The sequence below is a fragment of the Conexibacter stalactiti genome, assembly GCF_033542075.1.
Classification (GTDB): Bacteria; Actinomycetota; Thermoleophilia; order Solirubrobacterales; family Solirubrobacteraceae; genus Conexibacter; species Conexibacter stalactiti.
In genome coordinates this window covers 1-56,728 of the sequence record NZ_JAWSTH010000030.1, presented here as the reverse complement: position 1 = coordinate 56,728, position 56,728 = coordinate 1, and the positions used below count along the sequence as shown (strand labels likewise).

The following is a 56,728-nucleotide window of genomic DNA, read 5'->3' as shown; positions in this document are numbered from 1 at the left end:
CCTTCTGGGCCCACCCGGAGCGGGTCCTCGACGCGGCGGCGCGGGCGGCGACGTCGGGCTTCGCGCGGATGCCGGAGACGGTCGTCACACGTGTCGTGCGCGACGTCGAGCGCGATCTCGCGGACGGCACGTGGGATGCGCGCAACGGCGCGCTGCGGGCACTCGACGCCTACGACGCCGGGCTGCGCCTGGTCGTCGCGCGGCCCGCGCCGGAGCGCTAGGCGGCGAGGCGCGACCGTCGCGCAGCCGCTAGACCCCGTCAGGCCCGGTGCGCGCGAGCACGCCGCGCGCGGCCGGCAGCAGCGTCGCGACCAGCAGGCCGACGCCGACCATCTCGCACAGCTCCTCCAGCGGCGAGAGGTACTCGGCGGTGGAGGAGTCAGCCAGCCGCGAGATCACCTCGAGCCCGAGCGAGCCGCTGACGAAGATCGCGCCGGCGAGCAGCAGGCGCAGCCGCAGGCGGCTGCTGAGCGAGCGCAGCCACGGCCACAGCCAGATCGCGAGCGCGGCGAGCACGGCGCCGATCACGGCAACGGCGATCAGCTTCGCGGCGGCGCCGTCGAGGCCGGTGACCGACTCGACAGAGTCCATCAGCGGACCGACGGTCTCCTCGTGCAGCTGCGCCGCCTCGTCGATCGACAACAGCGCGAAGAGCGCGCCGAGCAGCGTCCAGCGACGGTCGAGCGCGTCGCCGAGCCGGCGCGCCGCCTCGCCCATCGAGAAGGCCAGCAGTGCCGCGGAGGCCCACAGCGCCGACGCGAACCACGTCGGCAGGTTGGCCTCGCCGCCGGTGTCGAGCCGCGCCAGCAGGTCGCTGTCGCCGTCGGTCGCGATGTAGGCGACCGACGCACCGAAGAAGAGCAGCGCGATCGCGACGATCGCGACCAGCGTCGTGCGCGGGCTCGGGAGCGGGATCAGCGCTTCGCCGCGCGCGCCGACGGCGGGAATTGCATCGCCTGCCGCGACCGGAATCGCGTCCTCTACCCGGGCATTGAGCTGCATTTGTGAAGATCCTGTCACTTTCGCGCCGTTTTGGCGCAGGATCGCGCTGCGACATTCGTCCAGAAATAGTCAGGATTCGTAGCGGCGCTCCTCGCATGGCCCGCGCGCGGCGTGGCTAGATTGCAGCCATGGACGAGATCTTCCCTGGACTCCTCAGCTGGACGGCGATCCGCGAGACGATCGGTCAGCCGGTGCACTCGGCGTATGTCGTCGAGGCGCGCACGCTGATCGACCCGATGGTCCCGCCGGAGGGGCTCGGCGCCTTCGGCGGCAGCTCCGACCTGCCGGCGCCGGAGCGGATCCTGCTGACCAATCGTCACCACCGCCGCCACAGCGCCAGATTCGCCGAGCGCTTCGGCTGCACGGTCCTGGCGAACGAAAGGGGGCTCTACGAGCTGCTCGACGCGCCGCTGAGGGTGCGTGGCTTCAGACCGGGCGACGAGGTCGCGCCGGGGATCGTCGCCCAGCAGGTCGGTGTGCTCTGCCCGGACGAGAGCGCGCTCCACGTCACCCAGGGTCCGGGAGCGCTGGCGGTCGCCGACGGCGTCATCCGCGTCGGCGACGACGGCGCGCTCGGCTTCGTCGCCGACCACCTGCTCGGCGACGACCCGCTCGCCGTCAAGCGCGGCCTCGCTGAGGCCTACCTGCGCCTGTGCGACGAGCTGACGTTCGAGACGCTGCTGCTGGCGCACGGCGCGCCGGTCGTCGGCAACGGCCGCGACGCGCTGCGCGCCTTCTCCGAAGCCGTCCTGCGCTGAGTCAGTCGGCGGTGGTGCCGGGGCCCAGCTCCGGCACCAGCTCCGCGACCGATCTGACGATCCGCGTGGGGCGGAACGGGAAGCGCTCGGCCGCCTCGCGCGTCGCGACGCCGGTCAGCACGAGGATCGTCTCCAGGCCCGCCTCGAGGCCGGCGACGATGTCGGTGTCCATGCGGTCGCCGATCATCGCCGTCGTCTCGGAGTGGGCGTCGATCGCGTTCAGCGCCGAGCGCATCATCAGCGGGTTGGGCTTGCCGACGAAGTAGGGCTCGACCCCGGTCGCGCGCTGGATCAGCGCGGCGACGGCGCCGGTCGCCGGCAGCGGACCCTGCAGCGAGGGGCCGGTCGGGTCCGGGTTGGTCGCGATGAAGCGGGCGCCGGTCTCGATCAGGCGGATCGCGGTCGTGATCCGCTCGAAGCTGTAGGTGCGCGTCTCGCCGAGCACGACGTAGTCGGGCTCGCGCTCGGTCAGCGTGTAGCCGTTCTGGTGCAGCGCGGTCGTCAGGCCGGCCTCGCCGATCACGAACGCCGAGCCGTCGGGGCGCTGGTCGTGGAGGAACTGGGCCATCGCGTTGGCCGAGGTCCAGATGCTCTCCTCCGGCACCTCCAGCCCGCTCATCTTCAGCCGCGCGGAGAGATCGCGCCGCGTGTAGATCGAGTTGTTGGTCAGCACCAGGAACGGGATCTCGCGCGCCTTGAGCGTGCCGAGGAAGTCGTTCGCGCCCGCAATCGCGCTCTCTTCGTGGACGAGCACACCGTCCATGTCCATCAGCCAGGATCTGATCTCACGCCGTCTGCTCACGAGCCGCATCGTAGTCGAGCCCGGGTCGGCACGGCCGCGCGGATACCATCCGTGGCGACGCGGGCGGTTAGCTCAGTTGGTAGAGCGCTTGCCTTACAAGCAAGAGGTCGCCGGTTCGAGCCCGGCACTGCCCATCGTCCGCGCGACGCGCAGCCTCGCGGCGCGCGTCGCGGCGGACGCGCTCACGGCTGCCGCGGCAGGCCGATCAGCGGTGTGCGCACGGGCGTCGCGGCGCCGACGAGCTGCACCAGCCCGTTGCCGCCGACGGGCTCGCTCAGCGGCGAGCCGGTCGTCCAGTTGTTCGCCAGCCAGACATTGCCGGAGGGGTCGATCTGGACCGCGGTGATGTGCTCGAAGGCGGCGCTGTCGTAGCCCGCTCTCGGCGGGGAGATCGGCTGCCCGACGCGCAGGCCGGGCGGGCAGGTGCGACGGCGCACGCCGCACAGCTCGCTGACGTTGCCGCCGAAGAAGCCGGCGACCCAGACGTGGTCGGCGCCGTCGACGGCGACGCCCCAGCCGCCCTCGATGCTGCCTCTGATCGGCGACTCGGGCGCGATGCGGCCGTTGGGCAGCAGGCGCGTGACGCTGCGCGACAGGAGGTTGCCGACCCAGACGTTCCCGGCCGAGTCGAGCGCCACCCCCTGCGGCGAGAGCAGGCCGCCGCCTCTGATCGGCCGCGGTCGCACCGGCGTGCCGTCGGGCAGCAGCTCGGTGACCGAGCCGCTTCTCGACTCCGCGCCGTTGGAGACCCACACGTGGCCGCGCGCGTCGACCTGGATCCCGAACGGGTTCTCGATGCCGCCGCGGGTGATCTTCTGCGCCGTCGCCGGGTCGGGGTTGCCGCCGGGGTAGCGGATCACGCTGTCGTCGCCGAAGCTGGCGATCCAGACGTCGCCGTTCTGCCCGACCGCGACGCCCTGCGGCTTCGTCGGGCTGCCGGCGGTGTAGCCGCCGGACGGCGACAGCGGCGTGCCGTCGGGCGCGTTGACGCTGATGCTGTCGCCGGCGAAGTTGGCGTTCCAGACACGCCCGTCGGCGCCGACCGCGGTGCCCCAGCCGGGACCTCTGATGCCGCCGCCGAAGTAGGGGCTGCCGAGGATCGGCTGGCCGCTCGGGGTCAGCGCCGTCAGACCGAGGCCGGCGGTCGTGCCCGGACGGGCGAAGTTGTTGCCGGCCCAGGCGTTGCCGGCGGCGTCGAAGGCGACGCGGCCGGGCGCGTTCATGCCGCCGCCGGTGTAGACGAGCGCGAGGATCCAGGAGTTCGGCGGGCGCGTCAGGGCGGGCTGGTAGACGGGTGCGTCCGCTCTGCGCGTTCTGCCGCCGGCGCCGTCTCCGCGGGCTCTTTCGCCGGCCGCGCCGGCTCTGCGCGCGCTGCCGTGCGCGAGCGCGAACAGCTCAGCGCGGTGCTGGGATGGGTTGCGCGCGATCGCGACGACGGCGGCGAGCGTGTCGGCCGGCCGCGCGCCGCCGCGCGGCTGCGCGGCCGCGAACAGCCGCCGGCAGCTTCTGCGCGTGCCGGTCGTGCAGGAGGCGAGCGCGTTGGCGAGCGTGTTGAAGGTCGGCAGCGCCTCGGTCGCGAGCCCGCTGGGCGAGTTGGAGAGGACGAAGCTGACCTTGCCGGTGCGCGCCTCGAACAGGTTGGCCGCCGTCGTGAAGGCGTTCGCGAGGCCGGGCGCCGGCCCGGAGATGCGCGTGCCGTCGATGAAGCGCGCGAGCGCGTAGGCGCCGGCGACCGTGCCGCGCTCCTCCACGACCGTCGTCGTCGGCGCGCCCTCGGCCGGCCCGACGATCGCCAGCAGCCGCACCTGCGCGCCGAGCGCGCGGCCGGCGCGGTTGCCGCCGGTCGCGACGACGTAGAGCTGCGCGTCGTCGGCCGGCGCCTCGTAGTCGATCGAGAAGCTGCCGTCGCCGGCGCTGCGGTCGGTGCCGAGCGCGCTCGCGCTGCCGGCGCCCGCGGCGAACAGCCGCACGGTCGCTTGCGCGACCGGTCTGCCGGCGGCTTCGACCTGCCCGGTCAGCGTCGCGGCGTGGGCGCCGGCGGCGCAGGTGAGGAAGGCGACCGCCGCGGCGAGCGCGACGAGCAGACGGCGAGAGGAGGTCATCGCGCCGGATTCTGCTCGCCGCGGCGGTCGGATGCATCAGGTCAGCGCGTCTTCTTCACCTTTGCGCCCTTCAACGTCACGGTCACCGTGCGCGTGACCCTTCTGCCGCCGCTCGTCACGGTCAGCGTCACCTTCACCGTCACGCGCTTGCCGGCGAGTCGCGCGGCGGCCGCCTTGGGCAGCTGCACGCGGACGCTGCCGCGCTTGCCGGCGGCGACGCTTCTCGGCGCCGTCACCGTGAGTGCGAACCGCTTGCCGCCGATCTTCACCGTGACGCGCTTCGGCACGGTGACACGGCAGGCGGAGCCGGACGTGCCGGCGCGGCAGGCGATCGTCGCGACCGTCGCGCGGCGGCTGCGGTCGAGCTCGAGCGCACCGCGCGGAGCGGTGACGCCCGGCGTCGTCGCCGGAGCCGGGGCCGGCGTGACGGGCGGGTCGACCGTGACCGGCGGCGTCACCGGCGGGGTGACGGGCGGAGTCGTCCCGCCGCCGCCGCCACCGCCGTCGGGCGGCGTCGGCGGCGTCACGGTGACCGCGAGCGTCGCGACCTGCGACGCGATGCTGCCGGCCGCGTTGGTGAAGACCGCGCGGTAGCGCGCGCCGGCCAGCGCCTCCGTCGCGTCGACCGTCAGCGTCTCGCCGGTCGCGCCGGTCAGCGTGACCCAGCGCGAGGCACCGGCCGTCCGCTGCTGCCATCTGATCGTCGGCGCCGGGCTGCCCGTCGCGGCCGCGGCGAACGTCACCGGCGTCGTCGCGCCGGCCGCGGCGACGGTCGCCGCGGCGTCCTGCGGCTGCGTCGTCGGCGTCGGCGATCTGGCGCGCCCGATCAGCTTCAGCGAGCCGTCGCGCCAGCTCGCGAAGGCGGTGCCGTCGGGGCGCGCGACGATCCCGTTGAGCGAGATGTTGCTGTCGCCGTCGACGGTCGCGACGACCGCGCCGTCCTCGACGACCTGGACCTTGTTGTTCGTGTTGTCGGCGACGAAGAAGCGGCTGCCGTCGGGTGCGACGGCCGAGACGATCCAGCCGAGCGCCGGCGCGGGCGTCGTGACGGGCGCCTCGTAGCCGCCGTCGGCTCTGCGTCTCAGCACGTGGAGGCTGCGGGCGACCGTCGGATAGTTGTCGTAGTTGACCTCGACCCACGTGATCGTGCCGTCGTCGGCGACCGCGATGTTGTTCGCGTACGGCGAGGCGACGACTTCCCTGAGCTGCGCCTCGCCGGCGTTGTCGAAGGTGACCTCGGCGATGCCGCCGCCGTAGAGGAAGAGGCGGCCGTCGCGGGTGATCAGCAGGTCGCTGTAGAGCGGCAGGCCGGTCTCCTCGAGGCTCCACGAGTCGTTGCCGGCGCCGCCGCCGGCGGCGTAGCGATGCAGCCGTCTGTCGAACAGCGTGAAGAGCGCGCCGTCGGACTGGCGCACGACCAGCTCGTTGCTGGCGGTGCCGGTCAGCGTCGCCAGCGGCGTCGGGTCGAGCAGCAGGTCGCCGGCCGGCTCGGTCACGCGCAGGATCGCGTTGTCGACCGTGTAGGCCGTTCTGGCGCCGGAGTCGACCGCGACGTTGCGCGGGTTGAAGCCGGTCGTGACGGTTCTGAGCGTCTCCAGCGTCGTCGCGTCGACGGTCGCGACCGTTCTTCTGTCGTAGTTGGAGAACCACAGGCGATCGTCCCAACCGAGCACGAGCGAGGCGACGCCGGCGGCCGTTCTGCCGGTGACGAGCGCGCCGAGCTTGTCGGTCCCGGCGGGCGTCCACACCTCCGCGATCGGGGTGCCGCCTGGGCCGTCGTAGCCGAAGGCGAACGGGTCGAGCAGCGTGTCGACGCCGTAGAAGCCGGCGAACGGCTCGACGCCGTCCTCGGTCAGCGTCGCCGGCAGCGCAGGCCACGCGGTCGTGCCGCCGTCGACCTCGGGCTCGACGCCGGTCGGGTCGAGTCTCGCGAACCGCACGCCGGCGTACTCCTTCGCCGGAGCGCCGTTGATGTTCGGCTTGCTGACGATGTCGGCGTAGAGGTCGGCGCCCTCGGGCGTGATCTCCACGCGCGGATTCGACACTCTCATGTCGAGCTGGCCGTCGTGGCCGGTGAAGCGGACGAAGCCGCCGAAGCGAACGACCGTCGCGCTCGTGTCGGGGTCGTACTCGCCCGCGGTGACGGGGAAGTGGAAGGTGCCGTCGGGGTTCTCGGAGGCGCCGTCGCCGGTCGAGTACGAGCCGTGCGCGATCGGACCTCTGACGTAGTTGCGGAAGGAGGTCTTGACGCCCCAGTCGGCGCCCGCGCCGGTCGTGATCGCGACGGGGTCGGCCGCGCGCGCCAGCGGCGCGAGCAGCAGCGTGAGGAGCCCGGCGAGCAGGAGCGTCCACCACGCTCGACGGAGGGTGCTAACAGTGTTCATTAGGTAAGCCTAATGCTTGTAAGGGAACCCTGACGTTTGCGATAAGGCTGATGCACACGGCGCTCCGGAGGCCCGGTCTGAAAGGCTTCCGCGCGATGGCCGAGTCGCAGCCGCTCCCGTTCGACCCGATCGCCGAGGCCCGGCGGCACTGGCGTGAGCGCTGGGGCGAGGAGCCGGCGCGCCCGATGGCGGCGGTCACCTCGATCATGCGCACGCAGCAGATCCTGCTGGCGCGCCTCAACGAGCTGCTGCGCCCGCACGGGCTCACCTTCCCGCGCTACGAGACGCTGATGCTGCTCGTCTTCAGCTCCAGCGGCTCGCTGCCCGTCGGCAAGATGGGCGAGCGGCTGCAGGTCCACCGCACCTCGATGACGCACATGGCCGACCGGCTGGAGGAGGCGGGGCTGGTGACGCGCGTCTCGCATGCCCAGGACCGCCGCTCGACGCTGATCGCGATCACCGACGCCGGCCGCGCGCTGGCGGAGCGCGCGACGGAGACGCTCAACGGCGCAGGTTTCGCGATGGACCCGCTCGCGCCCGACGAGCAGGAGGCGATCACACGCCTGCTGACGTCGGTCCGCCGCGACGAGGGCGACTTCGACGCCGGCGCCGCGCCGGCCGCGTGATCGCTCCGCGCTGGCGCTCGCATGCGGTGATCGCGCTCGCCGTGCTGACGGCGGTGCTGCTCGCCGCCGCCGCCGTCGCCGGCTACGCCCGCCTCGAGCTGGTCGACCGCGACGAGTTCAGCGCGCGCGCCGTCGCCGCGCTCGACGACGCCGACGTGCGCGCCGTCGTCGCCGGCAAGGTCGTCGACGGTCTCGCCGTCAGCGTCGCGCCGGACGTGCTGGCGATCCGGCCGCTCGTCACCTCCGCGATCGGCTCGCTCGCCGACAGACCGGTCTTCAAGCGCGTCGCGCGCAGAGCGATCGCCCACCAGCACGCGGCGCTCTTCAACGGCAACGCGAAGGCCGCGATCGACCTCGAGTACGCCGGCGGCCTGTTGAGAGACGCGGTCCGCAGCGTCTCGCCGCGCGTCGCCGAGCTGATCCCGCGCGGCACCGAGCCGCGGCTGGTCGAGCTGGAGGCAGGCGACATCCGCCTCACCCTCGCGCGCAAGCTGACCAACGTCGCCGGCTGGTGGCTGCCGCTGCTGGCCGCGGCGCTGCTCTGCTCGATCGCCTGCGGCCTGCTCGCGGGCGGCCTGCGCGATGGCGTCGCCTACCTCGGCGCGGCCGTCGCCGCCGCCGGCCTGACGGTCGCGCTGATCGTGATGACGGCCGGCAGCTGGGTCGTCGCGCGAGTCGGCTCCGACGAGCGCTCGCGCGCGGCCGTGAAGGCGATCTGGGAGGCGCTGTTCGGCGACCTGCGCACGACTGCGCTGCTCAGCGCGCTGGGCGCGCTCGTCGTCGCCGGCATCGCCGCGCAGCGGCCGGTCGTCCTCTTCACGCAGCTGCGGCGGCTGCTGGGGACGCCGGCGCGGATGCCGCGAGCGCTGCGCGGCGCCGGGCTGCTGCTGCTCGGCGCGGCGATCGTGCTGGAGCCGTCGGTGGCGGTCCGCGCCGTCAGCGTGATCGCCGGCCTGCTGCTGATCCTGCTGGGGATCGGCGAGCTGCGCGGTCGCGCCGGCCGCGCAGCCGGCGCCGCGGGCGACGGCGCCGTCGCGGAGGAGAGACCGACGCCGGGGCGCACGCTCGCGGTCGTCGGGATCGTCGCCGGCGTCGTGACCGCGACCGTGATCGCCGTCGCGCTCGTGCTGCCGGCGCCGAAGGTCGAGGCGCCGCCCGCGCTCGCCGCGCTGGCCGGCCCGGCCGGCGCCTGCAACGGCTCCGTCGAGCTGTGCGGCAAGCGCCTCAACGAGGTCGTCTTCCCCTCCACGCACAACTCCTACGCCGCGGCCGCCGAGCCCGGCTGGCTGTTCCCCAATCAGCGCCACGGGATCGAGCGGCAGCTGCGCGACGGCATCCGCGGCCTGCTGATCGACATTCACTGGGGCGAGCTGGATCCGGCGACCGGCCTCGTGCGGACCGACCTCGACGCGGAGGGTTCGGACCGCAACAAGGTCGCTCAGGAGCTCAGCCCGCAGGCGCTGCGGACGGCCGACCGGCTGGTCGGGCGGATCGGCGTCGGCACCGGCAGCGGCAATCCGACCCCGTACCTCTGCCACACGCTCTGCGAGCTGGGCTCCGAGCCGCTCGACGAGCAGTTCGAGATCATCGCCCGCTTCCTCGCCGCCAACCCCGGCGAGGTGCTGGTGCTGTTCATCGAGCCGTACGTGCCGGTCGCGGTGACCGAGGCGGCGCTGGAGCGCACGGGTCTGCTGTCGCAGGCGGCCGAGCTGCAGCGCGACGAGCCGCTGCCGACGCTCGGCGAGCTGGTCCGCGACGACACGCGCCTGGTGATCTTCGCCGAGCAGGACGGCGGCTCGCGCTCGTGGTACCTCGACGGCTTCTCGTTCGTGCAGGACACGCCGCTGGGCGCGACCAAGGCGAGCGAGCTGAGCTGCGAGCGCTGGCGCGGCACGCCCGACAGCCCGCTGCTGATGCTCAACCACTGGACCGTCACCTTCCCGCCGTCGGTCTCGCGCAACGAGCGGATCGGCAACAGCGTCCTGTGGCGGCAGATGGCTCGCTGCGAGCGCGAGCGTGAAATGCTGCCGAACCTGGTCGCCGTCGACTTCTACGAACGCACGGGCGTCGTGCGGCTGGCGCACCAACGCAACGAACTGGCGGCGCCGTGAGCGCCGGGTCGCGAACGAGGAGAGCCCCGCTGATGCGCCTGGCCCTTGCCCTTGCCGTGCTGATCGCCGTCGCCGTCGCCGGCTGCGGCAGCGACGACGACGCCTCCACGACGACCGCCGCATCCGGGGCCGCCGTCACCGCCGCCGACCTCGACGGCCGCAGCTTCGTCTCGACCGCCGTCGGCGGCCGCGAGCTGGTCGCCGGCACGGAGGTGACGATCAGATTCGAGGAGGGGACGCTCGGCGTCAACGCCGGCTGCAACTCGCTCGGCGGCACCTACGCGGTCGAGGACGGGACGCTCAGATGGAACTCCGCGCCGGCGATGACGATGATCGGCTGCGAGCCGCCGTTGCAGAGACAGGACGACTGGCTGCTCGCCTTCCTCTCCGACGGCGCGACGATCACGGCTCCGACCGCCAGAACCCTCTCGCTCGAGCACGACGGCGTGACGATCGAGCTGGCCGAGGGCGCGAGCGCGACGCAGCCGCCGCCGATAGCGGGCACGGCATGGACGCTGACGACGATCTCGGATCGCGGCGGCACTGCCGCCAGCGTCCCGGCCGGCGTTGAGCCGCCGACGCTGAGAATCGTCGGCGGGCAGGCGCAGGTCTTCGCCGGCTGCAATCGCGGCAGCGCCAGCGTGCAGGTGCGCGACGACGGCTTCGCGGTCTTCGGACCGTTGAAGCTGACGCGGAAGGCGTGCGACAGAGCGGCGATGGCAGTCGAGCGGGAGGTCACGTCGGTGCTCTCCGGCAGAGCCGCGCTCGGCTTCTCCGGGGCCGACCTGTCGGTTGCCAAGAGCGGCCGCCACCTGGTCTTCCGCGCCGGCTGAGCGTGCGCCGGATGCGCCCTCCTCCGGGTTAGGAGGAGGGTCGCGTATCTTCGCGATAGCCTCCCGGGCGGGCGCGCGGCACGGTGCGCCCGTGACCCGGAAGGACTTCTGAATGACAGCAGCAGGCATCGGGAACGTCGCCGTCGTCGGCGCCGGTTTCATGGGCTCCGGCATCGCCGAGTCGGCGGCGCGCGCGGGCGCCCACGTGGTCCTCTACGAGATGGACCAAGGCGCGCTGGAGCGTTCGCAGAAGCGGATCTCGACCTCGGTCGCGCGCGCGGTCGAGGGCGGCAAGATGAGCCGCGAGGACGGCGACGCGCTGATCGGCCGGATCGAGTGGACGAGAGAGTTCCACAAGCTCTCCGGCGCGCAGCTGGCGATCGAGGCGATCGTCGAGGACGAGAGAGTGAAGGCGGAGGTGTTCGAGCGGCTCGACGGCGTGCTCGGCCCGGAGGCGATCATCGCCTCCAACACCTCCTCGATCCCGATCGCGCAGCTGGCGGCGGCGACGAGCCGGCCCGATCGAGTCGTCGGACTGCACTTCTTCTCGCCGGTACCGGTGATGAAGCTGGTCGAGATCGTGATCGCGCTCGACACCTCCGACGAGACGGTCGCGCGCGTCGCGGCGTTCGCGGAGGCGCTCGGCAAGACGGCCGTGCGCACGAAGGACCGCTCCGGCTTCGTCGTCAACTTCCTGCTGGTGCCGTACCTGATGGCGGCGGTGCGGATGTACGAGGAGGGCTTCGCCTCGGCGGAGGACATCGACGCCGCGATGAAGCTCGGCGCCGGTCACCCGATGGGGCCGCTGACGCTCGTCGACTTCATCGGCCTCGATGTGCTCTACGCCGTCTGCGACTCGCTCTACGAGGAGTTCAAGCGCGACGAGTACGCGCCGCCGCCGCTGATGAAGCGGATGGTCGCGGCGGGCCGTCTCGGCCGCAAGTCCGGCCGCGGCTTCTACGAGTACCAGTAGGAGCTAGGCGGGCCGGCCGGTGGCGATTCGCCGGCGCCACCGGCCGTCCCAGCCCCGCTCGATTCGACGTCCGGGCCAGAAGCCCTTCAGCCGATCAAGACTCGCGTCGGGTCCGCGGGGTCGACCCGCACCGGAATCGACGCGCCCGGTTGGAAGTTGGAGATCACCAGGCGGGAGACGACCTGGCGGTGCGTGACGGGGTAGGGATCGCGCCCGTCGACGGAGACGAGCAGGTCGAACTCGACCTGCGGGTTCTCGTTGATCGTCATGCCGGTGTCGCGCAGCGCCTGCACGGTCGCCTGGCCGATCAGCCCGGTCGCCATCAGCCGCTGTGCGTCGGCCTGCTGCCGGCTGAGCGCTGACAGCGAGTCGTTTGCGTCCTGCACCATCGACCCCATCTGCTTGAACTGGCCGGAGAGCCCGCGCGGACGGTCGGGCTGCAACTGGTCCTGCAGCTCCTCTGCTGACTGCTTGAGCTGCCGGATGTCCTTGAAGAAGCCCATGTCTCACCTCCGTCTTCGCGTGCCTTGGAAGAAGCTACGGGCGCGATCGCGGCGCGTCAGTGCCGGAACGGTCTCGGATTGGTCTCAGAAGTTCGCGCGTCCCCACATTTGAGCGTGGTGCGAGAGCCGCTGCGGGCCTAACGTCCGGACGATGACGACTCGACGATCGGCGGTCGCGCTGGGCGCGGCGGCCCTGCTGGCGCTGCCCGCGTTGTCCGTGCTGCCCGCCGCCGCCGTCGCGGCGAGACCGCGCGTGCGGATCCTCGGCTTCACGACCCACGCGCCGCTCGGCGTCCCGCCGGTGCAGGGGAGGCCCGGGACGACGGTGACCGACTGCGGGCTGCGCGGCGGTGGCATGCGCGACCTGTACGTGATCTACAGCGGGACAGGGATCGCGAAGGGGACGAAGGTCGGCGTCGCGCTGTGGGGGCCGCCCCGCAACCCGGCCGGCGTCGAGGCCGAGCCGCCGGTCGCCGAGACGATGAGACGGGCCTACCGCTGGCCGGTCAGAGCCGAGGAGACGAAGCGGCAGGTGTGGGGCTACGGCTTCGCCCAGGGGCCGTTCGGGCCGGTCTCGATCGACGGCAGATGGACGGCGTCGGTCGTCGTGGCGGGGAGAACGGTCGTGCGCAAGTCGATCACGATCGCCTGCCAGAACTGAGCGTCAGCCGCCGAGCGCGGCGGGAACGCCGCGCTCGCGCACGATCATCTCCAGCGGCTCGCGCGGGCTGAGCGTCGGCATCTGGCGGACGGTCAGCGTCCGCCCGCCGAACAGCTCGAGGTGGAATCGCTGCAGCAGCAGCGTGACGATCGTCTTGATCTCCAGCTGGCCGAAGCGCATCCCGATGCAGGTGCGCGAGCCGCCGCCGAACGGTATGTAGGCGCCCTTCGGCATGGCCGCCTTCCCCTCCGGCGTGAAGCGCTCGGGCACGAACGCCTCAGGCTCGGGCCAGACGTCGGGCAGGCGGTGGCTGGCCCACGAGGAGTAGTTGACGTACGCGCCGGCCGGGACGGTGTGGCCGCCGAACTCGAACGCCTCCACGTTGCGGCGCGGCCCGACCCACGCGGCGGGGTAGAGCCGCAGCGTCTCGTCGAGCGCCATCTCCAGCTCGGGCAGGCTGCCGTCGCTGAGCTGCTTGACCGTGGGGGCTCTGCCGCCGGGCAGGACGCGGTCCTGCTCGTCGAGCAGTCTGCGCAGCACGGCCGGGTGGCGGGCCAGCTCGTAGAGCATGAAGGAGACCGTCGAGGTGGTCGTGTCGTGGCCGGCGAACAGCAGCGTCATCACCTGGTCGCGGACCTCGTGGTCCGACAGCTGCTGGCCCTCCTCGTCGCGCGCCTCCAGCAGCAGCGACATCACGTCCTCGCGCTCGGGGTCGGGATGGCGCCGGCGGCGGCCGATCTCCGCGTAGACGATCTCGTCGAGCGTGCGGCGCGCCTGCATCATCTGCTGCCACGGCGTCCGCGGCCCGCGCACCACGCGCAGCGCGAAGTCCTTGCCGTAGAAGGCGAGCGCCCGCTCGAAGTCGACGGCGGCCCGTCTGCCGGCGCCCTCCTCGTCGGGATCGAGGCCGAACAGCGCCTTCATCGCGACGCGCAGCGCCAGCTCGCGCGCCCAGTGGTAGACGTCGACCAGTCTGCCCGGCTGCCAGTCCTCGAGCGCCCGCAGCGCCTCCTGCGCCATCGTCTCGCCGGCGGCCGCGATCCGCTCGCGGTGGAACGCCGGCAGCATGATCGTGCGCGCGCGCCGGTGGTAGGCGCCGTCGATCGTGAGCAGCCCGTCGCCGAGCAGCGGGACCAGGTCGCCGAAGCTGCCCTCGCGCCAGTGGAAGTTGCTCGCGTGCGAGACGGTGATGTAGTGGTTGGCCTCCGGCCCCAGCATGAAGACGACCTTGCCGTGGAACAGCCGCATGCTGAAGATCGGGCCGTACTCGCGGTAGGCGGGCAGCAGGATCGGCAGCGGATCGCGCACGAAGTGGAAGGTGCGCGCGAGGTTGAAGTCGTTGGGCCCGGGCGGGAACGGCGCGTCCGCGGTCCGCTCGCGGTTGAGGTCGCTCAGGATGCGGCGGAGCGGATTGCTCGAAAGCTCCTCGGGCGCCATGACGGCCATGGCACGGAGCCTACTGGCCAGGCAGCCAGTTCGCGACCGGGAAGTGGTGGGGACCTGGGTCAGTGCGGCACGGGCGGCCCCTGTTCGCGCGCGTCCACGCGCCTCCACCGGACGCCGCCGCGCACCGCTCCCGGGCACGTCCGCGACCAGGACGCGTCGTCCCCGCCTCTCATGCCATACTTCCCTTCCCCGAGGGGGCGTAGCTCAGTTGGTTAGAGCGCCGGCCTGTCACGCCGGAGGTCGCGGGTTCGAGTCCCGTCGCTCCCGCCTTTTACACCCCGGATATCCGGTCGGTGTTTCAGGCATTTCGCTGATCGCCTGGATGTCCGCGACAGTGGCGAAGTACCGCGCGGGGTCTGTCGGCGACGATCACGCCGTCGTCTTGCCAGATGCGATCGAAGAGCTGGCCGAGCAGTCTGCGGCGCTCGGCGGGCTGCTGCTCGACCTCCCAGAAGCCGGCGAACTCGTCGAGCAGCTTCTCGGCGCGGTCGAGGTCGGGGTCGACAGGCGGGCCGATCCGCTCCACTTCCTGTTCGAGCGCTTGGCGCCGCATCGTGTACTGGCCTCTGGTGAGGTCGCCCATCACGTAGAGGTCTTGCAGCCGTTCGAGCTGCGCGAGCAGTTCGCGACGGCGGTCGGGCTGGTCACCGGCCCGCGCTCTGGCCTCGGCCTGGATCGCGTCGATCACGAGCTGCCGCAGGTCGCTGTCGGGGCGGAAGTCGCGCAACCACTCGACGAGCTGGCCCTCAAGCGGCTCGGCCTTGACGATCGCCTGGTCGCAGCCGCCGCCGCGCCGCCGGGTGCCGCACTGGTACCGACGGAGCTGAGCGCGCGAGCCGCGCGTGCCCTGCATTCTCCCGTTGCAGCGCTCGCAGTACAGGAGCTTGCGCAGCAAGTAGTCCTCGGAGGGGCGGCCGGTCGAGCCGACGACGCGGCTTCGCCACGAGCGGATTTGCTGCACGCGGTCGAACAGCTCCTCGGGCACGATCGGTTCGTGGCGACCTCTGATTTCGCGGGACTGGTCGCGCAGGCCGGTCACGTAGCCGCAGTAGCTTGCGTTCACCAACATCTCGCGCACCGTGTCGGCCTGAAAGCGTCTGCCGCGCGCCGTCGTCGCGCCCTTCGCGTTCAGCCACTCGGCGATCGTTCTGTCGGACTCGTCGCCGGTCGAGTAGCGCTCGAAGATCCCCAGCACCAGCGGCGCGCGATCCGGGTCAAGAACGACATCGCCCGACTCGCCGTCGCGCACGTAGCCCCACGGCAGGGAGCCGGTCAGGTAGCCCTGCCGCGCCTTCTCTCGGAGCCCGGAGCGGGTCCAGAACGAGAGGGAGACGGAGTAATACTCGTCGAACATCTCGTGGATCGACTCGGCGAGGAACGACGACGGGTCGCTGTGGTCGTCGCCCATCGGCTGCGTGACGGAGAAGACCTTGATGCCGAGCTTGTCGCGGAGGAGCTGCTTGTACTTGCGCGCCTCGACCTGATTGCGTGCGAACCGCGACGTGTGGAAGACGAGCACCACGTCGAAGCGCTTCTCGGCGGCGTCGGCCATCAGCCGGTGGAAGTCTCTGCGCCCGTCGGTCTTGCGCCACCCGGAATGGAAGTCGACGTACTCCTCGACAAGGTCGAGGCCGTTCTCGGCGGCGAATCTCTTGATCGCCTCGCGCTGCGCGCCGGGGGAGAAGCCCTCGCCCTGCTCCTCGGTCGATTCGCGCACGTACGCGACCGCGCGCAGCGCCTTCGGCACCTCGACGAGGCCGAGGCCGTTCTCGGCGGCGAACGTCGTGATCGCCTCGCGCTGGTCGTCGAGCGAGGAGCCCGCGCCGTGGTCCTCAGCGGGCTTCCGGGCGGACGCGATCACTCCCGACGAGCCGCTGTCCTCGGCGCAGCCACCAGTCTGCGAACCACGCTGCGAAGGCTTCGAGTTGCGGGTCTGACGCGATGTCGCGCTCATGGTTCGAGCCCCTTTCCTGAGCGTGCGGACGACCTTCGACTAGATCAGACGCCCCACGTTCTCGCAAGCCGTTTTTGCCCGGTTTTCGTGGGGTTTTCCGAGGACGCCCGCCCGCCGTCGAACCGCTCACGTCCGCAGCTCCCAGCGGCACTTGTAGCCGAGCGGGTGCGTGTCAGCGGCTCTGCGTCCGCCGCTGCTCCAGCGGCCGCCGCCGGCTCTGTCGGTGACGAGCTTGAAGCCGGCGGCGCGCAGCGACGCACCGCCCTCCTCTCTGAGCGTGTAGGTGATGACGTTGCGGTAGCCGAGGGCCTTCGCGGCGCGCCACGCGGCCCGCAGCAGCATCGAGCAGGCGTTTGGCGTGCCATCGGTGCAGACGCGCCGAACCTCGGCGGTGAACCCGTCTTCCAGCTTGCGCGCGACGGGGCGGCCGAGGATCGCGACGCCGCACAGGCGGTCGTCTGTCTTGACGGCGACGACGCAGACGCCGGCGGCTACGGGGCGGTTGTGGCGATGGTGCTCGGCGACGAAGGCGTTCGCCTCTCTGAGCGAGGTCGGAACGATCGCAAGGCGCGGTCGGTCGTCGTGCGAGCGTGAGCGAGCGGATCGGTTTTTCGTCAATGGGTGGTGGCCGGCGAGGCGCTTCCCACTCCATCAACGTCAGGCAGAGCGTCCGAGCGGTACAGACGGCAGTTATGTGCGGCGTGCGGCTGCCGCTGCGTCGGCGCACTCGGTAACGATCCGCTTGATCGCGTAGAGATCCGGTCTGCCGATCGTGTGGGAGGCGACGCCGAGTGCGACGGCGAGGAACGTGAAGACGCAGCCGATAGTCGGGCTGATGTCTCCCTCGGGCTCGATCATCAGGACGACGTGGTCACCTGCGGGCCTGCGGTTCTCGTAGAGGCCGGCGGCGGTCGGGTGCGCGAAGAAGCTGCCCGCGCGGAAGACGGTGGTGTAGCTGGCGGTCAGCGTGTTCAAACCGCTGAGGCCGAGCCGGCCGTTCCAGTCCCTATCGGCCTGTCTCGCAAGCTCTCTGGTCTTCGGCATCCCCGGCCCCGAAAGCTGCTCCTCCAACCACTCCCGTCCCTCGGGCGTGATGTCGCCCGCCTCCATCGCCTTCATCTCGTTCCCCCACGCCCGGACGATCCGTAAGGATTCGCGGTTCCAGACCGTGAAGCGGCTGTCGTCGCGCGGCGCCGAGATCCACGCGAGCATTACGGCGTGGTCATAGAGGCAGCGGACGAGGATGGAGAGGTCGGCGACGCGCCGCAGTTCGCTCACGTGCACGATCGTCTCGCCGAGCGTCAGCACCCGCATCAGCAGTCCCGCCGACGCCGTCCGCCACTGCGGCCAGTCAGGTTCGGCGACGACGTGACCTATCGATCTGCCGAGTTCGAGCAGGCGCCCGATCGCCTCCAGGCTTACAGCAGCGGGAACAGCGTTCGTACTGTCGGCGCCGACGTTCATGCGGCCAAGAATGCCCGTCGTGCCGAGTCTGGTCCAGACATGCAGGAGATACGGTCCCGACTGTTTCAGTCAGGAGTCGTGTCGTGCGAGCCCTGACGGCTCCCGGCTCTCGCGGATCTCCTGCGTCATGGTCGTGACGATTCCGGCTGCCAACGATCGCACCCGGTAGCTCGCGTGACCGGCTCGCGCACTGTCATCGAACGCCGTTGCGCGTGCAAGCGAGGGAAGAGTCGGGCGGTCGACGGCCGAGACGCGAGGCAATCGGAAGCCCGCAGAGCGGAGGTGATGCGGCGTCGTCTGCAGCAGCTCGTTTGCTCGCCTGAGGACTCCCCGCGATCTCATTTCCGCGACCGTGTAGCTGCTCCGGCTCATGCCTGGAATCGGTCGGCCTGTCGTCGCCACACTCTGTCTTTGCAGTTCCCAAACCGCTCCTGTGAGCTTGGTTGCGAAATCGTCGAGATCATTCGCGAGCTCACGTCCCCATGCTTCGACCGCGCGCTTGATTGGAAGAACCGGTCTGAGGTCTACGGAGGCTCGGGCTTCGGCGATCTCACGCGCTGCGAGAGCGAAAGCGAACGCGTCAGCGTCTTTCTTTGGAGTTCTCCCTGACTGCGGCGGCCATCGTCTGAGATGTGCAGTCCAGAACTCCGCATGCTCGGCAATCGACCAAGTGTCCTGGTAGTGGAAGACCCAGAGGAATTCGTCATACGCCGGATCGCAGGGTCGCAACTCCCGCACGCCAAGGTCCATCAGATCGGTCAGGAGGAACAACGCAGGTGGCGCAGGTCCAGCGGCGCGGTCGCTCGGCCGAACCCCGTCTTCCCAGGGGGTTGAGTCAAAACCCCGAGCGGCGAGGGGGACCCTCGCACGGATCACCGCCATCGTCCAAATCAAAGGCTCCGATTCGGGAAGACGCGCAGCCTCGCCCTGATCACGATACGTGTCGATGCTTCTCGGTCTCATTCACAGTCGCCTCGGACGGATACTCTCCGCTTCGCCGGATGACCGAGGAATCAGACTGGTTGTGTTCGTGACGACGCTCGCGACTGGTCTCGCGACGGGGTGCGACTCAGTCGAAGCGCTTTGGGGGCTCTGTTGGACTACGGGGGACAAGGCGTTGGTGGCCTTCGGCGTTTACGAACTCTTGCGGCGATGGGGAACGCCGCAGCTCGCACGGAGGCCACGGGCGACGAGTCGGGCGGCCAGCTCGCGAACGACTGCTCGCACGTTGAGCGCTGTTTCGACGACTTCCGTATGTTCCACGGGATTCCAGCCGTTCGCCGAGCCGGAGCTTGGGCAGCGTACCGTTGTGGTTCCTCTACACGAACGAGGGGCATGCCGCACATGTCGATGAGACCCTGATGCGCGTCGCTGCCGTCCGTTCGTGCATCTACTTTGGTGCGTAATGTCCCCGCGCGCGGCGATGGTGATGGGCGAGTCGCAGGCCGAGGCCGAAGCGCAGGTACGCAGCGAGTCGGTCCGGGTGCTCCGTTCTCGGGAGATTGATCTGAGCAGCGTGCCGCCGCTTCCGGGCGAGCCGCTTGAACGGCATTGGGCGGTCGTCTTCGAGTTGACCGATCCCGAGCGCGAGGCGCAGCAGCCGCAACCGGACGATCCAGAAGGAGAGGTCGAGCGAGCGACGCTGAGCCTCTACACGCAGATGGCGATCGACCGGAATCTGCTCGTCACGGGGACCATCGAGCAGTTCCCGTGCCCGGCGTGCAGCGCCGAGGTAAGAGCAGAGTTGCCGCCACCGCACGAGCCGCGACCGGAGTACTACCGCCAGTGCGAGAGCTGCGGAGCGCATCTGACGCGCGTGCCGGGGGATCTCGTCTGGTCGGTCAAGCAGGTGAGACCTAAACCCGAGTCGTGCCTCTGCTGTGACGGTCCGGCAGACAGCAGCGAGCACCTCATCCCGGAGTGGGTCTCGAAGCGGTTGGGCGTGCGCGACATCGTCTACGTGGTCGAGGAGGCGGACGGCGGCATGCGGAGACGCAAGCAGCCGATCTCGTTCGCGAGTTACCAACGAAGAATCCTGTGCGAGGACTGCAACACGCACTTCGGGCTCTTGGAGCAGAAGGTCATCCCTTTGCTGGTGCCGATGGCGAGAGGCATGACGATGAGTCTGAACAGTGAAACTCAGGCGCTTCTCGCTCTCTGGGCAGCGAAAACAGGGGCATTCCTGAGCGGCGCCGAGCCAGCACTGCGCGACACCATCCCGCCCGAGCACGGGCCAACGATCCGGGCCGGGAAGGTGCCGCCGGGCGTCTGGGTCGGATTCTTCGAGTGGGCCGGCGGCGTCTCACTTAGCACGAGCCGCACCGTCGTCGATGGGCCATGGGGATCGGCTGAGACGTACCACGCGGTCTTGGCGTTCGCGAAGCTTGGGATCGTCGTGGCCGGGCTCTCTACGCCCAACACCCCGAAGGCACTGAACGCCGAGCGAGCCGGTCGCCTGCACCAGTTCTGGCCGCCCCGCGCCTCGCTCATCCACTGGGCGGCGAGCTGAGATGAGGACGCAGTGAGTTTCGACTTCGATGCAGCGGAGCGTCACCTGTTGGCGGAGGCAGACGATCTGCTCCCCGCGCTGGCGATCGCAAGACAGGCGACTGAATGCCTCGGCGCGATGGTCGAGGGCGTGACGGTTCCGCCCGCCCCTGACGGCGCCCCGCCGTCGTACTACGCCAAGTCGGCGACGCTCATGCTGGCCGTGATCGCCCTGCGTACGGGCCGAGCTTGCATGCTGGTCGTCTCGGCCGGCTATATGCCTGAGGCCCACGGCCTCAAGCGGCGGCTTTCCGAGGTCCACGCTCGCATTCAGGCGATCAGCAACGACTCATCTGGCCAGCACGCCCGCGATTGGCTCAGCGGTAGAGGCCCGAGCACGCCGACCAAACTCTTCGGGAAGTTCGGCAGCGCTGATCTTTGGGAGATGTACTCGTGGGGCGCACACGCCGACGCTCAGAGCGTTCACCAGTGGCTGTCAGTGCCGCTGCCGGACGTACACGAGGGGCACACCGGCATCGCAGTGCCGCCGCACCACCACGAGATCTTGTCGAACGCGGTGCTGACCGAGGTCGCAATGGAGTGCCGCGACATGGCCGCCGCGATGGTCGTGGCGCGGGCACGCACCGAGGATGAGATTCACGCGAACCTCGCACAGGTCGGAACGCTCGATGACGAAATCGAGGCGATGATCGCCCGCTATTACAACCGGGTGCCGGACGAAGGCGGCGAGGGGTAGATCGAGCGAGCCCGCGCGAGCCGGCGAGGAGGGGGAGAACCGCGTCGGCCGCAGGGGACCACACGTCCACACGAGCTTGCACCCGATTGCCGATCTCGTCACGAACGCCCGCCGCTCGTCGCTCGCTCGGCGCCAGGAACAGCACGAGCGGATCGGCGTCGGCCAGTTCCGAGCGCGGGATCGCTTTCGCGTACCGGTCGACCTTGTCGCGGATGCGGCTCAGGGGTTCGGTGCCGCGATCGAGTTCGAGGAGCAGGTGCAGCGGGTCGCGGTCGGGGAGGACGAGGACGCCGTAGCCGTCGGGCGCGGCGATGCCGTCGAGCAGGCGTTGCGTGGTGCGCTCGCCGTACCACTCGCGCAGCGCGCCGCCGGCCGCGCGCGCCTCGACGGCGAGCCGCACGAAGAACTCGTTCACGTCGAGGCGGTGGGCGAGCGTCGCGGTGCGGGCGATCTTGAGCGGGTCGCTGCGGCGCCAGAGGAGCTTGTCGCGGTCGCGGCCCAGCTCGGCGGCGACGATGCGGGCGCCGACCTCGTCGAGCACCCAGTGGAACGGCGCCGAGCCTTCGCCTCGTCTGCGTGTCGGTCGGAACCGGTCGAGCACCCGCAGTCTGTACAGCCGCTCCAGCCGGCGCCGTGATGCTCGCTCCCCTCTGAAGTGCAGCCGTGTGATCTGGTCGGTCGTCAGGGTTCCGTGTTCGTAGCAGTCCAGGGCTATCCGTCGGTCACGGTCTGTCAGATGCGCTGCGGCACGGTCGACGTGGTCTTGGGTGACGTGTGGCGGTCGAGTGATCTGGTTCATCGATCTTGTCCCCCTTGTCGGGGTTCAGCCCGATCGGCGGGATCGCCACCGTCCCGGCGATCACGTCGGCTTTGGGGTGTTCCGCTCCTAGATCGGAACACCGATCGGAACACGGGTCGGTACACGGGCCGGAACCCCTCTCAGGCGGGCTGCTCGCGCTCGCGCCGGTCCAGCTGACGGCTGCCCCCGCGTCGCTCGAGGACGGCGTCTACGTCGGGTTGGTCGCCGAGCCGATCGCGGACGTGCTGGCGGACCTGCTCGGCACGGTCGCCGTCGGCCGCCGGCGCGAGCGGTTCGGTCGCGACCGTGAACGCGCGGGTCGTCGTGCCGCTGTGGCAGAGCCGGACGGCGGTCGTGCACTGCGGCAGGTGGGCGAGGTCGTGATCGGACAGCTCCGGCTGCACCTCGCGCCGAACCATCCTGCGCAGGGTTCGGCTCCGCCCCGTACCGTCCCGGTGATGAGCATCAGGTTTAGGGTTGCCGGGATCACATTCAGCGGTACCTCCGAGCGGATTGCGACTGCCACTGATGTCGTCGTACTCGTCGGACCGAACAACGCCGGCAAGAGCCGAGCGCTGCGGGAGATCGCCGCGCACATCGCTGACGACAACCCTGAAGCTGTCGTAACAAGCCTCGCTACGGAGAAGTCTGGCGCCGCCGAGGAACTGCGGGAATGGATCGTCCAGCGCACGGTTTCCAGCGCCACGGTCGGCTATCGGACGACAGCCGACGGGCACGGTGTCTGGGTGGAGGACGCCTGCAATGGTTGGACCGCCGAACCAGCCACGGTCTCGCGGCTCGCGAGAGCACTCGTATTGCTTGCCGACGCCGAGACGCGACTGCAACTGGCGAATAGTGTGCCGAGCGTCGACGTGCGCTCGCTCCTGCCACTGGAACCACTGCAGCGCCTTCTGCGCGATCACACGACCGAGACTCGGCTGAGCGCAGCGGTAGAGCGGGCATTCGCCCTCCCGGTTCACGTCAATCGCGCCGGGGGATCACAACTGCATCTCCATTTGGGCGCACCAGAGGCAGAGCCCCGCCTCGACAGCGTCGAGTACCTGAGCGCACTTGACGAGCTGCCGCTCGTGCCCGAGCAGGGGGACGGCATGCGCTCGTTCATCGGGCTGCTGTTGACCATCGTCACTTCCTCTCACCCGCTCATCCTGGTTGACGAACCGGAAGCGTTCCTGCACCCGCCCCAGGCTCGAGAGCTGGGGCGTCAGCTCGCCACACCTGAAGAACAGCAGTTGATCGTCGCGACGCATTCAGTTGACGTTCTGCTCGGGCTGCTCGATCGCGCCAGATCGGTGACAGTGATCCGGCTGACGCGCAACGGCGATCGCAATCGTGCCTCGGTGCTCGATGGACAGCGCGTCGCCGCGCTGTGGAGAGATCCCGTGCTGCGCTACTCGCGGTTGCTTGATGGCCTCTTCCATCGCGGCGTCATCGTGTGTGAGGCTGAGGGCGACGTTCGGCTGTACAACGCGACGCTGGACGCTCGTCTCGAACGCCGTGGCGAGGCGGCCGCAGATGTGTTGTTCACCAGTTCCGGCGGAAAGCACAAACTCGCCGCGGCTGTGGCCGCGCTCCGACCGCTCGGTGTCCCGGTTGCGGTGGTCACAGATCTCGACATGTTGCGTGCCGAGCAGCCACTGCGGGGGCTCGTCGACGGGCTTGGCGGTGACTGGGCCAGGTTTGAATCCGATGCCCGGCGTCTCCGCGCACTCGTGGCAGAGATGGAAACGGTCTCGCCGACCGTCGATTCCATCAGGCCGCAGTTGCTCCAGACGCTCGGGGCCGATGGCACGGCCCGCGTCACCGAGGAGCAGTCACGGCGGATCCGCGAAATCACGAAGGTCCGCGACGGATGGCGAATCGCTCGCGAGGGCGGCGGCATTGCTGCTCTCCCTCACGGGGACGCTAACGGGATCGCGAGACGCCTGATCGCCGCACTTGCAGAGATCGGGTTGTTCGTCGTTGATGTTGGTGCGCTGGAGGGTTGGGCGCCAGACCTCGGCGGGCACGGCCCAAGATTCGTCGACCGGGCCTTGGAGGAAAAACGGCACGTCACGCACGAACCGTTGAGCGACTTCGTCGCGTCGGTGGCGGCGTTCGTTCGCTCTGTCGAGGCAGTCGCAGAGGGCGAGCCTCCGGATGACCGACAACCGGCAACGAGCTGGCGGCGCGAGAGCGGCGCGCAGCAGGCTACGCCGCCGGGGCCTCTGCGGTGAGGATGTGCTCGCGGCCGTTGGCCGAGACAAGGACGACGGCGTAGCCGGCGTCGAGAGCGGCGGTGATTTCGCGGCCGGCGTGGGGTTCGTCGGCGTCGATGAAGGCGGTGCGCTCGGGGTAGCGAGAGGAGCCGTCGGCGAGGTCGTTGGCGACTGCGCGATCCAGGGCGGTCGCGCTGGGGGATCTGTGGCTGTTCAGCTCGTGCGCCATCCGTCGATCATCTCGCGGTAGCCGGTTTCGATCGCGTCGATGGCGATCCGCATGCCTTCGGCGAGTGTACCGCGTGGAAACGCTCTGCCGAGGCTTTGCCCCGGCTGCGAGTGTGTCGGTGCATGTCGTTGACGTCGTGGGCGCCGTCGTAGACGCGGATCGTCTGCTCGGCGCCGTCGTGCGGCAGCACGAGCACGACCGCGTAGTCGATGATCACGCCGCGATCGTGGCTGTAGCGGATCACCAGACGCGCGCCGGTCGCGTAGTCGAGCACGCGTCGCCACTCGCGTGTCGGCATCAGAGCCCGAACTCGGCCTTGATCTCTTCAAACGGTATGGGCTCGATCCCGCGTGCTCGATCGGCGCGGACCTCGGCGACAGCGCGGCGCTCCTCCTCCGTCTCGGGCTCGTCGTCGATCGGCGCGTTGCCGAGCATCCATCTGACCGGGTCGTGGCGAGGGTTCTGTCCGGGGTCCATGGGGGTGACCGTAGCGCGCGGATACGACAAGTGCGACGCACCGAAACGCGCATGCGGCAGGGTCACAGACGGATCTGGATCCGGGGTGTAAATCGTGGGTTTGACCCCCGTCGCTCCCGCCTCAGGGACTCTCTGAAGCCCCGCCATTGTGCGGGGTTTCGTCGTTCTTGGGGGCGTCGAACGCAGCGCGAGGCTTGACCGCCGTGATCGCGCCGTTCTGCTCCCACACCCCCTCGAACAGCGACGTGAGCAGCTTGCGGCGCTCGGCCGGCGAGGACTCCAGCTCCCTGAAGGTGCCGAAGTCGGCGAGGATCGCGGCGGCCTTGTCGAGCTGTGGGTCGACGGGCGGCGCCACGCGTTCCAGCTCTTGTTCGATCGCCTGCCGGCGCATGACGTACTGCGCTCTGGTCATGTCGCCCATGACGTAGATGTCCTGGAGTCGTTCGAGCTGCGTGGTGGGATCGCGCCGACGCTTGGCGTCGGCGCCGGGCGCGGTCGCACTCTCGACCGAGGACAGGAGGAAGTCGCGCAGGTCGCCGTCGGGGGCGAAGTCGCGGTCCAGTCGATGAGCTGGGATTCGAGCGGTTCGGCTTTCACGATCGCGGCGCCGCAGGGGTCGCCGTAGCGGCGGATCGAGCACATTTAGCGGGCCGCCCCAGGGTGCTCGATCGCTACGAGGGGTCGGTGTGCTTCTCGGCCTGCAGGAGCGGCACCAGGATCTCGTCGACGATGCGTTCGATGTCGTGGTGGACCATGGGGCGTTCCGCGTTGCCGAAGTACGTCAGCAGTGCGAGGACCGTGGTGACCTCCATGGGCTCCGACGTCGTCCGAAGGCGCTGCGCCGTCTCCGGGCGCAGCTCGCCGCGGTCTGCTGCGCGCTGGGCGGCCGTGACGATCGCCGAGGTCACGGCCCCGACGAAGCGCTGTCTGAGCGTCGCGACGAGATCGGGCTGATGGCGTGCGACCTCGAGGGCGCCGGCGATCACGCGCCGGCGCCGTTCGTCCAAGCAGCCGCTGGCGGTGACGAGGCCCTCCACGAGGTCCTCGTGCAGCGTCCGGGCGGCACTGATCCCCGCGGTCGGGAACGCGAGCGTGTCCAGTGCGTCCGCGATCAGGTCCGTCACCGAGGTCCAACGCCGGTAGACCGTGGTCTTTCCGACGCCGGCACGGGCCGCGACCGCTTCCATGCCGACCGACCGCGGACCGTCGGCGGCGAGGAGGTCGAGGACCGCTTCGAGGATCAGCAGGTCGCGGGATGCGTCGCGCGACCGGCCGACTTTCGCCGGGGGCCGCTGACGCGATGGAGTCGAGTGTTCGATCACACCAGGATAGGCGGGTTGTCGTCATGCCGACGGGGCGGGGCCGTCGGCTCCCACTAGACTGCTCATATCGATACGGTCCTGTATCGTATCGTTTTGTTCGGCGCTGAACTGTGCCTTTGCAGTCAACCTCTTGGAGCAGCTATGACGGACTCGAACACCACCCGCAAGTACCTCGTCACGGGCGCCACCGGGATGCAGGGCGGCGCAGTCGCCAGAGCCCTGGCCCGTCGCGGAGAGCACGTGACCGCCCTGGTCCGCAACCCCGATTCCGACGCCGCGCGCGCCCTGACGGACGAGGGCATCACGCTCGTGGTGGGTGACCTCGACGATCCCGCCACGTTGCGGGCGGCGGCCGAGGGTCACGACGCCGTGTTCTCGGTGCAGCTCGCCCTGATGGAGGACAAGGACGCCGAGCTGCGCCACGCGCGCAATCTGGTCGCCGCGGCCCGGGATGCCGGCGTCGGGCAGTTCGTGCAGACGACGGTCTCCTCGACGGGATGGCGCGACCGCCACCCGGACGCCGCCCAGAAGCCGCGCGACGACGATTGGTACTGGGACGCGAAGGAGGACGTCGAGGCCGCCGTACGAGCGGCCGGCTTTACGTCCCACACGATCGTCAAGCCCGCCTACTTCATGGAGAACTTCACCAACCCGCGCCACTACACGTTCCAGTGGCCCCACCTGGCGTCGGGCGAGCTCGTCACGGCGTGCCCGCCGAGCACGGATCTCGCGCTGCTCTGCGCCCCCGACTTCGGCGCCTTGGTCGCCGAGGTCCTGACCGCACCGGACCGATTCGCCGGCATCGAGATCGAGCTGGCGTCCGACCGACGGTCCTTCACGCAGATCGCCGACGCGCTGAGCGACACACTCGGCCGCCCGGTGACCGCCCGCCAGGTGCGCGCCGACGACGACCTGCATCCGGCGCTGCTGCCCGGTCAGCTCTGGTGGGCGGAGGTCGGCTACCCGGCCCGGCCTGAGGACGCGGAGGAGCACGGCCTCTCCATGCCGACGAAGCTCCCGACATTCCTCGGTGACCACCGCGAAGACCTCGCCTGGATCGCCGCCACCGCATGAGCTGACGCCGTCGCTCCCACACTCGCTCGAACGTTGCGCCATCATCCCCGCGGAATCCAACGCCTAGTGTCTGCCGCCGGGCGCCCGAGCTGAGCTGGTGTTCACTGACTCGGCGGCCGGTATGACCGCGGGCAGGCGCAGGAGCCGTCGGCCGCGCTCGGGCATCCACCAGTTCCAGCGGCCGAGCCACGAGACGGTGGCGGGGACGAGCAGCGAGCGCACGATCAGCGCGTCGATCAGGACGCCTGCGGCGAGTCCGGTGGCGAGCACCTGCAGGTCTGCGTCCCCGGCGGTTGCCATCGAGGCGAACGCGAGGAAGACGATCAGCGCCGCGCTGGTCACGAGCCGCCCGGTGCCGGCCATCCCGCGCACGACCGCCTCGTCGGTGGAGCCGGTGCGGTCGTACTCCTCGCGCATCCGGGCGAGGATGAACACCTCGTAGTCCATCGAGAGCCCGTAGATGAACGCGAACACGATCACCGGCGCCCACGACAGCACCGCTCCGGAGGGGCCGACGCCGAACAGCAGCTCGGTGCCGACGCCGTGCTGCCAGACGAGCGTCATCACGCCCCAGGTCGCGAAGACCGACAGCAGGTTCATCGCGATCGCCTTCGCGGGCAGCACGATCGAGCGGAACGCGCGTGCGAGCAGCACGAACGTGACGACCGAGATCAGCACGAGCATCAGCGGGAAGGAGCCGTAGACGCCGTCGACGAAGTCGATCGTCTCCGCGGTGCCTCCGCCGACCGTCGTCGCGGGCAGCGCGGCGGCGGCGTCGCGCACGGCGTCGACCGCGTCACGTCCGGCCTGCGAGTTGGTGTCGCTGCGGGGGAGGACTTCGACGACCGCGTCACCATCGGCTCGCCACGCGCCGCGCGGTGCGCTGGCGGCGCGGACGCCGTCGACCGCCGCCAAGCGGGCGGCGGTGTCGTCCGCGCGGGCGGCCGGGGTCAGGACTTCGATGGGCGCGAGCGGCGCGGCGCCGATGCCGGAGCGATCGAGCTGCTCGAGCGCGGCCTTCGGGTCGCCGGTGCCGCCGAGCGACCGTGCTTCAGGGCTGCCGAGCAGCATGCCCTGCGCGACGATGCAGAGCGCGACGAGCACGGCCGTGCCGCCGAGCGCGGCGGCGACGCGGTGGCGGATGACCAGGCGCGCCCAGGCGGCCCAGTGCCGCTCGGCACGGTCGGTGCGTCGCAGCCGGCGGGCGTCGGCGACCGGTCCGACCGTCGCGAGCACGACGGGCAGCAGGGTCAGCGCGACGGCGACGGACGCGAGCGGGATGAGCAGGCCGCCGTAGCCCATCGAGCGCAGGAAGGGCACCGGCAGCACGAGCGCTGAGAGCAGTCCGATCGCCACGGTGGTGCCGCTGAACAGCACGGCGCGCCCGGCGGTTCCGGCGGCGTGCACGATCGCCTCCTCGTTGCTTCGCCCGCGCTCTCGTTCCTCACGCCAGCGCATGACGATCAGGAGCGCGTAGTCGATCGCGACGCCGAGGCCGATCAGCGAGACGAGGAAGACGACGACCAAGTTGACCTCGGTCAGCGCGGTGAGCCCCCAGACGGCCAGCAGCGTGACCGGGATCGCGACGACCGCCATCAGCAGCGGTACGAGGGCGAGTGCGGACGCGAAGACGAACACCAGCACGATCAGTGCCCCGACGCCGGCGATGAGCGTCTCGTTCAGGAAGCTGGGACCGCCGCTCTCGCCTGGCGCCTCGCGGGCCAGCAGCGCGGCACCCGTGAGCCGTACCTCGGCGCCGCCCACGCGCGCGCCGGCGGCGGCTTGCTCGGCGCGCGCCAGCGTCGCGTCGCTGATCTCGTTCCCGCTCGGCCCGGCGTCTTCGACCACGGTCGACGGCGGATGCACGATCGCGAACGTGGTGCGGCCGTCGTCTGAGACGTAGGCCGGCTCGGATGTGGAGCCGAAGGACGCGATGCGAGCGCCGGGGACGGCGCGCGCGAGGTCCTGCTCGAGTGTCCGCAGGTCGGCGCGGACCGCAGGAGCGCTTGCCGTCGTTCCGGATGGCAGCGTGACGACAGCGACGAGCGGCGGGGTTGCGCCGCCCGAGTCGAAGCGACTGACGATCCGCTCGTTCGTGATGGTGCTCGCGCTGTCGGGCATCGTGAAGTTCTCGTTGAGCGCGTCAGTGACCTTCGCGGCGCCGTAGAACCCGACCAAGGTGAGCGCGAGCCAGCCGACCGCGACCAGGCGCTTGTGGGCGAGCACCCAGTGGGTGAGGCTGGCGAGCCAGCGCCCGGTGCGGTCGACCGGCTGGGCGGAGATCGGTGTCGTTCGCATGGCCGGGGAAGCTAGGTCGGCCGCGGTCTGCGCGAAACGTCCGCTCGGCGGATCCTCCGTCTCCTCCCGCGGGAGGAGACGCTTCCTGCCGTGGGAGGTGTCCGGGCAGGGGGCGCGCTACTAGGCTCTGCCTCGTGTCGACGATCAGGTCCGCGGCGAGCTCCCGCCAACTCGCGCTCGACGCTGCGCTCACGGCTGCGGTGTTCGGATTCTCGGTCGCGCAGATGGCCACCCAGGCGTTCGGCGCGAAGGCCGGCCAGGCGGGCGGAGCCGACGTGGTCGGCGTGGCCGTCTGCCTGCTCGCCGCGCTCCCGCTGCTGGCGCGTCACCGAGCGCCGCGAGCGGCGCTGGTGGCGGTCCTCGGTGCCACGGTGGCGCTCGTCGCGCTCGACTACGCAGTGCTGACCGCGCCCGCTCCGGCGATCGTCCTCGCCACGCTCGCCGAGCGCGACCGGAGGAGACAGGACGCCTTCTTGATCCTGATCGCCTGCATCGCCGCCTTCGCGGCGTTCGTCGCCGTGGCCTGGGCTCGCTTCGAACCCGAGCCGGGCGAGTACACGATCACCGCGCTCCTGTGGGCGGGCGGCTGGATCGTCAGCGATCGCCGCCGCCTGGCGCGGCAGCGGGCCGCGCAGGAGCGGGAGCGGGCCGCGCAGGAGCGGGAGCGCACCGCGCGCGAGCAGCGTCTCGCGGTCGCCGAGGAGCGAACGCGGATCGCTCGCGAGTTGCACGACTCGGCCGGACACGCGATCAACTCGATCCTCATCCAAGCCGGCGCGGCGCGGCTCGTCCAGGACAGTCAGCCGGAGCGCAGCCGCGAGGCGATCGCGACCATCGAGGCGATCGCGCGCGAGGCCGTGCAGGACATCGACGCGATCCTGGGCGGACTGCGCAATGGCGCGCCGGCCGACCTGGAGCCGCTGCCCGGCATCGACCGCATCGCCGCGCTCGTCGAGCGCCACCAGGCCGCCGGCCTGGACTTCTCGCTGCGCGACCGCACGAGCCCTGAGCTGCGACTGCCGCCACGGATCGATCGTGCCGCCTATCGCATTGCACAGGAGGCGATGACCAATGCCGCGCGTCACGGAACCGGCGCCGCCGAACTGACGCTCGGGTGCCACGACGGCGTGCTGACGCTCACAGTGGCCAACCCCGTCGCCCACGGCGCGACGGCGCGGATCACGGGCGGCCACGGCCTGATCGGGATGCGAGAGCGCGCCGCGCTGCTCGGCGGAACGCTGGACGCCCGCCGCGTCGGTGACCGCTTCGAGGTCCGCGCGACGCTGCCCCAAGGCCCAAGGGCGCCGTGACCGAAGCGAACGACGCGATCCGCGTGATGCTGGTCGACGACGACGACCTCGTCCGCCGCGGCCTGCGGCTGATCGTCTCCAGCGACCCGACGCTCGACGTCGTCGCCGAGGCCGAGGACGGCGACATCGCGCTGCGACGCGCGTCACACCACCACCCCGATGTCGTGCTGATGGACGTCCGAATGCCAGAGATGGACGGCATCACCGCGACCCGCGAGCTGATCGCACGGGTGCCCGACGCTCGCGTGATCATCCTCACGACCTTCGACGAGGACGAGTACGTCGTCGGCGCGCTGCGCGCCGGCGCCAGCGGCTTTCTGCTCAAGCGCAGCACCCCCGAGGATCTGCTGCGCGCGATCCATGTCGTCGCCCTCGGTGACGCGCTGCTCTCACCCGCGGTGACACGACGCGTGATCGAGCGGGTGGTCGAGCAGCCGACCCTGAGCTCCTCCCCGGATCCCCGGCTTGCCGACCTCACGCCACGCGAGCTCGAGGTGTTCCTGCTCATCGCCCAAGGGCGCTCCAACCGCGAGATCGCCGCCGCGCTGACCGTCGAGGAGACGACGGTCAAGAGCCACGTCCGCAACGTGCTGACGAAGCTCAGCGCACGCGACCGGATCCACGCCGTGATCCTCGCCTACGAATGCGGCGCGGTCTCTCCCGGCAAGCGAACGGCGCCGTGACCTGACGGGTGCCTCACGCCGCGACCATCCATCTCGATAGCTTGCGGCGCTCGGCCGGCGAGGACTCCATCTCCCAGAACGTGCCGAAGTCGGCGAGGATCGCGATGATTTTTCCGCGCTCGGCTGGTCTGTACGCAAATACCGACTCACGGGAGGCTGACGTATGCGGAAATTGACCTTTGGCATGAACCTGAGCCTGGACGGCTACATCGCCGCGCCCGGCGACGACCTGGGCTGGAGCGTGCCGTGCGATGAGCTGTTCCAGTGGTGGTCTGACCGGGTGGGGGCGACGGGCCTGGCGCTGTACGGGCGCAGACTGTGGGAGACGATGAGCTCCCACTGGCCGACCGCCGACCAGCAACCCGGCGCCACACCGGCGGAGATCGAGTACGCGCGCCGCTGGATGGACATGCCGAAGGTGGTGTTCTCCTCGACGATCAGCACGGTCGACTGGAACGCCCGCCTGGTCACCGGCGACGCGGTCAGCGAGATCGCCCGGCTCAAGGCCGAGGATGGCGGTCCCATGGACATCGCCGGCGCCACGCTCGCCGCGGCGGCGATGCGGGCCGGGCTGATCGACGAGTACGTGATCGTCACCCACCCGGTCCTGGTGGGCGGCGGCACACCGTTCTTCACGCCCCTCGACACCTGGGTGAACCTGACCCTCGTGGAGACCCGGGTCTTTCCCGACGGCGTGGTCCTGACCAGGTACGAGACCAGGCGTTGAGGGCCCGGCGTCGGACCGGCGCGGGCTCCGGGCCGCCCACCCGAGCAGCGGTTTTCTCGCGAGCTCCACTTGGGTTCGACGTACCGGCCGCGACGGCGGAGCGCTGCGCCGTTGACTCGTTCGGAGCGGCGGAGCAGTACCCGTCGAACATCTCGTGAGTCTCCTTTCTTGACCGTGGTCCGTGTCACGGGCAAGCTGACTCGGCCAGGCGGGCGCCCTGGGCGTCCGCCGTCACCAAGGAGGTCACAGATGTCCACGAGGCTTCGCCTCGCGCTGCTCGCGGTCGCGCTGCTCGCCGCGACCGCCACCGCTCCGTCGGCCGCATCAGCGGTCACCGGGTTCCAGGTCTCCCCGGCGGGGACCTACACGGCCACTGGAACGCTCAGCTTCAGCTCGTCGCTCGGGACGGCGACGTGCGACGCCATATTGACCGCGACAGTCGCCTCGTCGTGGTCAGCGACCGCGCTAGCCACGGCCGGGACGCTCACCGGGGGCAGATTCACGAACTGCAGAGGCGCCGTCAGCGCGTTCGCGCTGACCGGCACCTCGACCGCCGGCTACGTGTCGTTCGCGGGCACGCCGTCGAGTCCCAGATCGTTCACCGAGAGCTTCCTAGGACTCACGTTCACCGCTACGACGATCTTCGGCGCCTGTCAGTACAGAGGCAATCAGACGGCGACGCTCGACATCGTCTCGGGCACGACGCTGACGCTCGGGAGATCGACGCTCGCGAAGGTCGGCGGCGCCGGAGCGTGCCCCGCGAGCGGGACGCTGTCCGCCACCTTCGCGCTCTCGCCGAGACTCGCCGTCACGGTGCTCGACACCGAGCCCCCGACATGGCAGTGGACGCCGGCGTCCGTCGTCGACTTCGGCGTGCAAGCCGCGGGTACCACGACCACGAGCACGATCACCTTCACGAACACCACCCAGCTACGGACCTACACCACGATCCCACCACAGGGCAGCGTCGACGACCCCGTCAACTTCAGCTTCGACGCAGCCAGACTCCCGAACAACCTCATAATACTTCCGGGCGGTTCGGTCTCGATAGACGTCAGCTTCACCCCTCCGGCCGGGGCACCGGCGAACACACTGGAGATCTCGGGCTTCGGCATCCATCTCAGAGACGACACGGGCCACGTTTTCACTCCCTCCGCGATACTGCGCGGGAGAACGCCGTAGGCGCGGGTCGCATCGGCCTGTAGACAAAGTGGGGTCGGGCGAGGGTCGTGGCACGTACGGCCCTCGCCCCGAACCGGACGCGGTGCGAACGTCCTCGAGGCTTGGGGGGTACAGCAGCTTCACAACGCCGCGACGAGACCGGCGCCCTCACGGTCGTGCGTCACCGTCTCGTGGAAGCTGTCGCCGTAGTGGTCGGCGAACATCTTCGCGACGAGCTCGCCGCGGCTCGACACGCCGACCTTCTCGTAGACCGACTTGAGGTGGTCTTGCACCGTGTAGCGCGAGAGGTGCAGCTCGCGCGCGATCTCGATCGTCGCGAGCCCACGCGCGAGCGCGCGCGTGACGTCCAGCTCACGCGGCGTCAGCTCGTATGCCTCCACGATCAGCGGGGCGACGTCGCTCGCCTTCGCCGGTTCGATCACGACCGCGACGTCGCCGGGCTCGCCGTCGGTGTCGCGCATGCAGGAGGCGTGGATGACGAGCCAGCCGCCGGTGAGCGTGCGCACGCGCACGCGCATCGCATCGGCGTCGCGAGCGCTGGACGCGCGGGCGCGCGCCTCCGTCACGGCGAGCATCACCTCGGTCGGGATCTCCACGCCCATCCCCACGTCGAGCGGACGATGGAGGGAGTGGATCTCGCCCAGCCAGGCGAGCGCCGCGGGCGTCGCCGAGACGATCCGCGTCGCGCCGTCGAAGATCGCCATACCCGGCCCGCGGCCGGCTCTGCCGACGCTCGGCGTCGTCAGCAGCGACGCGCGCAGGCCGCGCGCGACGAGCGGCGCGACCGACGTGACGAACGACACGTCGGCCTCGCTGAACTGGTCGTGGGCGCTCACGCGCGTCATGTGCAGCAACCCCCAGCCGCGCCCACCGACGTTGAACGTGCCGCGCAGCTCGGCGTTGACGTCCATCAGCCGGTTCATCTCGCGCCAGCGGGCGCTGCGCTCGGGCCGGCCGCCCGTCGCCGTGTGCAGGTCGGCGACCTGTCTCTGCCCGCGCGCGAGGTCGGCGAACTTGTTGAAGTCCGGCACCTCGAACTCGTACTCCCAGAATGGCGCGCACACCACCTCGGGCATGCCGCGCACGACTCCGGCGCTCTGCGCGAGCAGGGTGTGCGGGTCGGCGGCGCAGACGAAGTAGCTGTCGGCCCCGACGACTCTCAGCAGCTCGTCGGCGACGCCTTCGATCATCTCCTGCGCGGGCGCGCCCGAAGTCGTGAGGCGGTCGATCCGCTCGGCGGCGCGCTCGGCACCCTTGGGCAGCGAGACTGACACGACAGCAACCGTACGCCGGGGGCAGCGCGCCCACAACCCCGAATTCTAGGGGGATGGCGCACGCGCGCCCCTCCCCGCTCGCGGGGGATGGCGAGGAGCGATTCACCGAGGACGCGGGATGGTCGGCACGGCCGCCGCCCGCGAGCCTGGTCGGCAGGAGATGTCAAGCCGAACCGGGAGCCTCACATGAGCACCACCGTCCACCGCATCGCCGGCGCCGTGCGCGTCCGGCCCGACGCGATCCTGCCCCAGCATCCCGCCTACGACGACGCGCGCCTCGCCTGGAACCTGGCGGTCGACCAGCGCCCCGCGGCGATCGTCGTCGCGAGAACGACGGCCGACGTCGTCGGCGCCGTCGCGCTCGCCGCCGAGCGCGGCCTGCGCGTCGCCGCGCAGGGCACGGGCCACCTGGCCAGCGCGCTGCCCGACCTCGAGAACGCGATCCTCGTCAAGACCGCGATCGGCGGGGTCGAGGTCGACCCGGTCGCGCGCGTCGCGCGCGTCGGCGCGGGCGCCGTCTGGAGAGACGTCGTCGACGCGGTCCACCCGTACGGGCTCGCCGCGCTGTCGGGGTCCTCTCACGACGTCGGCGTGCTCGGCTACACGCTCGGCGGTGGCGCCAGCTGGCTCGCCCGCGCGAAGGGCCTGTCGGCCAACAACGTGCGCGCGATCGAGCTGGTGACCGCCGACGCGCGCCTCGTGCGCGTCGACGCCGACCACGAGCCGGAGCTGTTCTGGGCGCTGCGCGGTGGCGGCGGCAACTTCGGCGTCGTCACGCACATCGAGCTGCAGCTGTTCCCGATCGCCGAGGTCTTCGCCGGCATGACCGTGTGGCCGGCGAGCGCCGCCCGCGAGCTGCTGACGGCGTGGGCCGCGTGGGCGACCGACGCGCCCGATGAGGTCACGACCTCCTTCCGCCTGCTGCGCCTGCCGGACCTGCCCGACGTTCCGGAGCCGCTGCGCGACGTGCCCGTCGTCGTCGTGGACGGCGCCGTGCTGGCCGAGCCCGCGCGCGCGGCCGAGCTGCTGGCCGGCTTCCGCGCGGTCGGCGAGCCGCTGCTGGACACGTGGGCGACGATCCCGCCGAAGCGGTTGATCGAGATCCACATGGACCCGCCGGCCCCGGTCCCGGCCGACGCCGACACCACGCTGGTGGGGGAGCTGGACGAGGCGGGGCTCGACGCCTTCCTCACCGCGGTCGACCCGGACGTGGTCGCGCCGCTGCTGTTCGCCGAGCTGCGGCAGTTGGGTGGCGCGCTCGGTCGCGTGCCGGAGGGCGCGGGCGCGCGCGGGCGCTTCGAGGGCGCGTTCACGGTGTTCGCGGTCGGCGTGCCCGAGGGACCGGAGCATGCGGACCTGCTGGCGGCGCGCATCGACGCCGTCGTCGACGCGATGCGTCCGTGGTCCACCGGCACCGCGTATCTCAACTTCTCCGATCGCGGCGGCAGCGCCGAGCACGGCTACGGCCCCGGCGTGTACGAGCGGCTGCAGGCCGTCCGCCGCGTCTGGGATCCGCAGGAGCGCTTCGTCGGCAGCCACCGGATCGCGACGTCATGAGCCTTCTCGACCTGAGCGTCGGACTCGAGGCTGGCGTCGCCTCAGCGAGCGGCGCGTGATCTTCCGAGACGAGCATCAGTTGGCGGGCTTGCCGAACCAGCGGGAGAGGTGGTCGTCCAGGTCCTGCTGATCGTCGCCGATCCAGGCGACGTGGCCGTCGGGGCGCAGCAGGACGCACGGAGCAGCCAGCGCCGCGGTGGAATCCGCGACGTAGTCGATCCGGTCTGACCAGCCGTCGACGGTCAGGCGCTCGGTGCGGTCCAGCAGCAGGCCGCGGCCGCGCTGCAGCAGACCGTAGAGGCGGCCCTGCCTCACCTCGACGTCGCGCAGGCGGCGGCCGAGCAGGTCGGGGCCTGCGCCGAAGTCGTAACGGATGTCGATCGCGGTGACCTTCTCGATCAGATAGCGGTTCACCTCGTCGAGGTCCATCAGTTCGGTGAGCAGCCTGCGCACGGCCCGCGGGCCCGGCTCCGTGGACAGCAGCTCCATCTGGGCGCGGACGCTGTCCAGCACGTCCGCGGCGACGGGATGACGTTCGGCCTCGTAGGTGTCCAGGAGCGCTTCCGGCGCCCAGCCGTGGATCTGCGCCGCCAGCTTCCAGCCGAGGTTGACTGCGTCCTGAACGCCCAGGTTGAGGCCCTGGCCGCCGATCGGCGGGTGGATGTGCGCCGCATCGCCGGCCAGCAGCGCCCGCCCGACCCGATAGCGCTCGGCTTGCCGGGTGGCATCGCCGAAGCGGGACAGCCAGCGCGGGGAGTGCACGCCGAAATCGGTGCCGGCGATGGCGCGCAGCTGTCGTCTGAAGTCCTCGAGCGTGGGCGGTTCCGCGCGATCGCTGACTCCCGCGGCGGGGACGACGGCCTGATAGACCCCTTCGCCGAAGGGTCTGAGAGTGAAGGACGTGTTGGTGCCGTGGAACTCGGCCATCTTCGCGGAGATCTCCACCTGCGGCGCACCCACTCCCATCTCGCCCATCAGCGTCTCGGTCCGCGCGGGCTCGCCGGGGAAGCCGACGCCGAGCAGTCTGCGCACCGTGCTGCGGCCGCCGTCACAGCCGACGAGATAGCGCGACCGCAGCCGTTCGCCGTCGGTCAGCTCGACGGTCACCCCTTCGTCGTCCTGCGCGAGATCAGCCACCGCACGACCGCGCCGGACCTGCGCGCCCAGCTGAATCGCATGTTCTTCGAGCAGGCGGACGATGACCGGCTGCGGGATGCCCAGCAGATAGGCGTGCGCGGAATCCAGGCCCTCGGGCGCAGGCTTGGCGATCGCCGCGAAGAATCCGCCGGCCGGACGCTGTCGTCCGTGTTCGAGCATGCGATCCAGCAGCCCGCGCATCGCCATCAGCTCGATGCTGCGAATGTGCAGACCGACGACGCGGACGAACGACGCGGGCTCGGTTTCCCGCTCCAGAACGAGGACCCGCACATCGTGCAGCCGCAGTTCGGCGGCCAGCATCGCACCGGTCGGTCCGCACCCGGCGATGATCACGTCGGCGGTGAACTGCGAAGAGTCCATGGGTGTTGCCTTTCGGGAGTGCCTTGTTCTCAAGGCGCTCCCGGCGACACCCACGTCAATCGCCCGACCGTGACGGACGCGTCAGGCCGGGGCACTCGACAAGCGTTCCCAATGAGCACCAGAAGGAAAGCCTAAAGGCTATCCTTTCCTAAGAGTTCACAGCGAGATAGGATGCCGCTAGGCAAGGAACGCAACGTTCCCTTGCCTGATGATCGAACCAAACGAAGGATCGTGGTGCGGGGACGGTATGTCCATAAGACCTGGCAGGCGGATCCAGCCATCTATGTGCCTCCGCGGTATCGGCGTGCCTGTGAGTACGACGCCTTCGTTCCCGGGCCGGTCGCCGCCGCGGAGATCGTCCTTCCTGGCGACGTTGCCGGCGTGGTCTCCGATGCGGAGCGGGCGATCGCTGATCTGAACCGCGCCGCGGGGCCCGCGTTGACGCCACTCGCTCGGTTGCTGTTGCGAACCGAGTCCATCGCCTCCTCGAAGGTCGAGGGCCTGCAGCTCGATGCTCGCAGCCTCGCGCGCGCCGAGAGCAAATGGGACACCGGGCGCAAGGTCGGGTCGGGCGCCGCCGAGATCCTCGCCAACATCGACGCGATGCAGCTCTCGATCGAGCGAGCCGCGGACCTCGAGGGCGTGCGTCCTACGGACTTCCTCGACATCCATCGGGCGCTGCTCGAACGCGCGCCGAACTCCCAGATCGCCGGGAGGTTCCGCTCTTCGCAGAATTGGATCGGTGGCAACGACTACAACCCCTGCGGTGCGGCGTTCGTGCCCCCGCCGCCGGAGGAGGTCGATCGCCTCCTCGACGATCTCTGCGTGTTCGTCAACGACGTCGCGCTTCCGCCGCTCGTGCAGGCCGCGATCGCCCACGCCCAGTTCGAGACGATTCATCCGTTCGAGGACGGCAATGGCCGGACGGGGCGCGCCTTGGTGCAGGTCATCCTCCGAAGGCGCGGTGTGACACCGGCGTTCGTCCCCCCGGTCAGCGTCGTGCTGGCTCGCGACAAGGATCGCTATTTGAAGGGGCTGACGTTGTTTCGCGAGGATCGCCTGGCCGATTGGATCGAGCTGTTCGCCGCCGCCACCGCTGAGGCCGCCACGCTCGCCGCTCGCTACGTGATCCGGGTCGGCGAGTTGCAGGATGAATGGCGTGAGCGCTTGCGTCAGCACTCGAATCCTCGTACTGACGCAGCCGCCTGGAGCTTGATCACCGTCCTTCCTGCCCATCCGGTCATCACGGTGCCGGTCGCCGTCGCCGCGACCGGACGAACAAAGCCGGCCGCTGCGAACGCGATCGAGCAGATGGAGGCTGCCGGCATCCTCACGCGTCTCGGTGAATCGGCGCGCAACCGGGCTTGGGAAGCCGAGGGTCTTCTCGACCTGATCGTCGGGCTCGAGGCAGGCGTCTCCTCAGCGAACGGCGCGTGATCCTCTCGGATGCGCCGTCGCCGGGCGTGAGACAGCGTTGGCGCGTCGATGCCTACCGCGGGCTCGACGCGCCGCCGGCCGCGCGGCCGACCTCGTCGAAGGCCTGGTCGAGCAGCGGGTCGAACGGGACGCTGCCGTCGTGCGCGGCCCATTCGGCGAGGGCTGCGTCGAAGCAGGCGAGGGCGGCGCGGATGAGCGTCTCGGCGCGCATGTTCTGACCCGGTCCGTCATCGAGGCGCTGCAGCACGAGCGGGGTCAGCATCGTCGCCCACGCGTGGTGCTTCTCCAAGCTGTGCGCGCGCAGCGAGGGGCTGTTGGTGATGACCTTCATCGTCATCGAGCCGCGCTTGGCCTCGGCGCCGGTCACGTCCTTGACGAGCGCGTCGAATGCGACCCGCAGCGATGTCCAGATCGGCTCGTCGGTGGGGCGGGCGGCGAAGGTGTCGCGAATGACCTCGGCGGACGGGACCGGATCGGCGATCACGACGTCTTCCTTGTTGGGGAAGTAGCGGAAGAAGCTGCGCGCCGAGATGCCGGCGGCGGTTGCGATCTCCTCGACGGTGACGTGCTCGAACCCGCGCTCGGCGAACAGCTCCAGCGCGATCTCGGCGATCTGCTCGCGGACCGCGTCACGGGCGCGCTCACGCAGGCTGCGCGGCGGTCTGGAGGCGGCTTCGGTCACGCCATGAGCATAACGCGCCGGAGTTGTCATGCTATGACATAGGGAGCAGCAACCGCCACACGCGACGTGAAGGGACAGACAGATATGCAGACGCGAACGCTTGGCCAGCAGGGCCTGGTCGTGTCGGCCCTCGGGCTCGGCACGATGGGCATGACGATGGCCTACGGCCCCACCAGAGACGAGCAGGAGAGCATCACGACGATCGAGCGCGCGCACGAGCTCGGCGTGACGCTGTTCGACACGGCGGAGCTGTACGGGATGGGCACCGGCAGCAACGAGCAGCTCCTCGGCCGCGCCGTCAAGCCGTTTCGCGACGATGTCGTGATCGCGACGAAGTTCGGCTTCGACTTCTCCAGCGGGCAGTTCACCGGTGGGCTCGACAGCCGCCCGGAGAACATCCGTCAGGTCGCCGAGAACAGCCTCAGATACCTCGGCGTCGACGTGATCGACCTCTTCTACCAGCACCGCGTCGACCCCGACGTGCCGATCGAGGAGGTCGCCGGCACGGTCAAGGAGCTGATCGAGGCCGGCAAGGTCCGCCACTTCGGCCTCAGCGAGGCCGGCCCCGAGACGATCCGCCGCGCGCACGCCGTCCAGCCCGTCGCCGCGCTGCAGACCGAGTACTCGATCTTCGAGCGCGAGGCGGCCGACGCCGTCCTGCCGACCACCCGCGAGCTCGGCATCGGCTTCGTTCCCTACTCGCCGCTCGGGCGCGGCTTCCTGACCGGCGACGTGAAGCCCGCAGACCAGTATCCCGAGGGCGACATGCGTCGCTGGGACGAGCGCTGGCAGGGCGACAACTACGCCGCCAACGTCCGCGCGATCGACCAGCTCAGGGAGCTGGCCGCCAGCAAGGGCATCGCCGTCACGCAGCTCGCGCTCGCCTGGCTGCTGGCCCAGGGCGAGGACGTCGTCCCGATCCCCGGCACGCGCAGCCCCAGGCGCCTCGAGGAGAACGTCGCCGCCGCCGAGGTCACGCTCACCGACGACGACCTCGCGCGGATCCAAGCGATCGTCCCCAACGGCTCCTACGGCAGCCGCTATCCCGCCGAGCACATGCCCAGGGGCTGACTCGGCGGCAGTGATGCACCGTATGTAAGACTTTCGACATGGGGGGCACCTCGGGCACGCGCGCGATGTTCAGCGTCGCCGCGCTGCTCGACGCCTATGCGCGGCTGCTGGCGGCGGGTGCCGACCGCGGAACGCCCCTCCGCGGCAGGCTCGGCCTCGCGGTCGGCGCGGACCGCGCGCTCGCGACCCACGTGCGCGGCGCGCTCGACCTGCTCGATCGGCGCTACCGCCTGCTGGAGGGTCTCGGATCGCTTCCGCCGCAGGAGCAGGCCGACGCCGAGCGCGTGCGCGCTTTCGCGCTGGCGCTGCCGGCACCTCGGCCTCTCCGCATGGTCGCGGTCGCGGTCGCGATCCTCGTCGTCACGCAGCTGCTGACGTTTCCGCTCTCCCGGATCGTGCGCCAGCTCGCGCCGTCGGGAGAGGGCTCGGCGCAGCTGACCGGGGTCTTCACGGAGATTTCGAACCTCGATCCCTCGGGGATCGATGACGCCCTCGCTCTGCTGCTGACGACGAATGTCGGTGCGACGTCGCTGCTGCTGCTGGTCGTCTGTGTCGCGGCCTTCCTGGTGCTGCGGCCGCGGGCCGCGGGGGAAGCCGTCGCGCAGCGCCTCCTGCGCGAGCACGTGTCCGGACGCGAGCGCGCGACGTTCGCCCGGCTGGACCTCGAGCCCCCGGCCGAGCCGCGCATGCGCTTCGCCGTCTCGGCCCTGCCCGCGATCGCGGGCCTCCTGCTGGCGGTGGTCTGCCTGCAGCTGGTCGTCGAAGGCCAGCTCGCATGGATCTCGTGGCGCTCGGCCAGCGCACAGGTGGACGGCGGCTCGATCAAGTTCGTGCCCTCGACGGGCATGTCCCCCGTTGCGCTTGGGGCGGCGATGCTCGGTGCCGCACGGCTGGGCTGGCTGGCGGTCGCGATGCGGCGCCGGGGCGGCGGCATCCGGCCGTCGCTTGGAGCGTTCGCGCAGGCGGGTGGCCGGACTCCGCAGGCGAAGGGCTCTTCGTCGCGCCGCGTGCGCCTGCTCGCCCAGGTCGCCGTGGCGACTGTCGCCGCTCTCTGTGTCGGCGCCGTCGTCGTCATGGTCGCCTCGCTCGATCGCCATCCGCCCGGCATGGAGGTCGCAATCGAGACCGACCGCATCTCTGAGCGGCGGCTCGATATCTCGCTCGACTGCGACGAGACGTGCCAGGTCGTCAACGTCTGGCTGTCGGGATTGGACCGGGAGGGTGGGCGCTCCTGGCTGGCGACGGTTGAAGAGCCCGCTGCATTCACCTTCGAGGAGGCGTCGGACGAGCGCTCCAGAACCGTCTATCGCCTCTCGCCCAAGCAGCAGCGAGCGTTGATGGGACGGGTGCGCGGCGTCGCGCTCGGCGTTGACGCCGTCGACCGCGATGGGAACCAGACGACGATGTGCCTGCCGATCCGGGTCCGCGATCGCGCGTGCCCCGACAACGCGAAGCTGGACCGCGTGTGGCTCCCGTGAGCGGCGAGCCGCTCACGGGAGCCACCCAGTTGAGCGGGGCCGCTACCGGCGCCGGAAGGCCGGGTCGAGCGCGTTCGTGCTCGTCGCCCACGCGTTGTCGGCGACGTCGACCGAGTGGCCGGGCGGGACGATCTCGTCGATGCGGTCGAGCAGCTCGGCGGACAGCTCGACGCCGTCGGCTTCGAGGTAGGACTCGAGGTGCTCCATCGTCCGCGGCCCGACGATCGCCGAGGTCACGGCCGGATGGCGGGTGACGAACGCGATCGCCAGCTGCACCAGCGTCAGGCCGGCCTCGTCCGCCAGTGTGCCGAGCGCGTCGGCGGCGTCGAGTCTGGCGGCGTTGGCGGGCAGGCTGGCGTCCATCGCGGCGGCGAAGCGCTGCTGCCGCGCGGCCGAGCCCGGCCCGCTGATCTCGTGGCCCTTGCGGTACTTGCCTGACAGCCAGCCGCCCGCGAGCGGGCTGAAGGCGAGCACGCCGAGCCCGTGGCGCAGGCTCGTCGGCAGCACGTCGTACTCGACCGCGCGCGTCAGGATCGAGTACGGCGGCTGCTCGGTGCGGAAGCGCTCGCGGCCGCGCCGCTCGGCGATCCATTGCGCCTCGACGATCTGCGAGGGCGCGACGGCCGAGGCGCCGAAGGCGCGGATCTTGCCGGCGTGGACGAGGTCCGACAGCGCGCCGAGCGTCTCGTCGAGGTCGGTCGCCGGATCGAGGCGGTGGACCTGGTAGAGGTCGATCCAGTCGGTCCCGAGCCGTCTCAGCGACGCCTCGACCGCCGCGGTGATCCACCGCCGCGACCCGCCGCGGTGGTTGGGGTCCTCGCCCATCGGCAGGCCGACCTTCGTCGCCAGCACGACATGGTCGCGGCGGCCGCCGGCGAGCGCCTTGCCGACGATCTCCTCCGACTCGCCGCCGGAGTAGGCGTCGGCGGTGTCGATGACGTTGATCCCGGCGTCGAGCGCGCGGTGGATGATCGCGACCGAGTCGTCGTGGTCGGAGTTGCCGAAGGCGCCGAACATCATCGCGCCGAGGCACAGCTGACTGACCGAGACGCCGGTGCGTCCCAGGGGGCGGTAGTCCATGAAGAGTTCCCTTCGCCCGCCGCGAGCGGACGCGCGGCGGGGCGGTAAGATGCTTCGCAGTGAAGCGGATAGCCTGTTCGTTTCACTGTAGCGGATAGCCTATCCACTTCAAGCTCGATGTCTTCCACCAGACCGCCAGCCCCGTCCAGACGGGCCGACGCGAAGCGCAATCGCGAGACGATCCTCGCGACCGCCCGGGCCGCCTTCGCCGACGGCGAGGGCGAGATCTCGATGGCCGAGATCGCCCGTCGCGCGGGTGTCGGCATGGCGACGCTCTACCGCAACTTCCCGGGCCGGCGCGAGCTGCTCGAGGCGCTCTACGCCGATGAGGTCGACGCCATCTGCGACGCCGCCGGGAGGCTCGACGGCCCACCCGGCGAGGCGCTCACGACCTGGCTGCAGCGGTTCCTCGCCTACTTCGTCAGCAAACGCCCGATCAGCGCCGAGCTGCTGCAGCACGCCGACCCCAGCGACCCGGTCTTCGACAGCAACCGCGACCGCGTCCTCGGCGCCGGCCGCTCCCTCCTCGCCGCCGCCCAGCAGGCGCACGAGATCCGCGACGACCTGACGCTCGAACAGATCCTCGACATGGTCATCGCGATCGCCAAGATCCCCGCCGAGCCCGACTACCTCGACCCGATCCTCCAGGCCGCGCTCGACGGCCTCCGCGTCCGGCCGGCTTGACGAAATCTTGATCCTGCGGCGCGGGATCTTGATGCGGCCTAGACGGGTGCGGCGCGATCGTGGAGAGCGATCTGTCGTGCTTGCCGTAAGGAGCGTAGATGCCCCCTGTCCTCAGTCTGGATCCGCCGGAGGTCCTCGACGAGGCGCCTGGCCTACCGGCCGTCTCGGCCCCGGTCGCGTGCAGCCGCACGGTCGCGCGGCACGGCGACTTCGAGCTGGTGACGCTCGGCTCGCCTGACGGGCTGGAGGCGAGCTTCGCGCCGCGTGTCGGGATGACGTGCTGCTCGTTGCGGTACGCGGGCGAGGAGTTGCTCGGCGAACGATTCGGCTTGGCCGCGTACGCGAGCTGCGGCATCTCGATGGGACTCTCGTTGATGCACCCCTGGACGAACCGGCTCTCGGCGTGGCGCTACACGGCCGGCGGCACGACCGTGCGGCTGCCGGTCTCGCCGCTGCTGCACACCGACCGCTGGGGCCTGCCCGTCAACGGCGTGCAGTCGAGCGGGCACGCGTGGCGGGTAGAGGACAGCGGTGCGGACGCGCGCTCGGCGTGGTTGGAGGCGACGCTGCCGTTCGATCGCGACCGGCGGCAGCTCGCGCTGTTCCCGTTTCCGCACCGTCTGCACCTGCGGATCGACGTGGCGGGGCGAGCGCTGTCGGTCGCGACCGAGATCGAGGCGACCGGCAGGGTGCCGGTGCCGGTCTGCTTCGGCTATCGCGTCTATCTGAGGCGCGACCCGGCGGTGTGCGCGGTCGCGCTGCCGCGACGTCAGCAGCTCCTCACCGACCAGCGCCTGATACCGACGGGCGTGACCGAGCCGCGCGCGCCGCGGACGTGCCGACTCGATCGCGGGGAGGTGCAGGAGGTGTTCGCGCTTGGCTCCGACCGTCGCGTCGCGGTGATCTCCGACACGCGGCGACTGACGCTGGAATCGCTGGCGGGCTTCCCGCTCGCGCAGGTGCGCACGCACGCGGACGAGCCGCACGTGACGCTGGAGGCGATGACCGCCGAACCCGACGCGCTCAGCCGCGACTCCTTCCCCGTCGCGACCCCCGGCCGCCCGTACAGCGCCGCGCTGCGGATCGCGGTCGACGCACCTGCGCCGCCGATCTCCGCCGCGGGTCCACCCGCGAAGGTGTTTGCGTGATCGTCGACCGCGCCATCTACCGCGACGGCAGACGGATGCCGGCGCCCGAGAGCCTGGCCGAGCTGAACTCCGCCTGCCGCAGCGGCGAGGGGATCGCGTGGATCGGCCTGTACCGCCCCAGCGCCGAGGAGTTCGCGCACGTCGCGAACGAGTTCGACCTGCACGACCTCGCCGTCGAGGACGCCGTCAAGGCGCACCAGCGGCCGAAGCTGGAGCGCTACGGCGACGCGCTCTTCCTCGTGCTGCGTCCGGCGCGCTACGTCGATGCGACCGAGACGGTCGAGTTCGGCGAGGTGCACGTCTTCGCCGGCCCGCAGTTCGTGATCACCGTGCGCCACAGCGAGGCGCCCGACCTCGCGAGCGTGCGGCACAAGCTGGAGACGCGACCGGACCTGCTGCAGCGCGGCTCGGTCGCGATCGTGCACGCGATCCTCGACCAGGTCGTGGACGACTACGAGCCGGTCGTCGCGGGGGTGCAGAACGACGTCGACGAGATCGAGGACGACGTCTTCGACGGCAGCGCGAACGCGTCGCGGCGGATCTACGAGCTGTCGCGCGAGGTGATCGGCTTCGAGCGCGCGACCAAGCCGCTGGTCGTGATCCTCGACGCGCTGATGAGCGAGCACGGGATGGGCGACGAGGAGCGCCGCTACCTGCGCGACGTGCGCGACCACGCGGTGCGGATCGAGGAGCGGGTCGCGGGCTTCCGCCAGCTGCTGCAGAACATCCTCAGCGTCAACCTGACGCTGGAGACGAAGTCGCTCAGCGAGGCGGCGAACCGCACCAACGAGGAGGTCAAGAAGATCTCCGCCTGGGCCGCGATCTTCTTCGCCCCGACGTTGATCGCGACGATCTACGGGATGAACTTCGAGCACATGCCCGAGCTGGGCTGGGAGATCGGCTACCCGCTCGCGCTCGGGACGATGGTGATCAGCTGCGTCGCCCTCTACGCGATGTTCAAGCGACGCACCTGGCTCTGACCCGGTAGCGCGCGCGTCCGCCAACATCGTGCGGTGAAGGTGGCGCGCGGGTGCCGCGCTGTGTGAGGATCGGGCGGACTCCGGTGGCGATCCGAGGGCGGGTGTCGGTGGTGGCGGCTGAGGCGGCGAAGGTGCCCGACGAGCCGGCGGGAACGCCGCGGCTGGCGATCCTGCTCGCGGCGGCGATGTTCGTGTTCGTGATCGACACGTCGTTGATGAACGTGTCGATCTCGGCCGTCGTGGAGGATCTCGACACGACCGTCAGCGGCGTTCAGTCGGCTGTGGCGATCGAGGCGCTGGTGTCGGCCGCCTTCATCCTGATCGGCAGCAAGCTCGGCGACCTCTTCGGCCGCAAGCGCGCCTACGTTGCCGGCCTGGTCCTCTACGCGCTCGGTGCGCTGGCGATGGTGGTCGGTCAGGGGCTGGCGGCGATCATCGTCTTCTGGGCGGTCATCGGCGGGCTCGGCGCCGCGCTCTACCTGCCGGCGATGCAGTCGCTGGTCCATGGCAACTTCGAGGGCAGAACGCAGGCGAAGGTCTATGCGCTGGTCGGCGCCTCGGCGGCGATCGCCGCCGCGATCGGTCCGCTGCTCGGCGGCTTCCTGACGACGCTCCTGTCGTGGCGGGTCGGGTTCCTGCTCGAGGTGGGGATCATCGCGATCGTCCTGGCCGGGAGCGGGCTGATCCGCGACGTTCCGTACACGGGCGATCGGGCCGTCGACTGGGTCGGCGCCGTACTCTCCGTGGTCGGCATGGGCGGCGTCGTGCTCGGCGTCCTCGTCTGGCAGGAGGGCGGCGAGTCGGTGGCCGCGCTGTTGGCGGTCGGGATGGCGGCGCTCGCTGCCTTCGTCTACTGGATCGTCCGCCGCAAGCGGGACGGCGAGGCCGCGCTGCTCGATCCCTCGTTGTTCGACTCGAAGCTGTTCAGCTTCGGGATCGCTCAAGGCATCCTCCAGCAGATCGCCCTGGGCGGGATGCTGATCGCCCTGCCGATCTACCTGCAGCTCGTGCTGGGATACAACGCGCTGGAGGCCGGCCTGTCGCTCGCGCCGCTGTCGCTGACGATGTTCGCGGTGGCGGTGCTCGCCGGGAAGCGCGCCGGCGAGCGGCGTCCCAGCAGCCTGATCCGGGCGGGCTTCGCGCTGCTCGTGCTCGCGATGGTGATCCTGATCCCGCTGGTCCCGCGCGCGGACACCGGCTGGTACCTGGTGATCCCCTTGATGCTGGCGGGCGCCGGGCTCGGGCTGCTCGTCTCGCAGCTCAACAACTACACGCTCTCTCCGGTCTCGGAGGAGCGCGTCGGCGAAGCGGCGGGCGTCAACTCGGCGACCGGATCGTTCGGGCTCTCCTTCGGCCTCGCGTTCGCGGGCGCGGTGATGCTCGCCACGCTGTCGATCGCCTTCACGAACAAGGCGGAGTCCAGCAACGTCCTGCCCGTCGCCGAGCAGCAGCAGGTCGCGCAAGTGCTCGAGGACGACGCGCAGGTGATGAGCGACGCGCAGCTCGCACCGCTGCTCGCCGATCAGCCGCGCGAGATCCAGGACGAGATCCTCAGCATCAACGAGGACGCGCGCCACCTCGCGCTTCAGGTCGCGCTGCTGATCACGCTGCTCGCCTCGCTGGTGGGACTGGCCAACGCGTTCCGGATGATGCGTCTGCCGGACCCCGACGCGTCGGCGGCGGCCGGGGCGGCGCTCGGCTGAGCGCGCTTGACCGTCACGCGCGCGCCGATTGCGCCCGCGCACGGGCGGCCTGGCGGACGAGGTGGTCGCGCTCGGCGACGGTCGTGGCGCGGCGGGCGGCCTCGGCGTAGGCCGCGGCGGCGGCGGGCAGGTCGCCGCCCAGCTCGTGCAGGTGCCCGCGCACGGCGTGCCAGCGATGGCGCTCGCCGAGCACGTCGCGCAGGCGGTCGCTCTCGCGCAGGCCGGCGGCGGCGCCATCGACGTGACCGAGCGCGACGGCGCGGCCGAGGACGGCGGCGGGGTCGTCGCGGACCGGGTCGTCGGTGAGCGCGACGAGGTCGTCGTACCAGGAGAGGATCTGCGGCCAGTCGGTCTCCTCGGCGCTCGCCGCGTCGTCGTGCAGGGCGGCGATGGCGGCCTCGACCTGGTAGCGGCCCGGCGGCCGCGCCTCCGTCTGCCACGCCAGCGCCGACTGCAGGACGCGCACGCCCTCGGCGATCTCACGTCTGTTCCACAGGCCGCGGTCCTGCTGGTCGAGCGTGACGAGGCGGCCCTCGGCGTCGACCCGCGCGGGCAGGCGCGCATGGTTGAGCAGCATCAACGCGAGCAGGCCGCGCGCCTCCGGCTCCTCGGTCGCGAGCGTGAGCTGGCGGCCCAGGCGGATCGCCTCCCGGGCCAGGTCGACCCGGCCGGCGTGGCCGGCCGTGTAGACGAGGTAGAGCACGCGCAGCACGACGGCAAGGTCGCCGGGCTGGTCGAGGCGGCGTCCTCGCACGGTTCTCTTGGCGCGGCTGATCCGCTGCGCCATCGTCGCCTCCGGGACGTAGAAGGCGTCGGCGATCTCGCGTGTCGTGAGGCCGCCGACCGCGCGCAGCGTCAGCGCCACCTGCGAGGCCGGCGCGAGCGCCGGATGGCAGCAGCGGAAGAGCAGGAAGAGCGTGTCGTCGCCGACCTCCTCCGACGAAGCCGGCCCGTCCACCCGCGGCTCGGCCTCCGCCTCCTCTTCGCGGCGGTGGCGGGCGGCCTCGCTGCGGCGGGCGTCGACGAGCCGCCGGGTCGCCACGGTCGTCAACCACGCGCGCGGGTCGTTCGGCGGATGCTCGGGCCAGACCCGCAGCGCCTCCAGCAGCGCCTCCTGGAGCGCGTCCTCGGCGGCGTCGAACTGCTCGCCGCGCCGGACCAGGCCCGCGAGCACGCGTGGGATCAGGTCCCGCCCGTACGCGCGCAGCGGGCCGTCGTCCCAGGCCGAGATCGGCTCATCGGCCACGCCTGTTCAGTCCTCGGACGACGATCTGCCGGAGAGGACCTCGCGCACGTCGATCCACTCGTGCAGCGGGCCGCCGCCCGGGCCCGGCTCGGAGGAGATGTGCGCCGCGATCTCGAGCGCGCGCTCGCGCGACTCGACGTCGACCAGGTACCAGCCCGCCACGAGGTCGTTGGTCTCGGGCAGGGGCCCGTCGGTGGTGACCGGCGCGGCGTCCGGCCCGCCGTAGCGGACCCAGGTCTGCGCCGGCGCCAGCGCCTGCGAGTCGACGTACTCGCCGTTCTCCTGCAACAGCGCTCTGACCTCCCGCAGGAAGGCGAAGTGCGCCTCCACGTCGGCGGGGTCCCACTGGTCCAGCGGCGGGAAGGGGTGGTGCGGCTCCGGGCCGCCGCTGTAGTGCTTGAGGAGCAGGTACTTGGGCATGGAGGTCTCCCTGACGTCTTGGGGCCGCGCCTGTCGCGGCCCCTTCACCATGTGAGCGGAGCCGGCCAGGACTTCTCGACATCCAATCAGCTCAACTCGTCGCCGGCAGGTAGGTGAGCAGGACCACGCCGGAGTCGAATCGCTTCACGTCGCCGAGCTGCATGCGGACCGTTCCCCGGTCGCCGAGCACGTGGACGTTGCCCTTGCCCCACACGAGCGGATTGAGGTAGACCTCGAACTCGTCGATCAGGCCCTTCTCCGCGAGCGCGTACGCGAACTCGCCGCTGCCGTGCATGAACAGGTCGCCGTCGACCTCCTGCTTCAGCCGCGGGATCGACTCCTCCAGCCGCCCGTCGAGCAGTGTCCCGTTCCACGGAAGATCTCCGGACAGCGTGGTGGAGCCGACGTACTTCGGCAGCGAGTTGACCATGTCCGCCCATCTGCCGGTCTCGCTCGGCCAGTACCCCGACAGACCCTCGAAGGTCTTGCGGCCCAGCACCAGCCCGCTCGACCTCGCCTGCCGCTCGAACGAATGGTCGCCGTGGTCCCCGTCCGGCTGCACCCACTCGCCGACCGGATCGACGACGCCGTCGAGCGTGGCCTGCGTAGTCGCGATCAGCTTTCCCATCTCTCAACGCTCCTTGGTCGCGGGAGGCTCCTCTGGCTCCCCTCTACCCATGCGACGAACGACGGCGCGCGGAATCGACGGCCCAGCTCGGCAGCCAGATCTCGGCGTCGCCGTGGCCGACGCGGGTGGAGACGAGGTGGTCGTGCAGCGCGGCGAGCGCGGGGTGGGGGTTGTCGTCGCGCCAGATCAGCGAGATCGGGTAGACCGGCGTCGGGTCGCGCACCGGGATCCGCCGCAGGTCGTAGCTGTCGGGCCACAGGTAGCGGGTGTGCTCGCCGGCCAACGTCGCCAGTTCCGCGGAGTCGGCGATCTCGGCCAGCAGGACCTCGTTCCCGAAGCTGGGCCCGACGACGTCGATCGTGAGCCCGAAGGCCGCGGCGAGCTCGTCGTAGTAGTCGGCCCACTCGGTGCCGGGCGCCATGCCGGGCATCCAGATCCGATGGTCGGCGAGCTGCGCGGGCGTGACCGCGTGGGCGTTCGCGAGCGCGTGGCCGGGGCCGACGAGCAGCTGGTGCCGCTCGTCGATCACGCGGACCGTCTCGATCACGTTCGGCAGCTGCTGGGCGGGGACCGGGACGGCGTGGAAGGTCGCGTCGACCGTCCCGGCCTCGACCGCGGCGATCGCGGCGCCGACGTCGGCATCCAGGAGCGTCACGACGTCCAGCTCGATCTCGGGATGCATCTGGTGGAAGCGCTGGAGCAGCACCGCCGACGCGATCCGCCGGCTGTGGACGTCGACGCGCAGCGCCCGTCGACCGGGGCGCACGGACGCGTCGGCCCGCTCAGCCACCCGCAGCAGCTCACGCGCGTGGGGCAGGAAGGCCTGCCCGTCGATCGTCAGCCGGGCGCCGCGGGCGGAGCGCGTGAACAGGCGCACGCCGAGGTCCTGCTCCAGCGCCGCGATGCGCTTGGAGACGGCCTGCTGGGTGACCGACAGCTCGGCGGCGGCTTCGCGGAACTGGCCGGCGTCGGTGACGGCGACAAAGGTGCGGACGGCGTCGAGATCCATTCGCCGGGATCCTAGCTGTGACAACCATGAGTTGTTGATTGCAAGTCGAACTTTTGTTTGATAAGCGCTATTGCTCCCGCATACCTTCTCCTGAGTCAACGTGTGGTTGTTCAGATCGAGCGGCAAGGAGTGCGGCGGATGGCAGGGAGGCGGTCGCTCGGGCGGCAGTTCACGTGGCTGTGGGCGGCGTATGCGATCAGCGCGTACGGCTCGGGGATCGGCTTCGGCGCCTTCTCGTTTCTCGCGATCCTCGAGCTGGACGCGGGACCTGCCGAGGTCTCGGCGCTGGCGGCTGCCGGGCTGGCGGTGGGCGCCGTGGTCGCGCTGCCGCTCGGGCCGTGGATGGAGTTTCGCCGCAAGCGGCCGGTGATGATCGCGATGGACCTGGTCCGCTTCGCGGCGTTGACGAGCATCCCCGTCGCGTACGCGCTCGGCTGGCTCACCTTCGCCCACCTGCTGGTCGTCTCCGTCGTCGTCGCGGCTGCCAAACTCACCTTCAACGCCGCCGGCGGGGCGTACCTGAAATCGCTCGTGCCGCCGCGGGACCTGCTCGTCGCGAACGGGCGGTTCGAGTCGACGACGTGGAGCGCGACCGCGGTCGGACCGCCGCTCGGCGGGGCGGCGGTCGGGCTGTTCGGCCCGGTGACGACCGTCGTGGCCGATGGGGTCAGCTACCTGCTCTCGGCGCTCGGCATCCGCGCGATCGGCGGGAGGGAGCAGCAGCCCGGCCGAACCGGCGCGCCGCGGCTGCGCGCCCGCGACGTGCTCGAAGGCTGGCGCTGGATCCTCGCCCACCCGGGCCTGCGTCCGCTGTTCCTCAACACGATCCTCGTCAACGGTCTGATCATGGCCGCCGAGCCGTCGCTGGCGGTCCTGATGCTCGGTCAGCTCGGCTTCGAGCCGTGGCAGTACGGCCTCGCGTTCGCGGTCCCCTGCGCCGGCGGTCTGATCGGCTCACGCCTGGCGCCTCGGATCGGGGCGCGATTCGGGCAGCGCACGGTCCTGCGCACCGCCGGGGCGCTGCGCGCGTGCTGGCCGGTCGGCTTGGTCGTCGTCAGCGACGGCGCCGCCGGACTGGCGCTCGTGATGGTCGTCGAGTTCGGCCTGATCCTCTGCATCAGCCTCTTCAACCCCGTGATGGCGACCTACCGGCTGCAGCACACCCCGAACGACCGCGTCGCGCGCACCCTGTCGGCGTGGTCGATCAGCAGCAGCGCCGCGATCGCCGCGCTGACCGCGCTGTGGGGCGTGCTGGCCAGCGTGACCAGCCCCCGCCTCGCGATCGCGCTCGCCGGCGCGCTGCTGCTGGTGACCCCGCTGCTGCTGCCGCGCGACGACGGCGCGCGGGATCCGTTCAGGCGGGGACCGCGATCGTCCGCTCGACCGGGGTGGGGTTGGCGAAGAGGTCGAGCACCGGGCAGTGGGCGTCGACGGCGTCGGCGAGCTGCTGGTAGCGCTCCGCCGACTCGGGACCCTTCGGCGTGATCCGCAGCCGCACGGCCGTGAAGCCGGAGCGGACGTCGTCGTCGAAGCCGAAGAAGCCGCGCACGTCGAGGTCGCCCTCCGCGCTGATCTCGACGCCGTCGAGCGCGATGTCGAGCTGGGCGGCCCAGAAGCGGTACGTGATCGCCTGGCAGGAGGCGAGCGCGATCAGCGCGTGCTCGACCGGGTTGGCGCCGAGATCCTGCCCGCCGAGCGCCGGCGGCTCGTCGACCTTGACGGTGTGGTCGCGGGCCTGGAGGTCGACCTCGGTGAGGCCGACGAGGCTGCCGTCGACGGCGAAGACGACCTTCGCCTTGACCGGTTCGGCGGTGATCGCACGGCGGTTGTCCTCGATCAGTGACGCGAGCGGCATGGCTCTCTCCTTGGCATCTCAGCGCTAAAGTAGACTAAATCGGTCGACAAAGCATACAAAGACGTCGCCTGGTTGCTGAGAGGTGTTCGTCCGCCGCCGGCCCGCTCCTATCAGGCGTCGTTCGTCGCGCGGGACGCAGCCGGCAACGCGAGCGCCGCCAAGTCGGTCACGTTCACGGTGAAGAAGGCGAAGAAGCGGTAGCGACCGTGCGGGCGTAGCGGCTCGGCGGCTGACCGACGTACCGCTTGAACGCCGTGCTGAAGGCGCTCGCCGAGCTGTAGCCGACCTGCTCGGCGACCTCGGCGAGCGCCAGTTCGTCGCGCTGGAGCAGATCCTTCGCGAGCGCGATGCGCCAGGTGAGCAGGTACTCCATCGGCGGCAGGCCGACGGTGCGGGTGAAGCGGTCGAAGAAGGCCGAGCGCGACAGCGCCGCGGTCCGCGCGAGCTCGGCCACCGTCCAGGAGCGCGCGACGTGGCCGTGCATCTGCCGGATCGCCGGCGCCAGTCGCGTGTCGCCGAGGCCGCGCAGCAGTCCCGGGTGCGCGTGCTGCGCCTGAGTCGAGCGCAGCGCTTCGACGAGCAGCACCTCGACGAGGCGCGGGAGCACGAGGTCGCGGCCAGCGCGCTGCTCGCTCGACTCCTCGCCGACGAGACGGACGAGCGTCGAGAGCCGCTCCGCGTCACGCACGTGGACGACCGTCGGCAGCAGCGCCCCGAGCAGCGCCGCGTCGGGCGAGTCGAAGACGAAGTAGCCGCCGAGCAGCCGCACGTCGGGCGGCCCGTCGGGGGTGCCGTGACGGACCTCGTCCGGCGACGCCGCCGTCACTTCGGGGTCGACGTGCAGCGGTCTCACCGGCTCGAAGCCGGCCATGGTGAAGCCCGGGGTCGCCGGCAGCAGCACGAAGTCGTTGGCTTCGAGCGTGATCTCGGGGTGACCGTCGACCGCGAGCCGGCAGCCGCCCTCCAGCACGGTGCAGAAGCTCGGATCGCCGTAGGCGGAGTAGCGCACGCCCCAGCGGCCGGCGCCGCTGATGCGCTTGGAGAAGACGGTGCGCGGCCGCAGCAGCGCGATGACCTCTGAGAGTGGATCGCTCATGTCTGGACTCTTGCGAATGAATCGCGGACTTTACACGATAGATAATCCTGTTGTCGTCGGTACTGTCGTTGCAGCAACTGACGACGGGTCCAACCGGCCCGCAGAGAGGAGTCGACATGAAGACCGTGCTCATCACCGGCTGTTCGTCGGGCTACGGCCTGGAGACCGCGCGCCACTTCCACGCGCACGGCTGGAACGTGGTCGCGACGATGCGGACGCCGCGCGAAGACGTCCTGCCGCGGTCCGAGCGGCTGCGCGTCGTCACGCTCGACGTGACGAGACCGGAGTCGATCGCGGCCGCGATCGAGGCGAGCGGGCCGATCGACGTGCTCGTCAACAACGCCGGCATCGGCGCGATCGGCGCCTTCGAGTCGACGCCGATCGCGACGGCGCGCGAGATCTTCGAGACGAACACCTTCGGCGTGATGGCGATGACGCAGGCGGTGCTGCCGCAGTTCCGCGAGCGGCGGGCCGGCGTGGTGGTGAACGTGACCTCGAGCGTGACGCTGGCGCGGATGCCGCTGGTGGCCGTCTACACCGCCAGCAAGACCGCGATCGAAGGGTTCACCGCGTCGCTCGCGCTCGAGCTGGAGCAGTTCGACGTGCGCGCGAAGCTGGTCGAGCCGGGCTACGGCCCGACGACCGGCTTCACGAGCAACGGCCAGTCCCGCATGGACGGCCTGATCTCCGCGCCGTACGCGGCGTTCGCCGAGCGCGTCATGACCGACTTCGGGCAGCCGGCCGCGGTGACGCGCGAAGCCGACGTGGCGGAGGCGGTGTGGCGCGCTGCCACCGACGTGACCGGCCAGCTGCGCTTCCCGGCCGGCCCCGACGCGGTCGCACTCGCGCAGGCGCGCTAGCCCCCGCACCGCCGCGCTCGGGAGCGCCTTCACACCCCCGTCACGCGCCGGTCGCGGGCTCGTCACGACCTCGTAACGGCTGCTTCACGTCTTGGCACGATCGCGTTGATGTGGTGCAGGCGGCGCCCCGCGGCGCCGGTTCCTCCCCCGATTCGAGAGTTCCGATGAGTCTTCGTCTCGCTCCGTCGCGCGCCCGCCGCGGCGCGCTCGCCCTCGCGCTCGCCACCGCCTCGCTCGGCGGCGCCGCAGTCACCGTCGCCTCCGCCGCCGACGAGCCGACCCCGCAGGAGATCGCGCTGCGCCAGCAGATCGCCGGCATGTGGGCCGTCACCGACGTCGCCCCCTGCACGCTGCCGTTGCGCAGAGATCGCTGGGCGCTCGCCGACCCGGCCGACCAGGGCCGCGCCAAGCCGTTCATCTCCGCCCACCGCGGCGGCTGGAACTTCGCGCCCGAGAACACGCTGGAGGCGTACGAGGCCGCGATGGCCTACGGAGTCGACTCGCTCGAGGTCGACGTGCGCAAGACGAAGGACGGCGTGCTCGTCGCCTTCCACGACAGAACCGTCGACCGCACGACCGGGCAGACCGGCGAGGTCTCCAACTTCACGCTCGCCGAGCTGAAGGCGATGAGAGCCGGCAACCACGCGCCGTGGATCGGCACGCCGTACGAGGACACGAGAATCGTCACCTTCGAGGAGGTGCTGAGACTGGCGGCGAAGGCCGGCGTCGGGATCGAGGTCGACAACAAGCTGGGCGACACCGACGACATGGCGATGCAGGGCCAGCTCGTCGATCAGTACGGCCTCATCCAGCAGTCGTTCTTCGGCAGCAACGCGCCGCACATCGCGGTCGCCGCGCCAGGCGCCCAGTTCATCTTCAACCGCGGCACGTGGGAGTCGCCGTCGATGATGAACGAGGTGACGAGATTCGCCCGCTACGTCGGCTCGACGCTCGACCGCTTCACGCCCGAGTCGATCGCGGCGATCCACGACGGCTGCGGGATCGCGATCCCGCATGCCTACGACGCCGGCCCCGAGAACGAGGTCGCGGAGTTCCTCAGAGCGCGCGCGATGGGCGCCGACGGCGTCCAGACCAACCAGCCCGACCTGATCGTCGCCGCCTCCGGCCACCGCGTCGGCTCGGCCGTCACGCTCAAGCGTGACGCCGCCGGCAGCGTGACCGCCGCCTGCCTCGTCAACCGCAGAAACGGGATGGGCTTCCTCGGCAAGCAGCTCGCCGTGCTGAAGGACGGTGTGCAGGTCGCCTCGCCGACGACGCTCCAGCACGGCTGCGCCGCGCTCGGCGGGATCGCCGGCCTCCGCGACGGCGCCGGCGTCGAGGTCGCCTACGGCGGCGACGCGGCGATCATCTCCAGCCGCACGCGCGCGGCGATCGACGAGCCGCTGCTGCAGGTCGAGCTGCCGGCCTTCGCCGACCAGGAGGCCGGCACGCTCGGCGCGCCGCGGCAGCTCGTCGTGCGCAACGCCGGCGGCCGCGCGCTCGACGTCGGCCGCGTCCGCGTCGCCGGGCAGGAGCCGGGCGCCTCCGCGCCGTTCCTGCTCGCCGGCGACGGCTGCAGCGGCACGCAGGTCCTGCCCGGCGCCACCTGCACCGTCGCGCTGCGCTTCGCGCCCGAGGCGACCGGTGCTCAGCAGGCGACGCTCGTGATCGAGGCGAACACCGGTGACGGCACGCACCGCCTGGCGCTGAACGCGACCGGCATCGCGCCGACGGCCGGCCCGGCGGGTCCCACCGGGCCCGCGGGCCCGAGCGGTCCGACCGGCCCGCAGGGCGCCGGCGGCGCGGCGGGCGCGGACGGCAG

At 70.9% G+C, this 56,728-nt stretch carries 51 protein-coding genes, 2 tRNA genes and 2 pseudogenes (1 of these 55 cut by a window edge); 28 read left to right on the top strand and 27 right to left on the bottom strand.

What is annotated here, in order from left to right; translation table 11 throughout:
- Positions 1–221, top strand: the end of a protein-coding gene (locus tag R7226_RS13260) for a methyltransferase domain-containing protein (protein WP_318597645.1). It extends 556 nt beyond the left edge of the window; the window shows 221 of its 777 coding nt (coding positions 557–777); its start codon lies beyond the left edge, outside the window; its stop codon occupies positions 219–221.
- A 28-nt stretch (positions 222–249) separates the two neighbouring features.
- Here R7226_RS13260 and R7226_RS13255 read toward each other — a convergent pair whose 3' ends face one another.
- Entirely contained in the window at positions 250–1,002 is a 753-nt protein-coding gene (locus R7226_RS13255) for a hypothetical protein (protein WP_318597644.1), read from the bottom strand.
- A gap of 128 nt (positions 1,003–1,130) precedes the next feature.
- On the opposite strand from R7226_RS13255, the gene R7226_RS13250 reads away from it, so the two are divergent.
- On the top strand, positions 1,131–1,760 hold the full coding sequence (locus R7226_RS13250; protein WP_318597643.1) for an MBL fold metallo-hydrolase: 630 nt from the start codon (positions 1,131–1,133) through the stop codon (positions 1,758–1,760).
- 1 nt (position 1,761) lies between these two features.
- Here the strand turns inward: R7226_RS13250 and R7226_RS13245 are convergent, their stop codons facing one another.
- Complete coding sequence (locus tag R7226_RS13245) at positions 1,762–2,571, bottom strand: HAD-IIA family hydrolase (protein WP_318597642.1); 810 nt, start codon at positions 2,569–2,571, stop codon at positions 1,762–1,764.
- Between the two features lie 52 nt (positions 2,572–2,623).
- On the opposite strand from R7226_RS13245, the gene R7226_RS13240 reads away from it, so the two are divergent.
- A tRNA-Val gene (locus tag R7226_RS13240) sits at positions 2,624–2,696 on the top strand.
- Positions 2,697–2,744: 48 nt separating this feature from the next.
- Here the strand turns inward: R7226_RS13240 and R7226_RS13235 are convergent.
- Both R7226_RS13235 and R7226_RS13230 read right to left on the bottom strand, forming a co-directional pair.
- Entirely contained in the window at positions 2,745–4,664 is a 1,920-nt protein-coding gene (locus R7226_RS13235; protein ID WP_318597641.1) for a Vgb family protein, read from the bottom strand.
- A gap of 41 nt (positions 4,665–4,705) precedes the next feature.
- On the bottom strand, positions 4,706–7,048 hold the full coding sequence (locus tag R7226_RS13230) for an HtaA domain-containing protein (RefSeq protein ID WP_318597640.1): 2,343 nt from the start codon (positions 7,046–7,048) through the stop codon (positions 4,706–4,708).
- Positions 7,049–7,143: 95 nt separating this feature from the next.
- Between R7226_RS13230 and R7226_RS13225 the strand changes: the two genes are divergently transcribed.
- From R7226_RS13225 to R7226_RS13210, 4 genes are all read left to right on the top strand, one after another.
- The gene (locus tag R7226_RS13225; protein ID WP_318597639.1) at positions 7,144–7,674 is read left to right on the top strand and encodes a MarR family winged helix-turn-helix transcriptional regulator; all 531 of its coding nucleotides are present in this window, start codon (positions 7,144–7,146) and stop codon (positions 7,672–7,674) included.
- The gene (locus R7226_RS13220) at positions 7,671–9,785 is read left to right on the top strand and encodes a PI-PLC domain-containing protein (RefSeq protein ID WP_318597638.1); all 2,115 of its coding nucleotides are present in this window, start codon (positions 7,671–7,673) and stop codon (positions 9,783–9,785) included. The genes R7226_RS13225 and R7226_RS13220 overlap by 4 nt, the downstream gene beginning before the upstream one ends.
- Positions 9,786–9,817: 32 nt before the next feature.
- Positions 9,818–10,618, top strand: a complete 801-nt coding sequence (locus tag R7226_RS13215; RefSeq protein WP_318597637.1) for an META domain-containing protein — start codon at positions 9,818–9,820, stop codon at positions 10,616–10,618.
- 112 nt (positions 10,619–10,730) lie between these two features.
- Positions 10,731–11,591, top strand: a complete 861-nt coding sequence (locus R7226_RS13210) for a 3-hydroxybutyryl-CoA dehydrogenase (protein WP_318597636.1) — start codon at positions 10,731–10,733, stop codon at positions 11,589–11,591.
- An 86-nt stretch (positions 11,592–11,677) separates the two neighbouring features.
- On the opposite strand, the gene R7226_RS13205 is transcribed toward R7226_RS13210, so the two are convergent.
- The gene (locus R7226_RS13205) at positions 11,678–12,094 is read right to left on the bottom strand and encodes a DUF3592 domain-containing protein (RefSeq protein ID WP_318597635.1); all 417 of its coding nucleotides are present in this window, start codon (positions 12,092–12,094) and stop codon (positions 11,678–11,680) included.
- A 151-nt stretch (positions 12,095–12,245) separates the two neighbouring features.
- Here R7226_RS13205 and R7226_RS13200 point away from each other — a divergent pair, with 151 nt between their 5' ends.
- Complete coding sequence (locus R7226_RS13200; RefSeq protein ID WP_318597634.1) at positions 12,246–12,755, top strand: hypothetical protein; 510 nt, start codon at positions 12,246–12,248, stop codon at positions 12,753–12,755.
- Between the two features lie 3 nt (positions 12,756–12,758).
- Here R7226_RS13200 and R7226_RS13195 read toward each other — a convergent pair whose 3' ends face one another.
- Entirely contained in the window at positions 12,759–14,201 is a 1,443-nt protein-coding gene (locus R7226_RS13195; protein ID WP_318597633.1) for a cytochrome P450, read from the bottom strand.
- A 193-nt stretch (positions 14,202–14,394) separates the two neighbouring features.
- Here R7226_RS13195 and R7226_RS13190 point away from each other — a divergent pair.
- A tRNA-Asp gene (locus R7226_RS13190) sits at positions 14,395–14,468 on the top strand.
- Between the two features lie 31 nt (positions 14,469–14,499).
- On the opposite strand, the gene R7226_RS13185 is transcribed toward R7226_RS13190, so the two are convergent.
- The 3 genes from R7226_RS13185 to R7226_RS13175 form a co-directional block, all read right to left on the bottom strand.
- A complete protein-coding gene (locus R7226_RS13185; RefSeq protein WP_318597632.1) occupies positions 14,500–16,062 on the bottom strand; it encodes a recombinase family protein in 1,563 nt (520 codons plus the stop codon).
- 219 nt (positions 16,063–16,281) lie between these two features.
- The gene (locus R7226_RS13180; RefSeq protein ID WP_318597631.1) at positions 16,282–16,773 is read right to left on the bottom strand and encodes an XF1762 family protein; all 492 of its coding nucleotides are present in this window, start codon (positions 16,771–16,773) and stop codon (positions 16,282–16,284) included.
- 72 nt (positions 16,774–16,845) lie between these two features.
- On the bottom strand, positions 16,846–17,619 hold the full coding sequence (locus R7226_RS13175) for a DUF5677 domain-containing protein (RefSeq protein ID WP_318597630.1): 774 nt from the start codon (positions 17,617–17,619) through the stop codon (positions 16,846–16,848).
- Positions 17,620–19,024: 1,405 nt separating this feature from the next.
- Between R7226_RS13175 and R7226_RS13170 the strand changes: the two genes are divergently transcribed.
- Positions 19,025–20,128: a hypothetical protein gene (locus tag R7226_RS13170; protein ID WP_318597629.1), complete on the top strand. Its 1,104-nt coding sequence runs from the start codon at positions 19,025–19,027 to the stop codon at positions 20,126–20,128.
- Between the two features lie 12 nt (positions 20,129–20,140).
- Positions 20,141–20,863, top strand: a complete 723-nt coding sequence (locus R7226_RS13165) for a hypothetical protein (protein WP_318597628.1) — start codon at positions 20,141–20,143, stop codon at positions 20,861–20,863.
- Between the two features lie 244 nt (positions 20,864–21,107).
- Here R7226_RS13165 and R7226_RS31725 read toward each other — a convergent pair.
- Together R7226_RS31725 and R7226_RS13155 are read right to left on the bottom strand one after the other, a co-directional pair.
- Positions 21,108–21,662 (bottom strand): annotated as a pseudogene (locus R7226_RS31725) (replication-relaxation family protein); the annotation flags it as partial.
- 140 nt (positions 21,663–21,802) lie between these two features.
- Positions 21,803–22,081 (bottom strand): hypothetical protein, encoded by a 279-nt coding sequence (locus R7226_RS13155; RefSeq protein WP_318597626.1) that lies wholly within the window; start codon positions 22,079–22,081, stop codon positions 21,803–21,805.
- Positions 22,082–22,120: 39 nt separating this feature from the next.
- On the opposite strand from R7226_RS13155, the gene R7226_RS13150 reads away from it, so the two are divergent.
- Positions 22,121–23,896: an ATP-dependent nuclease gene (locus tag R7226_RS13150; protein ID WP_318597625.1), complete on the top strand. Its 1,776-nt coding sequence runs from the start codon at positions 22,121–22,123 to the stop codon at positions 23,894–23,896.
- Here the strand turns inward: R7226_RS13150 and R7226_RS13145 are convergent.
- The 5 genes from R7226_RS13145 to R7226_RS13125 form a co-directional block, all read right to left on the bottom strand.
- The gene (locus R7226_RS13145; RefSeq protein ID WP_318597624.1) at positions 23,871–24,107 is read right to left on the bottom strand and encodes a hypothetical protein; all 237 of its coding nucleotides are present in this window, start codon (positions 24,105–24,107) and stop codon (positions 23,871–23,873) included. The genes R7226_RS13150 and R7226_RS13145 overlap by 26 nt on opposite strands.
- A 7-nt stretch (positions 24,108–24,114) precedes the next feature.
- Positions 24,115–24,381: a hypothetical protein gene (locus tag R7226_RS13140; protein ID WP_318597623.1), complete on the bottom strand. Its 267-nt coding sequence runs from the start codon at positions 24,379–24,381 to the stop codon at positions 24,115–24,117.
- Positions 24,382–24,404: 23 nt separating this feature from the next.
- Entirely contained in the window at positions 24,405–24,584 is a 180-nt protein-coding gene (locus R7226_RS13135) for a hypothetical protein (RefSeq protein WP_318597622.1), read from the bottom strand.
- Positions 24,585–24,705: 121 nt separating this feature from the next.
- Entirely contained in the window at positions 24,706–25,224 is a 519-nt protein-coding gene (locus tag R7226_RS13130; RefSeq protein WP_318597621.1) for a hypothetical protein, read from the bottom strand.
- A gap of 31 nt (positions 25,225–25,255) precedes the next feature.
- Entirely contained in the window at positions 25,256–25,906 is a 651-nt protein-coding gene (locus R7226_RS13125; protein ID WP_318597620.1) for a TetR/AcrR family transcriptional regulator, read from the bottom strand.
- 93 nt (positions 25,907–25,999) lie between these two features.
- On the opposite strand from R7226_RS13125, the gene R7226_RS13120 reads away from it, so the two are divergent.
- Positions 26,000–26,980 (top strand): NmrA/HSCARG family protein, encoded by a 981-nt coding sequence (locus R7226_RS13120; RefSeq protein ID WP_318597619.1) that lies wholly within the window; start codon positions 26,000–26,002, stop codon positions 26,978–26,980.
- A 63-nt stretch (positions 26,981–27,043) separates the two neighbouring features.
- Here R7226_RS13120 and R7226_RS13115 read toward each other — a convergent pair whose 3' ends face one another.
- Positions 27,044–29,278 (bottom strand): MMPL family transporter, encoded by a 2,235-nt coding sequence (locus tag R7226_RS13115; protein WP_318597618.1) that lies wholly within the window; start codon positions 29,276–29,278, stop codon positions 27,044–27,046.
- Between R7226_RS13115 and R7226_RS13110 the strand changes: the two genes are divergently transcribed.
- From R7226_RS13110 to R7226_RS13095, 4 genes are all read left to right on the top strand, one after another.
- On the top strand, positions 29,266–30,588 hold the full coding sequence (locus R7226_RS13110) for a sensor histidine kinase (RefSeq protein ID WP_318597617.1): 1,323 nt from the start codon (positions 29,266–29,268) through the stop codon (positions 30,586–30,588). The genes R7226_RS13115 and R7226_RS13110 overlap by 13 nt on opposite strands.
- A complete protein-coding gene (locus R7226_RS13105) occupies positions 30,585–31,271 on the top strand; it encodes a response regulator transcription factor (RefSeq protein WP_318597616.1) in 687 nt (228 codons plus the stop codon). The genes R7226_RS13110 and R7226_RS13105 overlap by 4 nt, the downstream gene beginning before the upstream one ends.
- Positions 31,272–31,434: 163 nt before the next feature.
- Positions 31,435–31,998, top strand: a complete 564-nt coding sequence (locus R7226_RS13100) for a dihydrofolate reductase family protein (protein ID WP_318597615.1) — start codon at positions 31,435–31,437, stop codon at positions 31,996–31,998.
- 249 nt (positions 31,999–32,247) lie between these two features.
- Complete coding sequence (locus tag R7226_RS13095; RefSeq protein ID WP_318597614.1) at positions 32,248–33,180, top strand: hypothetical protein; 933 nt, start codon at positions 32,248–32,250, stop codon at positions 33,178–33,180.
- A gap of 119 nt (positions 33,181–33,299) precedes the next feature.
- On the opposite strand, the gene R7226_RS13090 is transcribed toward R7226_RS13095, so the two are convergent.
- On the bottom strand, positions 33,300–34,454 hold the full coding sequence (locus R7226_RS13090; RefSeq protein WP_318597613.1) for a helix-turn-helix transcriptional regulator: 1,155 nt from the start codon (positions 34,452–34,454) through the stop codon (positions 33,300–33,302).
- Positions 34,455–34,640: 186 nt separating this feature from the next.
- Here R7226_RS13090 and R7226_RS13085 point away from each other — a divergent pair, with 186 nt between their 5' ends.
- Positions 34,641–36,011 (top strand): FAD-binding oxidoreductase, encoded by a 1,371-nt coding sequence (locus tag R7226_RS13085; RefSeq protein WP_318597612.1) that lies wholly within the window; start codon positions 34,641–34,643, stop codon positions 36,009–36,011.
- A gap of 75 nt (positions 36,012–36,086) precedes the next feature.
- Here the strand turns inward: R7226_RS13085 and rox are convergent, their stop codons facing one another.
- Positions 36,087–37,529 carry a rifampin monooxygenase gene (gene rox / locus R7226_RS13080; protein ID WP_318597611.1) on the bottom strand — a complete coding sequence of 481 codons (1,443 nt, stop codon included), beginning with the start codon at positions 37,527–37,529 and terminating at the stop codon, positions 36,087–36,089.
- 171 nt (positions 37,530–37,700) lie between these two features.
- On the opposite strand from rox, the gene R7226_RS13075 reads away from it, so the two are divergent.
- Complete coding sequence (locus R7226_RS13075; protein ID WP_318597610.1) at positions 37,701–38,966, top strand: Fic family protein; 1,266 nt, start codon at positions 37,701–37,703, stop codon at positions 38,964–38,966.
- A 52-nt stretch (positions 38,967–39,018) separates the two neighbouring features.
- Here R7226_RS13075 and R7226_RS13070 read toward each other — a convergent pair whose 3' ends face one another.
- Complete coding sequence (locus tag R7226_RS13070; RefSeq protein WP_318597609.1) at positions 39,019–39,648, bottom strand: TetR family transcriptional regulator; 630 nt, start codon at positions 39,646–39,648, stop codon at positions 39,019–39,021.
- 84 nt (positions 39,649–39,732) lie between these two features.
- Between R7226_RS13070 and R7226_RS13065 the strand changes: the two genes are divergently transcribed.
- Together R7226_RS13065 and R7226_RS13060 are read left to right on the top strand one after the other, a co-directional pair.
- Positions 39,733–40,719: an aldo/keto reductase gene (locus tag R7226_RS13065; protein ID WP_318597608.1), complete on the top strand. Its 987-nt coding sequence runs from the start codon at positions 39,733–39,735 to the stop codon at positions 40,717–40,719.
- Positions 40,720–40,910: 191 nt separating this feature from the next.
- On the top strand, positions 40,911–42,197 hold the full coding sequence (locus R7226_RS13060) for a hypothetical protein (RefSeq protein ID WP_318597607.1): 1,287 nt from the start codon (positions 40,911–40,913) through the stop codon (positions 42,195–42,197).
- Positions 42,198–42,239: 42 nt separating this feature from the next.
- Here R7226_RS13060 and R7226_RS13055 read toward each other — a convergent pair whose 3' ends face one another.
- A complete protein-coding gene (locus R7226_RS13055) occupies positions 42,240–43,277 on the bottom strand; it encodes an aldo/keto reductase (RefSeq protein ID WP_318597606.1) in 1,038 nt (345 codons plus the stop codon).
- 117 nt (positions 43,278–43,394) lie between these two features.
- Here R7226_RS13055 and R7226_RS13050 point away from each other — a divergent pair, with 117 nt between their 5' ends.
- The 4 genes from R7226_RS13050 (at position 43,395) to R7226_RS13035 (ending at position 47,792) form a co-directional block, all read left to right on the top strand.
- Positions 43,395–43,961 (top strand): TetR/AcrR family transcriptional regulator, encoded by a 567-nt coding sequence (locus tag R7226_RS13050; RefSeq protein WP_318597605.1) that lies wholly within the window; start codon positions 43,395–43,397, stop codon positions 43,959–43,961.
- 98 nt (positions 43,962–44,059) lie between these two features.
- A complete protein-coding gene (locus tag R7226_RS13045; RefSeq protein WP_318597604.1) occupies positions 44,060–45,109 on the top strand; it encodes an aldose epimerase family protein in 1,050 nt (349 codons plus the stop codon).
- Complete coding sequence (corA, locus tag R7226_RS13040) at positions 45,106–46,089, top strand: magnesium/cobalt transporter CorA (RefSeq protein WP_318597603.1); 984 nt, start codon at positions 45,106–45,108, stop codon at positions 46,087–46,089. Before R7226_RS13045 ends, corA begins: the two co-directional genes overlap by 4 nt.
- 107 nt (positions 46,090–46,196) lie before the next feature.
- Positions 46,197–47,792, top strand: coding sequence for an MFS transporter (locus R7226_RS13035; protein WP_404827831.1), 1,596 nt, complete (start codon positions 46,197–46,199; stop codon positions 47,790–47,792).
- 13 nt (positions 47,793–47,805) lie between these two features.
- On the opposite strand, the gene R7226_RS13030 is transcribed toward R7226_RS13035, so the two are convergent.
- From R7226_RS13030 to R7226_RS13015, 4 genes are all read right to left on the bottom strand, one after another.
- Positions 47,806–49,038 carry an RNA polymerase sigma factor gene (locus R7226_RS13030; RefSeq protein ID WP_318597601.1) on the bottom strand — a complete coding sequence of 411 codons (1,233 nt, stop codon included), beginning with the start codon at positions 49,036–49,038 and terminating at the stop codon, positions 47,806–47,808.
- Positions 49,039–49,044: 6 nt separating this feature from the next.
- Complete coding sequence (locus tag R7226_RS13025) at positions 49,045–49,458, bottom strand: YciI family protein (protein ID WP_318597600.1); 414 nt, start codon at positions 49,456–49,458, stop codon at positions 49,045–49,047.
- Between the two features lie 91 nt (positions 49,459–49,549).
- Positions 49,550–50,086, bottom strand: coding sequence for a dihydrofolate reductase family protein (locus R7226_RS13020; protein WP_318597599.1), 537 nt, complete (start codon positions 50,084–50,086; stop codon positions 49,550–49,552).
- 43 nt (positions 50,087–50,129) lie between these two features.
- Entirely contained in the window at positions 50,130–51,095 is a 966-nt protein-coding gene (locus tag R7226_RS13015; RefSeq protein ID WP_318597598.1) for a LysR family transcriptional regulator, read from the bottom strand.
- Between the two features lie 138 nt (positions 51,096–51,233).
- On the opposite strand from R7226_RS13015, the gene R7226_RS13010 reads away from it, so the two are divergent.
- Entirely contained in the window at positions 51,234–52,580 is a 1,347-nt protein-coding gene (locus tag R7226_RS13010) for an MFS transporter (protein WP_404827830.1), read from the top strand.
- On the opposite strand, the pseudogene R7226_RS13005 reads toward R7226_RS13010, so the two are convergent.
- Both R7226_RS13005 and R7226_RS13000 read right to left on the bottom strand, forming a co-directional pair.
- Positions 52,534–52,950 (bottom strand): annotated as a pseudogene (locus tag R7226_RS13005) (OsmC family protein); the annotation flags it as partial. The gene R7226_RS13010 and the pseudogene R7226_RS13005 overlap by 47 nt on opposite strands.
- A gap of 172 nt (positions 52,951–53,122) precedes the next feature.
- Positions 53,123–54,046 (bottom strand): AraC family transcriptional regulator, encoded by a 924-nt coding sequence (locus R7226_RS13000; protein ID WP_318597596.1) that lies wholly within the window; start codon positions 54,044–54,046, stop codon positions 53,123–53,125.
- Positions 54,047–54,162: 116 nt separating this feature from the next.
- On the opposite strand from R7226_RS13000, the gene R7226_RS12995 reads away from it, so the two are divergent.
- Entirely contained in the window at positions 54,163–54,906 is a 744-nt protein-coding gene (locus R7226_RS12995; RefSeq protein WP_318597595.1) for an SDR family oxidoreductase, read from the top strand.
- Positions 54,907–55,070: 164 nt separating this feature from the next.
- On the top strand, positions 55,071–56,728 hold a 1,658-nt coding region (locus R7226_RS12990; RefSeq protein WP_318597594.1), incomplete at its 3' end, for a glycerophosphodiester phosphodiesterase family protein.

Coding starts and splice junctions, on each gene's coding strand:
- R7226_RS13255 (WP_318597644.1), bottom strand. CDS start 1,002: ATGCAGCTCAATGCCCGGGTAGAGGACGCGATTCCGGTCGCGGCAGGC.
- R7226_RS13250 (WP_318597643.1), top strand. CDS start 1,131: ATGGACGAGATCTTCCCTGGACTCCTCAGCTGGACGGCGATCCGCGAG.
- R7226_RS13245 (WP_318597642.1), bottom strand. CDS start 2,571: ATGCGGCTCGTGAGCAGACGGCGTGAGATCAGATCCTGGCTGATGGAC.
- R7226_RS13235 (WP_318597641.1), bottom strand. CDS start 4,664: ATGACCTCCTCTCGCCGTCTGCTCGTCGCGCTCGCCGCGGCGGTCGCC.
- R7226_RS13230 (WP_318597640.1), bottom strand. CDS start 7,048: ATGAACACTGTTAGCACCCTCCGTCGAGCGTGGTGGACGCTCCTGCTC.
- R7226_RS13225 (WP_318597639.1), top strand. CDS start 7,144: ATGGCCGAGTCGCAGCCGCTCCCGTTCGACCCGATCGCCGAGGCCCGG.
- R7226_RS13215 (WP_318597637.1), top strand. CDS start 9,818: ATGCGCCTGGCCCTTGCCCTTGCCGTGCTGATCGCCGTCGCCGTCGCC.
- R7226_RS13210 (WP_318597636.1), top strand. CDS start 10,731: ATGACAGCAGCAGGCATCGGGAACGTCGCCGTCGTCGGCGCCGGTTTC.
- R7226_RS13205 (WP_318597635.1), bottom strand. CDS start 12,094: ATGGGCTTCTTCAAGGACATCCGGCAGCTCAAGCAGTCAGCAGAGGAG.
- R7226_RS13200 (WP_318597634.1), top strand. CDS start 12,246: ATGACGACTCGACGATCGGCGGTCGCGCTGGGCGCGGCGGCCCTGCTG.
- R7226_RS13195 (WP_318597633.1), bottom strand. CDS start 14,201: ATGGCCGTCATGGCGCCCGAGGAGCTTTCGAGCAATCCGCTCCGCCGC.
- R7226_RS13175 (WP_318597630.1), bottom strand. CDS start 17,619: ATGAACGTCGGCGCCGACAGTACGAACGCTGTTCCCGCTGCTGTAAGC.
- R7226_RS13170 (WP_318597629.1), top strand. CDS start 19,025: ATGTCCCCGCGCGCGGCGATGGTGATGGGCGAGTCGCAGGCCGAGGCC.
- R7226_RS13155 (WP_318597626.1), bottom strand. CDS start 22,081: ATGGTTCGGCGCGAGGTGCAGCCGGAGCTGTCCGATCACGACCTCGCC.
- R7226_RS13150 (WP_318597625.1), top strand. CDS start 22,121: ATGAGCATCAGGTTTAGGGTTGCCGGGATCACATTCAGCGGTACCTCC.
- R7226_RS13145 (WP_318597624.1), bottom strand. CDS start 24,107: ATGGCGCACGAGCTGAACAGCCACAGATCCCCCAGCGCGACCGCCCTG.
- R7226_RS13135 (WP_318597622.1), bottom strand. CDS start 24,584: ATGGACCCCGGACAGAACCCTCGCCACGACCCGGTCAGATGGATGCTC.
- R7226_RS13115 (WP_318597618.1), bottom strand. CDS start 29,278: ATGCGAACGACACCGATCTCCGCCCAGCCGGTCGACCGCACCGGGCGC.
- R7226_RS13100 (WP_318597615.1), top strand. CDS start 31,435: ATGCGGAAATTGACCTTTGGCATGAACCTGAGCCTGGACGGCTACATC.
- R7226_RS13095 (WP_318597614.1), top strand. CDS start 32,248: ATGTCCACGAGGCTTCGCCTCGCGCTGCTCGCGGTCGCGCTGCTCGCC.
- R7226_RS13085 (WP_318597612.1), top strand. CDS start 34,641: ATGAGCACCACCGTCCACCGCATCGCCGGCGCCGTGCGCGTCCGGCCC.
- rox (WP_318597611.1), bottom strand. CDS start 37,529: ATGGACTCTTCGCAGTTCACCGCCGACGTGATCATCGCCGGGTGCGGA.
- R7226_RS13075 (WP_318597610.1), top strand. CDS start 37,701: ATGCCGCTAGGCAAGGAACGCAACGTTCCCTTGCCTGATGATCGAACC.
- R7226_RS13065 (WP_318597608.1), top strand. CDS start 39,733: ATGCAGACGCGAACGCTTGGCCAGCAGGGCCTGGTCGTGTCGGCCCTC.
- R7226_RS13055 (WP_318597606.1), bottom strand. CDS start 43,277: ATGGACTACCGCCCCCTGGGACGCACCGGCGTCTCGGTCAGTCAGCTG.
- R7226_RS13050 (WP_318597605.1), top strand. CDS start 43,395: ATGTCTTCCACCAGACCGCCAGCCCCGTCCAGACGGGCCGACGCGAAG.
- R7226_RS13045 (WP_318597604.1), top strand. CDS start 44,060: ATGCCCCCTGTCCTCAGTCTGGATCCGCCGGAGGTCCTCGACGAGGCG.
- R7226_RS13025 (WP_318597600.1), bottom strand. CDS start 49,458: ATGCCCAAGTACCTGCTCCTCAAGCACTACAGCGGCGGCCCGGAGCCG.
- R7226_RS13020 (WP_318597599.1), bottom strand. CDS start 50,086: ATGGGAAAGCTGATCGCGACTACGCAGGCCACGCTCGACGGCGTCGTC.
- R7226_RS13015 (WP_318597598.1), bottom strand. CDS start 51,095: ATGGATCTCGACGCCGTCCGCACCTTTGTCGCCGTCACCGACGCCGGC.
- R7226_RS13010 (WP_404827830.1), top strand. CDS start 51,234: ATGGCAGGGAGGCGGTCGCTCGGGCGGCAGTTCACGTGGCTGTGGGCG.
- R7226_RS13000 (WP_318597596.1), bottom strand. CDS start 54,046: ATGAGCGATCCACTCTCAGAGGTCATCGCGCTGCTGCGGCCGCGCACC.
- R7226_RS12995 (WP_318597595.1), top strand. CDS start 54,163: ATGAAGACCGTGCTCATCACCGGCTGTTCGTCGGGCTACGGCCTGGAG.